We start from the raw sequence: 56,163 nt of genomic DNA, 5'->3' as shown, positions 1-56,163 counted from the left end.
GGGGAAGCGGGCGAACGACAGGTGGGCCACGTACGAGTCGCCCTGCGGCTGCACGATCCGCAGCAGACTCCTGCCGTTGTGGATCTCGCCCTCGACCAGCGTCTCGATCTCGCCCCTGCCCCACCGCCTGCGCGGGCTCGCCGACGGCGGCGCGTCGCCCGACGCGCCCGCGGCCCCGTGCTGGAACAACCACGCCACCTCGACGGAGGTGGCGTGGCGGGCGTAGAGGGCGCTCGACGCGAGCGCCCGGCCGAGGCGCTCCGCCTGCTCGGTCCAGCGGCCGATCTCGCTGTCGGGAACGTGGTCGTCCGTCATGCCCAGGGACTTCTCGGTCTTCTGGTAGAAGCCGAGGAGCTGGGCGAGCACGCCGCTGCCGAGCTGCTTGCCGCGCGGGCCCAGGCGTACGCCGAGATAGACCTCCTTCGTCCAGAAGTCCTTCGCCCAGACGTGGCGGTACATCTCCTCCAGGTAGTCGCGCCAGCCGGGGCCCTCGTCGGAGGTGGCGTTGAGCGCCATCGCCCACTCGGCGGCCGGGTAGGTGCGGTGCGCCACCCGCAGATGGACCTCGGCGTCGGGCATCCTGATCGCGGCCAGCGCGATCGTGATGTTGGTGGCCAGCGCCTCCCGTTCCTCGGGAGTGACGAACTCGTAGCTGACCGTCGGAAGGCGGAAATACGCCCATGCGCAGGTGTCTGTGAGCAGGATGCGGTCGTCGAAGTAGCGGACCGCGAGGCGCTGGTGCGCTCGGGACGCCCTGCTCATGCCGCCCCCTCGGCGCATGAACGGGCCAGACCTGCTCGCTTGTTCACTTAACGCTCACCGATTCTCGTGCCCGGGGGGTCACTCGCCAACTCCTCATCGCTCGGTCGTACGCTCTGCGCCGACTGCGCTGTCCGCGCCGTCTGGGCCGACTGGGCGGCGAAGCCCGCGACCACCACGCCCGCGAGGGCGAGGTAGGCCCGTCGCCCGGCCGCGCGCAACTGCCCGGGATCGACGACCTCCGCCCCGCCCGGGGCGAGGTCGTCATCCCAGGGGACCCTGACGATGGCCCGGCACCTGCCCCTGGCCACCGACTCAGCCTGCTCGACGTCGGCCATGGAACGCCTGCTCACGCCGTTCACGACCATCACCGCACGCCTGCGCAGCTCCGCGCAGCCGTGCCCGTCGAGCCACTCGTACGTCATCGCCACCGCCTCCGACGCCTCCTCGCTCGCCGGGACCACCAGGACGAGCTGGTCGGCGTACGGCAGGAGGCGGGCCGCCAGAGCGGCGGCCGGGTCGATGACGGCCAGCTTGTAGTGGCGGTCGAGCAGCCTCATGGACTCGCCCAGGCGGTGGTCGGAGAAGCGCGACCGGTCCGCCAGGCGCTGCTCGGCGCCCGCGTCGGTGTCGGCGCTGATCACCTCGAGGCCGGTGGCCGTCCTCGTGGTGTAGCCGCGCATCGTCAGATAGCCGCTGACCCGGTCGAGGCCGGCCAGCAGCGAGGTGAGCGTCTCGGGGGTCTCGGGTTCGATCCTGCTGGTCAGGGTCTCGCCGCCGGTGTTGGCGTCCACGGCGACGATCCTGTCGTCACGGTATTGGGCGAAGGTGTGGCCCAGCATGAGGGCCGTGGTGCTCTGGCCGGCGCCGCCCGTGCAGCCGAGCACCAGGATCCTGCGGCTGCCGCCGAACACCGCCCTGGCGCGGGCCTCGTCGATCTCGGAGCCGTCGGTGCGTACCGAGGAGCCGCCGACCACGACCTGCGCGATCCGCCGCCACCCGCCGGAGTCCCGGCCGACGACGGACTCGACCCTCCGCACCCGTCCCTCCCCGGGCCGCGGCCCCGGCACGGGCGCCACCAGCTCGCCCGACCGCCCGTCCGCCGGCGCGCCGGGGCGTCCCCTGAGCGGGGCGACGGGCCGCTCAGGGGCGCGGTGCGCCGCGGCGGCGGGGGCAGGGGGCCGCTCCGGGGCGCGGTGCGCCGCCGGGGCGGGCGCGTCCGGGGCCACAGGCGCCAACCGCGGCCACCCTCCACCCCGCCGCCCCCGCTCCCCGCCCTCGTCCGCGTCGCCGGCGTCTTCGGCACCGCCAGTGGTTGCGGTGGGCTCAGCCTCGGCGGCCTCGCTGCTCCGACGGGCCTGGGCGTCGCCGGTGAGCTCGTTGCTCTGGGCGGCCTCGGCGCTCCGGACGGCCTCGGCGCTCCGAGCGGCTTCGGCGCTCCCGTCGGTCTCTGGGCTCCGGGCAGCCTCGGTGCTGTCGGTGAGCTCGTTGCCCTGGGTGGGCGCAGCGCTGCCGGCATCCTCGGCGCTCCGGGCGGCGTCGGCGCTGTCGGCGAACTCATTGCCCTGGATGGGCCCAGTGCTGCCGGCATCCCCGGTGCCCCGGGCGGCCTCGGTGCTGTCGGTGAGCTCGTTGCCCTGGGTGGGCGCAATGCTGCCGGCGTCCTCGGTCGCCTCGGCGCTGCCGGTGTTCCCGGAGGCCGCCCGCCGCTCGGACCCGCCGCTCACAGCACCGCCGCTCACAGCACCGCCGCTCACAGCACCGCCGCGCCGGGTGTCTCCGCTCACAGCACCGCCGCTCTCAACGAGGCTGCTGTCCTTGGGGGCGTCGGCGGTGGGCGCGCTCGCTGCCGGGGCATCCGCCGGAGCGCCGCTCGCCATCACCCCGCCAGCCGCCTCGGCGTGACTGTCCTCGGCGCCGGTGGCCGTGGTCCCGCCAGGGACAGCCGTGCCGGCCGCGCCGGGGGCGCTGGACGGGATCGCGGGCGTGTCCTCGCCACTGCCCGCCTGCGCACCAGTGGCCGCGTCTCGGGTCGGCTGCTCGGCGCGCGGGGCCGGCGGGCGGGGCAGGGGCTTCGCGTTGGGGTCGAGCGGCGGCCAGGCCCGGTGGGGGCCCGAGAGCACCAGGGCCGGGCCCAGCCTCGGCGGCTGGCCCTTCCGGTGCTGGTCGCGGGCGACCTCGTCCTCGTGCCGCTCGCTGCCGACCCGATCATCCGCATCCGTACGGGCATCCGCGCGGGCCGCGGCGTCCGACGGGGCGTCGGCGCTCGCCGCGAGCCTTCTCAGCCGCCGCAGCGCCTCGGTGTCGATCGGCTTGGCGGCGCCGGACTTACGGCCCTGACCTCCCGAGCGGATGGGCACGACCGTCCCGCGACGGACGTCCCGCCCCTCTGCCTCGCCATCACGACGGGCTGCACTGCTCTCGGCCTCGGCGACCTCACCATGAACCTGCGCCTCGGCCTGGTCCTGAGCCTGCGCCCGGGTCTGCGTCTCGTCACGCTCGCCGGCCGTCAGCTCGCCCTGCTCAGGAGCCGATGCCTCATCCCGGCCCTGTTCGTGAGCCTGCGGCGCGACCTGCTCGGCGGGGGTGGGCTCCTGCGCGGGCCGTGAGGGGGTCGCCAGGCGGCTCACCGGCTCCTCGCCCGCTCCGTGCGTGGCCTCGTGGAGGGTGGCTTCACGAAGGGCCGCCTCGCGCAGCGCCGCCTCACGGAGGGCGGTCTGCTGGCTGGCGGCCTCCTGGACCGCGTCGTCCCGGCCGAAGATCCGCCGCTTGCCGCCCTTGCGACGCGCGCCGTCCTCCTGCCGGGCCTGCCCACCGACGGACTCCGTGCCGTCCTCCTGCCGCGCCCGCCCACGAACGGCCTTCGCACCGTCCTCCTGACGGGCCCGCCCACGCGTGGCCTTCGCGCCGTCCTCCTGCCGGACCCGTTCGCGGCCGGTCTCGGCAGGCCGGTCCGCGCCGTTCGGGTCGGCGCCGGGCGGGAGGGCCAGGGGGCGCTCGCGTCCGGCGGGAAGCGCCTCGGCGGTGCCCTGCCGCACCCGCCCGCGCAGGGCGGGAGCCGTGCCGCGGCGGGAGCCCCAGCCCGTACGCCCGGTCGTCGGCTCCGCGACCGGAGCCTGCCCGGCCGCGGCGGCAGCGGCGGCGACCGCCGGCCGGACCTGCCGCGGACCCGCCGCCCGCTGCTCCTCGGCCCGTCGCTGCGCCTGCCGCGCCTTGGCGGGACGCCGGGCCTTGACCCGGACCGGCGTGGTGCGCCACACGCGGGCGGAGAAGGTGACCGTCTCCGGCTCGGCCCCGGGCGCGAGGCGGTACCAGGCCTTCGGCTCACCCAGGTAACGCATCTGGGACTCCAGCAGCTCGGTGAGCCGCTTGCCCTCGATGACGGGACGGGTCGACAGCCACGTCACGATGCCCGGCGGCACCAGGAACAGCACGTGCCACGGCATCGCGACCGGCACGCCCACCAGGATCAGCAGGAGGGACCACGGGACGAACACCCCGACGAAGACGCCGATCCAGACGATGGGGAGCGGCATCGGCAGGCGTAGGTCGTACAGCTTGTAGAGCCGCTTCTCGATGCGCCAGATGTTCGTGTACGTGGGCAGGTCCACCCGGTCCTCCTCCCTCACCCGCTCGTGTATGACCGCCGCCGGACGGTCTCAACCCTTTACTTGATGCCCAGTGCGCCGGCGATCGCCTTCGCGGTCACCTCGATGATGTTGGGAACGTAGAAGATCACCCCGATGGCCACCGCCAAGATCAAGAACTGGACGAACCGGGTGATCTCCCGGGTGAAGAGGAAGAAGAGCGCGACCACCGACACCACCACCAGGAACAACGGGGCGAAGAACGCCCGTAGGAAGTCGGCGAGCCCTCCGGTGTCGATGCCGGTCGACGTGGGCGCCGGCGTCAGTTGCAGCAAGGAGAGCACTATGGTCTTCAAGGTCACTTCTCGTCCTCCCGGGGGGTACCGTTCTGCGGCGCGGACGGGCCTTTAGTCAACGACCCGCCCGGCGCCGCGGATGTCGGCGACGAACCATTTGTCGCCCTGCTTCTCGACGGTGAGCCGGTAGGCCTGCTCCAAACGCGCGCCGACCGCCGCCGGGTCGGTGGCGTTGGGGGTGGGCGGGGCGTCGCCGTTCGGCACCACCCACACGACCACCGCCTGAATCTCTCTTGTGGCACCCCCCACAGGCACCACGACCTTCTTGAGCTCGGCGAAGGTGAACGTGCCTCCGAAGCTGGGCAGGCTCTTGCCGGCGGCGACGTAGCGCTGCAGCCCGGCGGCCTCGCCGGACGCGTAGTCCTTGAAGAAGCCCTCCAGCTGCGGCTTCAGCTCGGCGGCCGCCGCGTCGTCGGTCTCCGGGGGCGCGATCTGGGGCAGCTCGGCCGGGGCGGGCGCGGGCAGGATCGCCGGCCGCCCGGACACCACGAACCGCCTGCCGCCCTCGTCGCCGGAGTAGTAGATCGGCACCGACAGCATCAGGCGCCGCGGCCCGGACTGGAAGGCCACGCTGACCACGGCGTTCTGGTCGTCGCCGACCTCGACGTCGTACGCCTGGATCGCGACGGCGGACAGCTTGCCGAAACCGTCCCAGCCCATCTGCGGGTCGGAGGCGTCGGGCAGGAAGGCCGCGAGTTTGCGCGACCTGCTGTCCGCGTCGTCGGGGCTGAAATTGAGATAGACCCCCGCGAACTGGGCGGCGAACGCCATCCCTCGCTGCGTGGGGAAACCCGTCTCGGCCGCCGGGGCGCCCGCATTGGACGTTGTGCCCTCTTGCTGGGTAAATCGCTCAAATGGTGCACGAATCCCATTCACCACGATAACCACGATAAGCGCCCAGAGAATGATGCGGCCCACCCAGACGAGCCACCGCCCGCCGCCGCCGGACCAGCCACCGCGCCGCGGCCGGCGGGGCGGCGGCACGTCGTAGTCGGCTGGGTCCAGGGTCGCGGAAAGCCCGGGCCCGTCAGCGATCCGAGGATCGTGCTGGACGGTAGACCTACGAGCCATCACGCCTCCGCTCGCGCCGATCCCCCCGGCTGGCGCGGTGTCGTCCGTTGCCGATCCCCATCATCCGCGGTGAAGTAGTCACCCTATCCGGTCTCCGCCATTCTTCCAGGAAAGCCACGCCCATGCTGCAGGCACGACCGCCCTTACGGCAAACCGGGGCTCTGCGACAGGCGTCAGTACCGATTCCCATCAGTTCCCGGCAGAAACGGCTTTTGACCAGGACAAACGCCTAAAACCGCCTAGCGCGACGGCCACGGATTCCTGTCCAGAACAGGCATGGACCTCTCACGACCTGCGCATTCGGTATGGGCCGCGGATTCTGGGAGCCGCGTCAGGCGGGCTCGGGATCCTGCATCGAACGCCCCCGGCGCCGGCTCTGAAGATCGACGACGCCGGTGCGGCTCTGGGCGTCGGCCGCCCCGCCCTGGACGGCGCCCTGGACGGTGCCCTGGACCGTGGCGGCCTTGCTCTGGAGGTCGACGACCGTCGGACGGACCGACCGCTCCAGCGAGCCGCGCAGGTCGGCCAGCATCTCCGCGGCGTCGCGCTCACGCATGCGGCTGACCATCTCGTTGCGCTCGTCGACCTTCCTGCGCAGGTAAGCCTCCCTGTTGACGCGCAGGCCGTACATGAGCTCGACCCTGATCAGGGCCAGCTCCTCCTCCAGGCTGATCCCCGCGAGCGTCGGAGCGGGGCGTCGTTTCCGGATGATGCGACGGATCATGAGGGGCCTCCCGAGTCAGCGTGAACGCCGTGACGATTCGACGCGCGGGGGCCCAAAGTGGTTGACACTTAAACACGTTCGGCACGTCACCATGACAGTGTCGGCAACACAGCGTAGCGAAGCGTCATGCACAGTCGACGGAGACGCGCGGGCGCGGCGTCAGACGTTGAAGGCGTCAGACGTTGAAGCGGAACTCCACCACGTCGCCGTCGCGCATCACGTAGTCCTTGCCCTCGATCCGTGCCTTGCCCGCCGAGCGGGCGCTGGCGATCGAGCCGGCCTCGACCAGGTCGTCGAACGAGACCACCTCGGCCTTGATGAAGCCCCGCTGGAAGTCGGTGTGGATCACGCCGGCCGCCTCGGGGGCCGTGGCGCCCTTGCGGATGGTCCAGGCCCTGGTCTCCTTGGGGCCCGCCGTGAGGTAGGTCTGCAGGCCGAGCGTCTCGAAGCCGACCCGGGCGAGCTGGCGCAGGCCCGACTCCTCCTGGCCGACCGACTGCAGCAGCTCCAGCGCCTCCTCCTCGTCGAGCTCGACCAGCTCGGACTCGATCTTGGCGTCAAGGAAGACGGCCTCGGCGGGGGCGACCAGCGTCGAGAGCTGCTCCCTGAGCGCGGTGTCGGTGAGCTCGTCGGCGTCGAGGTTGAACACGTAGAGGAACGGCTTGGCCGTCAGCAGGTGGAGCTCGCGCAGCTCCTCGCGGTCGAGGCCGCTCTCGAAGATGGTCTTGCCGGTCTCCAGGACGGCCAGTGCGGCCTCAGCGGCCTCCAGCGCGGCCTTCTTGTCCTTGTTGTTGCGCGCCTCCTTCTGCAGGCGCGGTACGGCCTTCTCGACCGTCTGCAGATCGGCCATGATCAGCTCGGTGTTGATCGTCTCGATGTCCCGCTTGGGGGAGATCTCACCGTCGACGTGGGTGACGTCGGGGTCGCCGAAGACCCGGATCACCTGGCAGATCGCGTCGGTGTCGCGGATGTTGGCGAGGAACTGGTTGCCCCGCCCCTGCCCCTCCGAGGCCCCCTTGACCAGGCCCGCGATGTCGACGAACTCGACCTTGGCGGGCAGGATGCGCGCCGAGCCGAAGATCTCGGCCAGCACGGGCAGGCGGTCGTCCGGCACGCCCACGATGCCCACGTTGGGCTCGATCGTGGCGAACGGGTAGTTGGCCGCGAGCGCGTTGCCGGTCTTGGTCAGCGCGTTGAACAGCGTGGACTTACCGACGTTGGGCAGGCCGACGATGCCGATGGAGAGACTCACGGACAGCGAGTTTACTTGCCGCCGCACCCGGGCGGTTCGCCCGTAGCGTGTCGGGCGGAACCGGGCGCGGAGTCCTGCAATCATCGATCGAGTGGACGTCGTCGCGCTTGTCATCGGTCTGGCCGTCGGGCTGCTCGTCGGCTTCCTCGTGGCGAGGACCCGCGCGGCGGTGCGGGTGGCCGAGGCCGACGCCCGCGCCAAGGCGTCCGCCGACAAGCTCGTCTACGTCGAGGAGCAGCTGGCCGAGCGGTTCCAGGCACTGTCCACGCGCGCGCTCGACGTCAACAACCTCCGTTTCCTGGAGCTCGCCGAGACCAGGCTCGCGGCCACCCGCGCCGAGGCCGCCGGCGACCTGGAGCAGCGAAGGCAGGCCGTCGAGCACCTGGTCGAGCCGCTGAAGGACGCCCTGGCGCGGGTGGAGACGCAGCTCCGCGACACCGAGTCCGGCCAGCGCGCGGCGCGGGCCGAGCTGGCCAAGCAGATGGAGTTCGTCCGCGAGAGCAGCGAGCAGCTCCGCTCCCAGACCACCGCCCTGGTGCGCGCCCTGCAACGGCCGGAGGCCCGGGGCCGCTGGGGCGAGCTCCAGCTCCGCCGGGTCGCCGAGATCGCCGGCATGCAGCGCCACTGCGACTTCGACGAGCAGGTCGCCGAGGGCTCCATGCGGCCCGACATGGTCGTACGGCTGGCCGGCGGCAAGAACATCGTGGTCGACTCCAAGGTCTCGCTGGCGGCCTATCTGGAGGCCGCCGAGGCGTCCGACGAGTCGCTCGCCACGGTCCGGCTCGACGCCCACGCCCGGCACGTGCGCGAGCACATCGACCGGCTGGCCGCCAAGTCCTACTGGCAGGCGTTCAACCCGTCGCCGGAGTTCGTGGTGCTGTTCATCCCCGGCGAGGCGTTCCTCGCCCCCGCGCTCGAACGCGACCCCGGCCTGCTGGAGTACGCGATGGCGCGCCGGGTGCACATCGCCACGCCGACCACGCTGATCACGATGCTGCGCACCGCCCACTACGCCTGGCAGCAGGCCGCGCTGAGCGAGAACGCGCGGGCGGTGTTCGAGCTGGGCAAAGAGCTGTACGAGCGGCTGTCGTCCCTCGGCCGGAACGTCGACTCCCTGGGCCGGGCGCTGAGCCGGACCGTGGAGGCGTACAACAAGTCGGTCGGATCGCTCGAAAGCCGCGTGCTGGTCACCGCACGCAAACTCAACGAGCTGGGCGTCGTGGACGGCGACCTGGACCCTCCGGAGATGCTCGACGGCCTGCCGAGACCCCTCGCATCCCCCGAACTGCTGGAAACCCCGTCACTGTTCTCCCACTCCAACGGTAAGTTGGCCAACGGGACGTAGTGAACGGGGGTGGACCGGTGGTGGAGAAGGGCAGAAAGCCCGCCGTCAGGTTGACCGCTCGGGGCGCCATCGCGCTCGCCCTGGTCGCCACCCTGGCCGGCTACGTGCTGGCGGCGTTGCTCGGCGTCCAGCAGGTCGTCGGCGCGGCCTTCCTGGTGTCGAGCCTGCTGGGCGTGCTGCTGGTCAACCGGCGCGAGCTGCTGTCGCTGGTGGTGGCGCCCCCGCTGGTGTTCTTCTGCGCGACGCTCTTCGTCGAGCTCGGGCGGGCGCTCGGCTCGGTGTCGATCGTGCAGTCGCTGGCGCTCGGCCTCTACACGTCGCTGACCCGCGGCGCGCCGTGGCTGTTCGCCGGCTCGGCCGTCGTGCTCGGCGTGGCGCTCCGGCGCGGCCTGTGGGACAACGTACGCGACCTGCGGGCGGAGCTGAAGGCGGACGCGGAGACGCCGCGCCCGCGGCAGCCGACGTTCGTGCCCGAGCCCGAGGGCTACTTCGAGCCCAAGGTCTACGGGACGCCGCGCGGCGAGGACTGACCGCGTCCCCGCCGCTCCGGCGGGCCGGGCTCAGGCTCGGGCGCGAAGGTCCTTGCGCAGCTCGTGGGGCAGGGCGAAGCGCATGCTCTCCTGCACCGGCTCGACCTCGGTGACGTCGCCGAAGCCGTGCTTGGCGAGGCGCGCCAGCACCTCCTCGACCAGCTCCTCGGGCACGGACGCGCCGCTCGTGACGCCGACCGTGGTGACGCCCTCCAGCCACTCGTCACGGATGAAGTCGGCGTTGTCGACGAGGTAGGAGGCGTCGGCGCCGTAGTCCTTCGCCACCTCGACCAGGCGCTTGGAGTTGGAGGAGTTCTCGGAGCCGACCACGATGACGAGCTGCGCCTCGGCGGCGATCTCCTTGACCGCGATCTGGCGGTTCTGGGTGGCGTAGCAGATGTCGTCGCTCGGCGGGTCGAGCAGGTTGGGGAAGCGCTCCTTGAGGCGGGCCACGGTCTCGGTGGTCTCGTCGACCGAGAGCGTGGTCTGCGACAGCCACACCAGCCGGCTCGGGTCCTTCACCTCGACCTGGTCGACGGCGTCGAGGCCGTCGACGAGCTGGATGTGCTGCGGCGCCTCGCCGGAGGTGCCCTCGACCTCCTCGTGGCCCTCGTGCCCGATCAGCAGGATCTCGTAGTCCTGGCCGGCGAAGCGCTTGGCCTCGTTGTGCACCTTGGTGACCAGCGGGCAGGTGGCGTCGATGGTGCGCAGGCCGCGGTCCCTGGCCTCCTCGTGCACCGCGGGCGACACGCCGTGGGCCGAGAACACCACGATCGAACCCTCGGGCACCTCCTCGGTCTCCTCGACGAAGATGGCGCCCCTGGCCTCAAGCGTTTTGACCACGTGCGTGTTGTGAACGATCTGCTTGCGGACGTAGATCGGGGCGCCGTACTGCTCCAGCGCCTTCTCGACCGCGACCACGGCTCGATCGACTCCGGCACAGTAGCCCCGTGGCTTGGCTACGAGGACTCGGCGGGAAGAGGGGGTCTGGGGCTCCATACTTCTTATGCTACGTGGAGCGACCGTCTGGCCCGCCCCGTGCGTGCTAGCCCGCGGTTTGCCAGACTGGCCGTCCAATACTGACCTCCCAGGGAGACGTCATGTCCCTCAGCGACGTGATACGCAACATCGCTAAAACCGTCACCAACAAGGACGAGCTGAAGGAGAAGGCCAAAGACCTTCCGCTGCTCGTCATCCAGAACACGCTCAGCGCCGCCGGACAGGCACTGCTGGTCGTCGACCGGGTGAAGAACTCGATCAAGGGCATCGGCGGCAAGGCGGAGCGCGAGGAGACGGACGAGCCGCGTCCCTCCGCCGCCGACCAGATCGCCGCGGCGCCCGCCGTGAGCGAGGAGGACAAGCCGGCGCGCAAGGAGCCGGTCATCTTCGCGCCGCGTCCCGCCGCCGGCGAGACGAACGGCACCGCCAAGGCCAAGCCGGACCCGGTCATCTTCGCCCCGTCCAAGCCCGCCGCGCAGCCCGAGCCCGCCGCCGAGCCCAAGGCGAAGGCCGAGCCGAAGGCCGCGGACAAGCCCGCCGAGCCGGTCGCCGCGCCCGAGCCCGCGGCCAAGGTCGAGCCGGTGTCCGTCGCTCCGGCCGAGCCCGTGGCCGAGCCGGTCGTGGTGCCTGAGCCCGCCGTCGCGCCCGAGCCCGTGGCCGCTCCTGAGCCTGTCGCCGCTCCTGAGCCCGTTGTCGCGCCTGAGCCCGCGGCCAAGGTCGAGCCGGTGTCCGTCACTCCGGCCGAGCCCGTGGCCGACGCCGTGGTCGTCGCCGCGGCCGACACCGCCGCCGAGGAGCCGGTCGTCGGAGTGCCCGCGGCCGGGCTCGTGGAGCCGCTTCCCGGGTACGGCGAGCTGACCGTCGCGTCCCTGCGCGCCCGCATGCGCGGCAAGACCGCCGCCCAGATCGGCGACTTCCTCGCCTACGAGCGCGCCACCCAGGACCGCCCCGAGGTGGTGCGCATGTACGAGAACCGCCTCATCAAGCTGCAGGCCGGCGAGTAGACCGCCCCGAGCCCGTAGTCTTCCGCCATGACCTCGAAGACCACACCGGAGTCCCCGCTGCCGATCCGCACGGTCCTGCAAATGGTGGGCGGCTGGATCGGCAGACTCGGCACGGTGTGGGTCGAGGGCCAGATCACCGATCTGAGCACGCGTGGCGGCACGGTGTTCCTGACCCTGCGCGACCCGGTCGCCAACGTCTCCGCCAGGGTCACCGCTCCCCGGGGCGTCTACGAGGCGGCCGTGCCCCGGCCGGCCGACGGGGCCCGGGTGGTGCTGCAGGTGAAGCCGGACTTCTGGGTCAACAAGGGCACGTTCGCCTTCACGGCGCTGGAGATCCGCCCGGTCGGCGTGGGCGAGCTGCTGGTACGGCTGGAGCGGCTCAGGCAGCTCCTGGCGGCCGAGGGGCTGTTCAACGCCGACAGGAAGCGGCGGCTGCCGTTCCTGCCCGGCACGATCGGGCTCATCTGCGGCCGCGAGTCGGCGGCCGAGCGCGACGTGCTGGAGAACGCCCGCCGGCGCTGGCCCGCCGTGCGCTTCAAGGTCGAAGAGGTGGCCGTCCAGGGCCCGTACGCGGTGGGCGAGGTCACCGAGGCGCTGCGCAAGCTGGACGCGGACGCCGAGATCGAGGTCATCGTCGTCGCCCGGGGCGGCGGCTCGCTGGAGGACCTGCTGCCGTTCTCCGACGAGACGCTGGTCCGCGCGGTGGCCGCGTGCCGCACCCCGGTGGTGAGCGCGATCGGTCACGAGCAGGACAGCCCGCTGCTCGACCTGGTGGCCGACGTACGCGCGTCCACGCCCACCGACGCCGCCAAGAAGGTCGTGCCCGACGTGGGCGAGCAACTGGCGCTGGTCCGGCAGCTCCGCGACCGGGGCCGCCGGGTGGTGATGGGCTGGCTCGACCGGGAGATGTCGTGGCTGACGTCGGCGCGCTCGCGGCCCGCGCTCGCCGATCCGGTGCGCGAGCTGGAGCGCCGCGCCGAGCAGGTGGAGGCGCTGCGGGAGCGGGCCAGGCGCTCGCTGACCGGCTCGCTGGACCGCGCCGGCGACGATCTGGTGCACCTGCGGGCCCGCCTGGTCGCGCTGTCGCCCGCGGCCACCCTGGAGCGCGGCTACGCCATCGTGCAGCACCCGTCGGGTGAGGTGGTCCGCCTGGCGAGGGACGTTCCGCCTGGCTCGTCCCTGACGATCCGCCTGTCCGACGACCGCCTGTCGGTGCGCACCGAAGGGTGACCGCTCAGGCGCGGAGGACCGCCGCGGCGAGCGCGGCCAGCCCCGCCTTGATCTGCCTGATGCTCATCCCCCGCTCCTCCCGCTGGTACGCGATCAGCCCGGCGTTGGCCGGCGCGAGCAGCGCGTCGGCCAGGTAGGCGGCGTCCACGTCCGGCCGGGCCTGGCCGATGAGCGTGGCCAGGTGGATGTGGTGCACCCGGTAGGGCCCGCCGTACCAGGGCTTGCCGCCCTTCTCCAGCAGCAGGAACAGCTCCTGCTGCGCCAGGACGCGATCGACCAGCGCGTCGAGGAACGCCGCGATCCGCTCCTCCGCGGGCGCGCCGGGCCCGAGCGGCGGCGGCCCGGAGAAGAACTCCGTCTGGAAGCGCCGCTCCCGCTCGTCCATCAGCGCGAAGACCAGCCCGCTGCGGTCGCCGAAGCGCCGGTAGACGGTGCCGACGCCGACGCCCGCCATCCTGGCCACCTCGTCGAGCGAGAGGCCGGCGGCGCCGCGCTCGGCGATGATCCGGGCCGTCGCGTCGATGATCTTCTGGCGGTTGCGCGCGGCGTCGGCCCGTTCGGGTTGGGGTTGCCCGAGTACGGGCAGGGTGGGGCGACCGCGCATGGTCGGCAGCATACAAGGTTGTAACCGGAGAGTTCTCCGGTTATTCTGCCGAACCGGAGAACTCTCCGATTAAAGGAGCCGAGAATGGCCAACGACTTCAACCAGCAGATCATCGACGAGTTCCGCGCCAACGAGGGGCGGGTCGGCGGCCCGTTCGAGGGCTCGCCGCTGCTGCTGCTCACCACCACCGGCGCCCGGAGCGGCAGGCAGGTCACCACGCCGGTGATGTACCTGCCGGACGGCGAGCGCTACGTGATCATCGCCTCGAACGCCGGCGCCGACACCCACCCGGCCTGGTACCACAACCTGCGGGCCCACCCGGTCGCCACCGTCGAGGTGGGCACGGACACGTTCCAGGCCAAGGCCGTGCCCGTCGAGGGCGAGGAGCGCGACCAGCTCTACGCCCGCATGGTCGCCGTGGCCCCGGGGTTCGCCGACTACGAGCGCAAGACCAGCCGCCGCATCCCGGTGCTGGCCCTGAACCCGGAGAGCGCCCAGAACCCGGAGAGCGTCTAGAAGGGCGTGTCGTCGCCGTGGCCGGGCTCGGCGCGCCGCGCCATGGCGGCGGCAAGCTTGACCCGGGCACCCTGGAGCCACTCCTCGCAGACGGCCGCCAGGCGCTCGCCACGCTCCCAGAGCTCGATCGACTGCTCCAGGGTGAGCCCGCCGGTCTCCAAGCGTCGTACGACCTCGGTCAGCTCCTCGCGGGCCTGCTCGTACGAGGGCGTCTTCTCGTCTGCTGCTGCTGCCACGGGAACCACCCTAGACGAGCCTGGACGGGCCTCGACGGGCTAGGAGGTCTTGGGCCGCTGCTGGAGCAGGCCCGCCAGCTCGGCCAGCTCCGGCCAGTCGGCCGTGCCGGTGACCACGAGCGTCACGTCGGGCAGGGCGCGCACCAGCGTGCGCTGGTTCTTGTCCTCGCGGAAACGCCGTTCCCAGGTCTGCCCGCCGATCTCCTGCGTGCCGACGACCTTGTCGGAGTTGGCCATGCGGTTGGCGAACCCGGCCGCGGGCTTCTCGTCGCTCTGGGCGAACATCGCGTGCTCGCGCTTGGCGGTCGCGTAGCCGAGGTAGAGGACCTGGGCGCCGTTCTCGCCCTTGGCGATGCGGTTGCTGTTGGGCACCCAGTTGGCGGGGTCCTGGCGCGGCGCCCACACCTGGTAGGGGACGTCGTGGGAGAAGTTGGCGACGGTGATGGAGTAGTCGCGCCGCGGGATGTGCTCGTCCCGGCCCTGCGGCGCGATCAGCACGAATGCCGCCGCACCCGCCAGGCAGATGAAGAGCGCTACCGCGTAGCCGTAGAAGCCGTCCGTGAACCCTCGCACATCGCCCGAGGTTACCCGTTGGAGGAGGCGGTCGCCGCAGTGGCGGTGCCCGAAGCGGCCGGGCGGATCTGCCCGATGATGGCGAGAACCTCCTCGGCGAGCGCCCGGTCGCCGGTGCGTACGACCTCCGACACCGCCGCCGCCAGCGCGCCCGTGATCACCACGACCAGCGCGGACTCGTCCTCGAACAGCGCCGCGTTGAGCTGCGCCCACTTGCGCAGCCGGTCGCGCATGACCACCTCGAAGCCGGGCGGCCCGTCGCCGCGCAGGAACAGCGCGGCCAGCTCGCGCTCCTCCAGGCAGCCGGCGAGGTAGGCGCGGGCGGCGCTGACGAACACCCGCATACGGTCGCTCTCGCCGGCGGCGCGGGCCTCCCTGGCCGCCTGCTTGGTGCGCTGCGACTGGCGGGCCTGCCACTCCTCGAAGAGCGTGAGGTAGAGGTCGGCCTTGCCGGAGAAGTGGTGGTAGAGACTGCCGACGCTGGCCTCCGCCCGGGACACCACGTCGGTGACGCCGGCTTCGGCGAAGCCCTTGGAGACGAAGATCTCCCTCGCCGCCGTGAGCAGCGCGCTGCGCGTCGCGGCACCCCGCTCCGAGGTGCGCGGCTGGGTCACGACGGGTTCCACTTCGCTCATACGCTCTCCTCCACGGCGCGACGCCCTGCTCCATGGTGAAGGCGAGATCCCTGCCGCGCACGTGAATGGCGCAAAATCCGTTCTCCGCCCCGCAGGCGCAGCTCGCAGCTTACCGACCGCGTACGACCGGGCCGAGAACCGAAGGCGGCACATCATCCGCCTCAAGCCGGGAAAAGTACGGCATCTACCATCGAGTGAGTCGTCTTTGAGGAGGCCAATGATGTCCGAGTCGGTCCCGGCGCCGCTCGCCACCAGCGAGCACGCCCCTGATCGCAACCTGGCGCTGGAACTGGTCCGCGTCACCGAGGCCGCCGCCATGGCCGCGGCCCGCTGGGTCGGCAGAGGTGACAAGAACGGCGCCGACGGCGCGGCCGTGAACGCGATGCGCCAGCTCATCAACACCGTCTCCATGAACGGCGTGGTGGTCATCGGCGAGGGCGAGAAGGACCACGCGCCCATGCTGTTCAACGGCGAGCACGTCGGCGACGGCAGCGGCCCCGACTGCGACGTGGCCGTGGACCCGATCGACGGCACCCGGCTGACCGCCCTCGGCATGCCCGACGCGGTGTCGGTGATCGCGGTGAGCGAGCGCGGCTCGATGTACGACCCGTCGGCCGTGTTCTACATGGAGAAGCTGGTCACCGGCCCCGAGGCGGCCGACGTCGTGGACATCGACGCCCCCGTGTCGGCCAACATCCAGGCCGTGGCGCGGGCCAAGCACTGCTCGCCCTCCGACGTGACGGTGGTCGTGCTCGACCGGCCCCGGCACGAGCGGCTGGTCAAGGAGATCAGGGAGACCGGGGCGCGGATCAAGTTCATCACGGACGGCGACGTGGCGGGCGCCATCATGGCGGCGCGCACCGGCACCGGCATCGACCTGATGCTCGGCATCGGCGGCACGCCGGAGGGCATCGTGGCGGCGTGCGCGCTCAAGTGCCTGGGGGGCGTGATCCAGGGCAAGCTGTGGCCGCGGGACGACGCCGAGCGGCAGCGGGCCATCGACGCCGGGCACGACCTCGGGCAGGTGCTCACCACCAACGACCTGGTCCGCTCCGACGACGTGTTCTTCGCCGCGACCGGCATCACGCAGGGCGAGCTCATGCAGGGCGTACGGTTCCGCGCCGGCTCGGCCGTGACGCAGTCGCTGGTGATGCGCGGGCGTTCGGGGACCATCCGCAAGATCGAGAGCGAGCACCAGCTCTGGAAGTTGCGGGCCTACAGCGCCATCAACTTCGACACGGCGGGCTGAACCCAAGAGGTCAGCGGCGGCGTTTGCGGCGGGGTGGTTCCTTGACCTTGACCTCGCCCGCGAAGTTCGTCGTACGGACCTCGACCACGGGCGCGCCGGGCTCGGTGGGCTGCTTGTTGAGCCGGACGGTCTTGTCCTTGGCGACCCTGATGACCTCGAGGTCCTCGGGCACCTGGATCTCCAGCCCGCCGAAGACCAGCGTGGCGTTGATGACCACCCGCCGGTTCTGCAGGATGGCGTCGCGCAGGTCCAGCTTGGTGGTGCCGAACATGGCCGTCACCGTGAGCTCGGCGGGCACCACCCAGCGCCCGCCCCGCCGTTCCTGCTTGAAGATGGCCGAGACCGGCCGGCCGTCGAGGTTGAGCGGCTGCTGGTCGGCGGGCAGCAGGTCGGCGGTGAGCCCGGCGAGGTCGCCCAGCGTGCGCGCCGAGTAGAGGACGCCGAGGCGTTCCTCCAGCTCCTCCAGCGTGATCCGGCCGTCGGCGTGGGCGTCCTGGAGCACCTGCGCGATGCGTTCGCGGTCGGCGTCGGAGGCCCGCAGCTCGGACGGCGCCGGCAGGCCGGCCGTGGCGGGCGGGCGCCGCGCGGAGACGAACTCCTCGGCCAGCCGCTCACCGACTTCCTGCAGCTTCGGCAACCAGGATCCCGCGCGTTCGTTCACATCTCCGACGATATCCCCCGCAGGGAGGTTTCGCTCGGCGCCATACGCCGGAATCATCACGCATTTCGCTCCGTTGATCCCGGCAAAGGCAGACGGAGGTGGGCGTGCATCGACCGGCACGATGGGGATTGGGCGCGGCCGGGGCGGGCGTCTTACTGATCCTCGGCCTGGAGCTGACCAGCCTGGACGAGATCAACCCGATCAGGCGGACCATCAGCGAGCACGGCCTCGGTCCCGGCGGCTGGGTGTTCGGCCTCGGCGTGGGCCTGCTGGCGGCCGGCTCCGCGGCCATCGCCGTGTCGCTGGCCCGCAGGCGGCTGGCCGGGATCGTCGGCACGATCGCGCTGATGGGCTGGAGCGTGGGCCTGTTCCTGACGGCCTGGTTCGAGAAGCACGACTGGTCGGTGGGGCCGAGCATGAGCGGCAGCATCCACCGGGTGGGCAGTTTCGTGGCGTTCCTGTGCCTGCCGCTGGCGGTCGTGGTGATCGCCAGGCCCCGTTCGCGGGCGTGGCGGCGGGAGCGGTCGCGGGCCACGCTGGTCGCCTTCGGGCTCGGCGTCTGCTCGGCGCTGTGGGTCGCGGGCATCGGAACGATGATCTTCATCGGGGCGCAGGACGGGCTGCCGTGGTACCGGGTGATGCCGCTCGGGCTGGTGGAGCGGGGGCTCGCGGTCACCGAGGTCGCCGCGCTGCTCGCCCTCGGCGTGTGGGCGGCGGCCGAGCGGCTCGACGCCGCCCCCGCTCAGCCGGAGCCCGCGGGGCGCAGCAGGGCGATGAGGTCGTCCACGTAACCCCTGAACACGGCGGTCATGTCCACCTGTTCGGGGTCGATGAGCCACTGCGTCTGGAGGCCGTCCATCATCGCGATCAGGCGGTCGGCGTGCGCCTCGGCGTCGATGCCCGGACGGAACTCGCCGCGTTCGACGCCCCTGCGCAGTGCCTCCGCGACCTGCGCGCGCAGCCGGCGGTAGCGCCGCCTGGCCCACTCGTGCCCCGGATGGCCGGGGGTCACGGCCTCGCCGCTGATCACCGAGAACAGCTGCACCAGGCCGGGCACCCTGGCGTTGTTGCCGACCACGTCCGCCAGGGCGCGCAGCGCGTCGATCCCGCCGGCGGAGCCGACGTCGAAGCGGCGTACGTCGAGCTCGTCGCGGTAGTCGAGCACCGCGAGGAGCAGGCGCTCCTTGCTGGTGAAGTGGTGGAGCAGGCCGGCCTGGGACAGCTCGACGCGCTCGGCGACGCGCGCCAGCGACGCGCCCCGGTAGCCGTGCTCGGCGAACTCCAGCAACGCGGCGGCCAGGATGCGCTCCTTGCGCGCCTCTCCCGCCGGGTAGCCCCGTCTCACGTCGGCACCCTATCCGCTGCTGATCTGCTTCTGGCGTGACCCCCTGACGTGCGGCTAACCTGACTCCGCCTCACGTTTGATCTCCCCCCAATCAACATCAGGAGGCCGCCGTGCCGTCCCCGCGCGACCGCCAGGCCCGTGTGGCCACGTCCGCCGTCTTCGCCCTCCAAGGGCTGTCCTTCGCCTCGCTGCTGGTCCAGGTCGCGAACCTGCAGACCAAGCATGGCATCGACGACGGCACGCTGACCCTGCTGCTGCTCATCGTGCCGGTGTTCGCGGGCGTCGGCAGCATGGCGGCCGGGACGTACGCCGCCCGGCACGGCAGCAGACCTCTGCTGCGCGTCGCCCAGCCGGCGGTCGCCGTCGCCGTGGTCCTCGCCGGGCTCGCGCCGAACGTGCCGCTGCTGATACCGGTGCTGCTGGTGTTCGGGGTGTCGGTCGGCGCCGTGGACGCGGGCATGAACATGCAGGGCGTCGCGGTCGAACGCCGCTACGGCATCCAGGTGCTGAACGGCTTCCACTGCGTGTGGAGCGTGCTCAGCCTCGCCGGGGCGCTGTGGGCGTCGGCCGCCTCCGGGCTGCCGCTGCACTGGATCATGGCGATCCCCATGGTCGTCGTCGTGGCCGGCTCGCTCTACGCCGGGCCCCGCCTGTGCACGAAGGAGGAGGAGCAGCCGGAGAGCGAGGTCTCGCCCCTCGGCGGCTCGCTCCCGTGGCGGCCGCTCATCCCGCTCTGCCTGGCCATGGCCTTCCTCTACATCGGCGACGCCGCGGTCTCCAACTTCAACACCGTCCTGATGAAGAACGAGCTGCACGCGAGCGCGAGCGTCATCCCGCTGGCGTACGCCGCCTACCAGGCCACGACGCTGGCCGTCCGGCTCGGCGGCGACGTCGCGGCCCGCCGCTACGGGCCCGCCGCCATCGTCCGCATCGGCGCGGTGATCGCCACGGCCGGCTTCCTCGGCGTGGTCCTCGCGCAGAACCAGGTGCTCGGCATCGTCGCGTTCGGCCTGACCGGGGTGGGGCTCGCGGTCGTCGGGCCGCAGTCGTTCTCGGCGGCGGGCAAGCTCGACCCGGCCGGCACCGGCGTGGCCATCGCCCGGGTCAACCTCTTCAACTACATCGGCTTCATCCTCGGCGCGGCCATGATCGGCGGCATCGCGGAGGCGGCGAACTACCGGGTGGCGTACGCGGCGCCGCTGGTGCTGGCGGCCGCGATCTTCCTGCTGGCGCCCGCCTTCCAGCCCAGGACCCCGGCCGCCGCCTGATCACGGGCCGGGGCGGATGACCTCGGCCAGCTCGACGGGACGCCTCTCGCGGAGCGACAGGTCGGCGGCCTCGGCGACGTACAGGGCGCAGAGGGCGTCCAGGATGGTGCAGGGGTTCGGGGCGCCGGTCAGGAAGGCGTCGATCTCGCTGCGGTAGGCGTGCTCGAAACGGGTGACGAAGTCCGGCCAGGGCTCCTCGGGGTCCGGCAGGCCCTCGACGGTGCGGAGCGGCGCGCGCGGGCCGAGGCCGACCACCTGGGTGCGGCGGGTGCCGGCCAGCTCCATGCGCACGTCGTAGCCGGCCCCGTTGTAGCGGGAGCCCTGGAGGGTGGCGAGCGTGCCGTCGTCCAGCGTGAGCAGCGCCGTGCTGGTGTCGACGTCGCCGGCCTCGGCGAAGAACGCGGCCCCCCGGTTGGCCCCGGACGCGAACACCGAGACCACCTCGCGGCCGGTCACCCAGCGCAGCGCGTCGAAGTCGTGGACGTGGCAGTCGCGGAAGATCCCGCCGGACAACGGCAGGTACGAGGCCGGCGGCGGCGCGGGGTCGGCCGTCACCAGGTGGACGCGGTGCAGCTCCCCCAGCTCCCCCGCGCGCAGCGCCGCCCGCGCCGCCGCGTACCCGGGGTCGAACCTGCGCTGGAAACCGATCTGCACCCGGTGACCCTCGGCCGCCTCCAGCACCTTCAGCGTCTCGGCCACCGTGCCGGCCGCCGGCTTCTCGCAGAAGACCGGGATGCCCCGGGCGCACGCCCTGAGAATCAGGTCGGCGTGGGTGCTGGTGGGGGTGGCGATGACGACGGCGTCCACGTCGAACGGGTCGCCGGGCTCGCCGTACGGCGTGCTGCGCACGGGATCGGCGACGATCAGCTCGTCCACCAGCGGATGCGCGGCCAGGGTGGCGGCGTGGAAGGCGCCGATCCGGCCGAGGCCCAGCAGTCCCACACGCATGGCGGCTCCAGTGACGCGATGTGCTTTCTTTCTAGGCGAGGCGTCCGCCTCGGTCAATTTTTTGTCCTGACATTCGGACCTTCAATCCATGGACGACCTCCGCCGCCTGGTGCGCGGGCAGCCGCGCGAACCCCACCACCACGGCCGCCGGGCCCGCGAACTCCCGCATCGGCCCCACCGGCTCGGCCGACAGCCCGAGCTCGCGCGCCGCGCGCACCACTTCCTGCTCGGTCCAGCCGTCCGGGAGCTCCAGGTACACGTGCAGCCCCGCCTCGATGCCCTTGACCCGCACCTGGGGCAGCTCCTCGGACAGCGCCGCGACCAGGGCGTCCCTGCGGCGGCGGTACTCCCTCCGCATGCGCCGCAGATGCCGGTCGTAGCCGCCGGTACGCAGGAAGTGCGCGAGCGCGTACTGGTCGACGACCGGGGAGCCGAGGTCCAGCTCGCCGCGCGCCCGCCGGACCGCCTCGGCCAGCTCGGGCGGCGCGGCCACCCAGCCGAGACGCAGCCCGGGGGCCAGCGCCTTGCTCACGCTGCCGGACAGGACCACCCGGTCCGGGGCGAAACCCTGCAGGCAGCCGACCGGGTCGCGGTCGAAACGGAACTCGGCGTCGTAGTCGTCCTCCAGGACGAACCGGTCGCCGGCGTGCGCCCACTCCACGAGCGCGGCGCGGCGCGACGGGGACAGGACCACGCCGGTCGGGAACTGGTGCGCGGGGGTGACCAGGGCCGCCTCGCCCGTCAGCCGCCGTACGTCCAGGCCCTCCTCGTCCACCGGCACCGGCACGAGCCGGGCGCCCGCCCGCCGCAGCAACGGGACCTGGCCGAGGCTCGTCGGGTCCTCCACGGCGAGGCGCAGGTCGCGCTCCCTGCTCAGGACGTGCACCACCAGGCTGAGGCCCTGGGCGACGCCGCCGACGACGACCAGGTTCTCCGGGCGCACGTCGGCCGCCCGGACCCGGCGCAGGTAGCCGGCCAGCTCCTCGCGCAGCTCGGGCACGCCGCCGGGGTCGCCGTAGTCGAGGGCGTCGGACGGCACGGTGGTCAGGACGTGGCGTACGGCGGCGAGCCAGCGCTGCCGGGGGAAATGGGCGAGATCGGGCGAGGTGGGGCGGTGCCCGTAGTAACTCCGGCGGGAGCCGGCGGCACCCGGGTCGCGCCGGGCGGCGGCGGGCGAGGCGTCATGGACCGGGGCGGGCTGGGGCTTGTGGGCCGGGGCAAGCCGGCGCTTGTGGGGCGGGGCGGGCTGGGGCGAGAGGGCCGGGGCGGGCGCGGGGACCGAGGCGGGCTCGGGGGCCGGGGCGGGCTCGGGGCCGGTGGGAGTTCTCGGGGCGACTCGGGTGCCCGCGCCGACCCGCGACACCAGGAACCCCTCGGCGACGAGCTGCTCGTACGCCTCCACCACCACCCCCCTGGACACCTGGAGGTCGGTGGCGAGGTCGCGGGTGGCGGGCAGCCGGGTGCCGGGCGCGAGCCGCCCGCCCCGGATGGCGTCCCGCAACTCGGAGGCAATTTGCCCCGCTATCCCACCATTTTCCCGATTTATCTGTATATGAAGGTCGGCCACATTGGTCCTGTCTTCTGTCAGGGCATTGGACTGTTTACGGGAACCAATGTCTTTCTAGCATCCTTCGCATGAAACCCGGCATCCTCGGCGCCTCGTCCGCCATGTTCCTGGTCGGCACGCTGGCCGGCGTCTCCGGCCTCGTCGGCGCGTACCCGCTGTACGGCGGCCAGGCGGTCCGGTACCTCGTCGCGGCCGCCATCCTGCTCCTCATCACCCGCCCGCTCGGCCTGCGGTTCGTCCGCCTGACCGGACGCGAGACGCTGTACCTCGGCCTGCTCACCCTGCTCGGCCTGGTCCTGTTCAACGTGTGCGTCATCGAGGCCACCCGCGCCGCGGGCCCCGCCCTGGTCGGCACCGTGCTCGGCACCGTGCCGCTGTGGCTGGCCCTGGCCGAGGGCCGTCCCTCGCCACGGCTGCTGGCCGGCGCGGCGGTCGTGGTGTCCGGCGCCACCCTCGCCACCGGGCTCGGCAGCGGCAACCTGCCCGCCCTCCTCTGGTCGCTCGGCGCCCTGGCCGGCGAGGTCGCCTTCTCCCTGCTGGCCATCCCGCTGCTGCCCAAGCTGGGGGCGATCCGGGTGTCGGCGTACTCGACGGCGCTGGCCGTCCCGATGCTGCTCGCCGTCGGGCTGGTGGCCGAGGGCACGGCGATGTTCCGGATGCCGACGATGCCGGAGACCCTGGGCTTCGCCTACATGTCGGTCGTCATCACGGTGCTCGCCTTCTTCCTCTGGTACAGCGCGCTCCCCCGGCTCGGCCCCGGGACGGCGGGGCTGTTCGCCGGGCTCATCCCGGTGGGGGCGATCGTGACGGGAGCGGTGCTGGGCGTCGCCATGCCCTCCGCGTACGACCTGATGGGGGCCGCGCTGGTGATCGCCGGCATCCTCGTCGGGCTCACGGCCCCCGCTCCCGCCAGGGAGCCCGTACGGGCCGCCGGAGGAGGCGCGTAATCTACAGGGCGGACGAAAGGATGGACATGGGCGAGTTCGACTACACCGACCTGCTGCCGCTGGGAGCCGATGACACCGAATATCGGCTGATCACGACGGAGGGGGTGCGGAAGGTCGAGGCGGCCGGGCGGACGTTCCTCGAGGTCGAGCCGGAGGCCCTGCGGCTGCTCACCGAGACGGCCGTGCACGACATCTCCCACTATCTGCGGGCCTCCCACCTCGCTCAGCTCAGGAAGATCATCGAGGACCCCGAGTCCAGCGGCAACGACCGCTTCGTGGCGCTCGACCTGCTGAAGAACGCCTCCATCTCGGCCGGCGGCGTCCTGCCGATGTGCCAGGACACCGGCACCGCCATCGTCATGGGCAAGCGCGGCCGGCACGTCCTCACCGACGGCAGCGACGCCGAGCACATCGCCCGCGGCGTGTACGACGCCTACACCCGGCTCAACCTGCGTTACTCCCAGATGGCCCCGCTGACCATGTGGGAGGAGAAGAACACCGGCTCCAACCTGCCGGCCCAGATCGAGCTGTACGCCGAGGACCCGCACGGCCACCCCGACGAGTACAAGCTGCTGTTCATGGCCAAGGGCGGCGGTTCGGCGAACAAGTCGTTCCTGTACCAGGAGACGAAGGCCGTGCTCAACGAGAAGCGCATGATGGCCTTCCTGGAGGAGAAGATCCGCTCGCTCGGCACGGCTGCGTGTCCTCCGTACCACCTGGCGATCGTGGTGGGCGGCACCTCGGCCGAGTACGCGCTGAAGACCGCCAAATACGCCAGCGCCCGCTACCTCGACTCGATCCCGACCGAGGGCTCGCCCGCCGGGCACGGCTTCCGTGACCTGGAGATGGAGGCGAAGGTCTTCGAGCTGACGCAGAAGCTGGGCATCGGGGCGCAGTTCGGCGGCAAGTACTTCTGCCACGACGTGCGCGTCATCCGCCTGCCGCGGCACGGGGCGTCCTGCCCGGTGGCCATCGCGGTGTCGTGCTCGGCCGACCGCCAGGCCCTCGCCAAGATCACGCCGGAGGGCGTGTTCCTGGAGCAGCTGGAGACCGACCCGGCGCGGTTCCTGCCGGAGACGACCGACGAGCACCTGTCGGACGACGTCGTACGGATCGACCTCAACCGGCCGATGCCCGAGATCCTTGCCGAGCTGACGAAATATCCGGTCAAGACCCGGCTGTCGCTGACCGGCCCGCTCGTCGTGGCCCGCGACATCGCGCACGCCAAGATCGCTGAGCTGCTGGACGACGGCGGCGAGATGCCGCAGTACCTGAAGGACCACGCCGTCTACTACGCGGGCCCGGCGAAGACGCCCGAGGGGTACGCCTCCGGCTCGTTCGGCCCGACGACGGCCGGCCGGATGGACTCCTACGTCGAGCGCTTCCAGGCGGCGGGCGGCTCGATGGTGATGCTGGCCAAGGGCAACAGGTCGAAGCAGGTCACCGAGGCCTGCCAGAAGTACGGCGGCTTCTACCTGGGCTCCATCGGCGGCCCGGCGGCCCGGCTGGCCCAGGACTGCATCAAGAAGGTGGAGGTCCTGGAGTATCCGGAGCTGGGCATGGAGGCGGTGTGGAAGATCGAGGTGGTGGACTTCCCCGCCTTCATCGTCGTGGACGACAAGGGCGACGACTTCTTCACGGACCGCACGGGGCCCGTGCTGACGATCGGCCGCCGCTGAGAGACGCGCCGGGGGTGCCGGGTGGGGGGTTCTCGCCGCTCGGCACCGGCGTCAGGCGGCGAGTCGCATGGGCTCCCGGTGCGGCGGCACCACGGTGCCGTCGGGCAGCAGCAGACCGGTGTCGTCGAACAGGACGACGCCGTTGCAGAGCAGGCTCCATCCCTGGTCGGGGTGGGCCGAGATGACGTGCGACGCCTCACGGTCAGACGCGTCGGCACTGGGACAGACCGGATAATGACTGCACATCGCGCACCTCTCTGATTGCGCTCCGACGATGGTGTCGTGGGTGGTCATGAGTCGTAGGTGCTGGATCAGAACGGGAGCCGGCGGCCGGACGGCGTGCGAAGGTCGAGCGCCGGGGCGCTCGGCTTCCTCGGCCGGCGACGGATCTGGATCTGGCGCATTGTCCTCACGTCCTTCGCGTGCCCGTCGGCGGTGCGTCACGGACTCGTCGTCTGGCTCGCCGTTCTGGTTCGACCCGGCGACGGCCCGCTGTTGTCGGCTTTACCATGCGCCCGCCCCCTTACGGCACCCTTACAACTCGCTGACCGACCCCTGTTTGCCCTGGTAGCCGGTCGACGGTTGAGCTGAACGTCCCCTTCTAGCATCATGCCCGTTTTCTGGGCAGATGAGTGTGCCGACCGACACAGACCGTGGCCGCGCGGTCTCGACGCCAGGAGGACACTCGTACTACCTTCGGACAGAGGCCCGGCACAGGTTTGCTGACGTGACGAGTCAGGCAGGTTGACTTAAGTTCGCAACAATTTATCGGCCGCGCCTCTACTGGTCGGTTTACACAAATAGGTAAGCTGCCTGCCATGCGTGCGCCCTCCGGTTACCTTCTCGCCGCGCGCTATCGGCTTGTGGAGCCGGTCGGTCGCGGCGGCATGGGCACCGTGTGGCGGGCGCACGACGAGCTGCTCAACCGCTACGTCGCGGTCAAGGAGGTGCGGCTGCCCTCCGTGCTCGACGAGGAGTTGCGCGCCGAGCTGTGCGCGCGCACCGAGCGCGAGGGCCGGGCCACCGCGATGGTGGCGCACCCGTCCGTCATCACGGTCTTCGACGTCGTCACCGAGGACGACCGGCCCTGGATCGTCATGGAGCTGCTGCGCGCCAAGTCGCTGGAGCAGCTCATCCAGGAGGAGGGCCCGCTGGAGCCGCGCCGGGCCGCCGAGATCGGCCGGCAGATCCTCGGCGCGCTGCGCGCCGTGCACGCCAAGGGCATCCTGCACCGCGACGTGAAGCCCAGCAACGTGCTCGTCACCGAGGACCGCGCGGTGCTGACCGACTTCGGCCTGGCCGCACTCGAAGGTGACGTCTCCATCACCCAGGCGGGCATCGTTCTCGGGTCCGCGGGTTACATCGCTCCAGAACGGGTGCTCGGCTCGAAGGCCAGCCCGGCCGGCGACCTGTGGTCGCTCGGCGCGACGCTCTACACCGCGGTCGAGGGCCGCGGCCTGCACGGCCGCCGTACGGCGGCGGCGGCGCTGGCCGCGCTGACGAGCGGCGAGCCGATCCCGATGACCAAGGCGGGCCCGCTCGCGCCGGTGCTCGACGCCCTGCTCAGGATCGATCCACACACCCGGCTCGACTCGGTGCGCGCCTCGCTCATGCTGGCCAGGGTCGCGGCCGGCGGCTCGGCCGAGGAGCCGCTGGCCCCGCGCAGGCCGCCGCGCGCCGCCCAGGGGCGGTCCACGCAGGGACGATCGGCGCAGGGCATCGCGCCGCCCGCCTTCGCCCGCCGGCCCACCCACCGGGGGATGCACCGGGCCGACGTCACGAACTCCGCACCGGTGAGCGTCCCCAGGCAGGAACGGCGTCCCGGCGAGGGCGTCCACCGCAAGCGTGTGGAGCAGGGAGAATCTCTCTCTGCTTATGCCCGTCTGAAAGCCACGGTGATAAAGTTGTGCCTTCCTCGGCGGTTCTGGCCAAGAGAACTTCGCAAGCGAGGGTAAAGCACTTCCCAAGCGAGAATCGATATCTTCTTCGTATGCCGGAACAGCAGACACGCCTGCTCGCGGAGCGCTACGAGCTCATCGCCCCGCTGGGCCGGGGCACCATGGGCACGGTGTGGCGCGCGCGCGACCGCGCGCTGGGGCGCGAGGTGGCGGTCAAAGAGATCCGCCATGACCCGGGGCTCACCGAAGAACAGCGGACCGAACTGCGCGAACGCATGGTCCGCGAAGGCCGGATCGCCTCACGGATCAACCATCCCGCCGTGGCCGCGATCCACGACGTCCTGATCGACGACGGCGGTCCGTGGATCATCATGGAGCTCGTCGAGGGCCGCTCGCTGGAGCAGGTCATCGACGAGGAGGGGCCGCTGCCCCCGCGCCTGGTGGCCGAGATCGGCGTCGACCTGCTCGGCGCGCTGCGGGCCGCGCACGCCCAGAACATCACGCACCGCGACGTCAAGCCGGGCAACGTGCTCATCACCGAGAACGGCCGGGTGGTGCTGACCGACTTCGGCATCGCCAAGGCCGAGGGCGACTCGCGGCTCACCAAGACGGGCATGGTGATCGGCTCCCCGGGCTACACCGCCCCGGAACGTGCCAGGGGTGAATACACCGGGCCCGAGTCCGACATCTGGTCGCTCGGGGCCACGCTGTACTTCGCGGTGGAGGGGCGGCCGGCGTACGAGCGCTCCACGATCGCCGAGACGCTGGCGGCGCTGCTCACCGAGAGCGCCGACCCGCCCACGCAGGCGGGGCAGCTGCGTCCCGTGCTGAACGGCCTGCTCAACAAGGACTACCGGCAGCGGCTCAACGCCGCCAAGGCGGAGACCCTGCTCCGCATGGTCGCCGACACCCCCACGAGCGAGATGCCGGTGATCACGGCCGAGGCTCTGATGGCTCAGGAGGTCGCGTTGCCCGACCCGTTCGCCAAGAACCCCCCGCAGGGGCCGGCCGGGCAGCCGCAGCCGCCCGGCGCCAGGCCACAGGCGCCCGGCGCGCGGCCGGCGCCGGCCGCGCGGGGTCAGGAGCCGCGGCCGCAGCCGTTCTCCGGTCCTCAGGGCCCCGCCGCGACGCCCCCAGGCTCGCCGGGCGCGCCAGGATCGGTTCCCGGCCCCAAAGCGCCCACGGTGCCGCAGAACGCCTCCCAGGGCCACCCCGGCCACCCGCAGGGCCCGCAGAGCCACCCGCAAGGCCCGCCTCCGGGCCGTCCCCAGGGTGCTCCCCCGCAAAGGCCCCGCACGGGACCCCCGACCGGCCCGCAACGCCCGCCGGGCAACGCCTTCGACTCCTCCGGCGAGGGCTTCGACCCCGACCGCACGGTCAGCGTGGCCCGCCCGAAGGGCCCGTTCCCCACGCCGCCGCCCCAGCAGCCGGCCGACGAGGGCTCGATCAACACGATGCGCATCCAGTCGCCGATCGGCTCGCCCGGCCAGCAGGTCTATCCCCCGGCCAACCCCCCGTCGGGCAGGCAGCCCGACACGGCCCCCAACCAGGCTCCCCCGCAGCAGCAGCCCCCGCACTTCGGCCCCCAGCAGGGCGGGCCGCAGGTCCCCTTCGAGGGCCAGGGCCTCGGCACGGACCTGTTCTCCATCGCCGGTCCGGCGGAGCAGAAGCAGACGGGCAACCGCAACGGGATGCTCGTGCTCATGGCGGTGGCCGCCGCGGCCGCCGTCGTCATCGCCGTCCTCATCGTGGCCCTCTTCAGCAGCTGACCCCGGCCCTCTCGGGTAAGAGTGGGAGTCATGAGCGAGTTCCGTATCGAGCATGACTCCATGGGCGAGGTACGCGTGCCGGCGGGGGCCAGGTGGCGCGCCCAGACCCAGCGGGCGGTGGAGAACTTCCCGGTGTCGGGGCGGCCTCTGGAGCCGTCCCACATCGCCGCGCTGGGCCTGGTCAAGGCGGTCGCCGCCGAGGTCAACGGCGAGCTGGGCGTGATCGCCGAGGACCTGGCAGAGGCGATCGCGCAGGCGGCGGCCGACGTGGCCGACAACGAGCACGACGACCATTTCCCGATCGACGTCTTCCAGACCGGCTCAGGCACCTCGTCCAACATGAACGCCAACGAGGTGATCGCCACCCTGGCCGAGGAGCGGCTGGGCCGCCCGGTCCATCCGAACGACCATGTGAACGCCTCCCAGTCGTCCAACGACGTCTTCCCGACCTCGATCCACGTGGCGGCGGCCACCGAGGTGACCTTCCACCTGATCCCGTCGCTGCGTCACCTGGCGGAGGCGCTGCGGGCGAAGGAGGCCGAGTTCGCGGGCGTGGTGAAGTCGGGGCGCACCCACTTGATGGACGCCACGCCGGTGACGCTGGGCCAGGAGTTCGGCGGCTACGCCACCCAGGTCGAGCACGGCGTCGTACGCGTGACCGCCGCGATGGACCGCGTGCTTGAGCTGCCCCTGGGCGGCACCGCCGTGGGCACGGGCATCAACACGCCGCCGGGGTTCGCGAAGGCGGCCATCGCCAAGCTGCGCGAGGCGACCGGCATCCCGTTCACCGAGGCGGCGGACCACTTCGAGGCGCAGAGCGCGCAGGACTCCATCGTGGAGCTGTCCGGGCAGCTCAAGGTGGTGGCGGTGTCCCTCAACAAGATCGCCAACGACCTCCGCTGGATGGGCTCGGGCCCCCGCGCGGGGCTGGGCGAGATCAACCTGCCCGACCTGCAGCCCGGCTCGTCGATCATGCCGGGCAAGGTGAACCCGGTGATCCCCGAGGCCACGGCCATGGTCGCGGCCCAGGTGATCGGCAACGACGCGGCGATCACGTTCGCCGGGGCGTCCGGGAGCTTCGAGCTGAACGTGCAGCTCCCGGTGATCGCCCGCAACGTCCTGGAGTCGATCCGGCTGCTGGCGAACGTCTCCCGCCTGCTCGCCGACCGCTGCGTCACCGGCATCACGGCGAACGCCGAGCGCCTGCGCGAGTACGCCGAGTCGTCCCCGTCGATCGTCACCCCGCTCAACAGGTACGTCGGCTACGAGGAGGCCGCGAAGATCGCCAAGCAGGCCCTGGCGGAGCGCAAGACCATCCGTGAGGTGGTCGTCGAGCGCGGCCACGTGGCCGCCGGCACCCTGACCGAGGAGCAGCTCGACGCCGCGCTCGACTTGCTGTCGATGACCCGGCCGGGTTAGGCCGTACGGGTCGCGTGGCCCCAGCGGGTGAGCAGGGAGAGCGCGGCGCCGGAGTCCACGGCGTCGGCGGCCCGCTTGTAGGCGCCGGCGAGGGCGGGCACGAGCTCGTTCGCGCGCGGCGCACCCTCGGCGGCGACCACGGCGGCGGCGGCGTTGAGCAGGACGATGTCGCGCACCGGGCCGCGCTCGCCGGCGAGCACGGCCCGCGCGACGGCGGCGTTGTGCCGGGCGTCGCCGCCACGCAGGTCGTCGGGGTGGGCGCGGGCGATGCCGAGCTCGGCGGGGTCGAAGGCGGTGCGGGTGACCGAGCCGAGCCGGACGACCCAGATGGTCGAGGGGCCGGAGGTGGTGAGCTCGTCGAGCCCGTCGTGGCCGCGGAAGACGAGCGCCGAGCCGCCCCGCGCGGCCAGCACGCCGGCGATGACGGGCGCCATCCGCTGATGGTAGACCCCGACCGCCTGCGCGGGCGGCAGGGCGGGGTTGGTGAGCGGGCCCAGGAAGTTGAACACCGTGGGCACGCCCAGCTCGCGGCGCGGCCCGGAGGTGCGCCGCAGCGCCGGGTTGAACACGGGCGCGAAGCAGAACGTGATCCCGAGCTCCTCGGCGATGTGGACGACGGCGGCGGGCGGCAGGTCGATGACCACGCCCAGCTCCTCCAGCACGTCGGCGGCGCCGGATGCGGAGCTCGCGGCCCGGCCGCCGTGCTTGACGACCTTGACGCCCGCGGCGGCGGCCACGATGGCGGCCATGGTGGAGATGTTGACGGTGTTGGCCCGGTCGCCGCCGGTGCCGACGAGGTCGACGGGGTCGCCGGAGACGCGGATCGCCGCCGAGCGGGTCAGCATGCCGTCGGCCAGCCCGGAGACCTCCTCGACGCTCTCGCCCTTGGCCCGCAGCGCGACCGCGAACGCGGCGATCTGGGCGTCCGTGGCCCGGCCCGACATGATCTGCTCCATCACCCATGCGGTCTGGCGCGAGGTGAGCGACACCTTGTCGAGGAGCAGGGACAGCAGCTCGGCCCAGGTCTTCGTGACCTCTTTGGCGGAGGCGGGAGTGGTGCCGGGTGCGACGTCGGCTGCGGTGCTGGTCACGGGAAGCGCCCCTTTCGTGAAGTGCTCGACGGGGGCGCGTGCGACATGCCGGTGGCCGCCTCGTCGAGGCGGCCGGGTGCGTGTGCGCTCGGAGGTCCGCCTAGGAGGCGGGCCACCACTGCTGCGCATACGCGATCATGCCGCCCAACATATCAGACGGAGTGATCCACATAGCGCAGCGCGCATCTATGTCGTCGGCCCCCATGCTGGCCGGTCCAGGGAGCGCCTAGGGTGCGGAGTATGGCGAAGGAGCTGACTGGGCGGACCGCGCTGGTGACGGGGGCGGGCAGCGGCATCGGGGCGGCCTGCGCCCGGCGGCTGGCCGCCGCCGGCGCCCGCGTGCTGGTCGCGGACCTGCGGGCCGAGCCCGCCGAGAAGGTGGCCGCCGAGGTGGGCGGCGTGGCCGTGGTGGCTGATCTGGCCGATCCCGGGTTCGTCGCGGCGCTGCCGGACGAGCCGGTCGACATCGTGGTGAACAACGCCGGGTTCCAGCACGTGGCGCCGATCGAGGAGTTCCCGCCCGAGGTCTTCTCGGCCATGCTGCGGGTCATGGTGGAGGCGCCGTTCCTCATCGCGCGGCGGGTGCTGCCCGGCATGTACGAGCGCGGCTGGGGCAGGTTCGTCAACATCTCGTCCGTGCACGGGCTGCGGGCCTCGCCGTACAAGTCGGCGTACACCACGGCCAAGCACGCGATGGAGGGCTTCTCCAAGGTCGTGGCCCTGGAGGGGGCCGCCCACGGGGTGACCTCGACCTGCGTGTGCCCCGCGTACGTGCGCACGCCGCTGGTGGAGGCGCAGATCGCCGACCAGGCGCGGGTGCACGGGATCGCGCCCGAGGAGGTCGTGGAGACGATCATGCTGGCGCCCGCGGCGGTCAAGCGCCTGATCGAGCCGGAGGAGGTGGCCGAGCTGGTCGCCTACCTGTGCGGCCCCAGCGGCTCCTTCATCACCGGCGTCTCCCTTCCCATGGACGGGGGGTGGACCGCCCACTGATGTCCCGCCGCTATCTGGAGCTGCTGGCGCGCGAGGCGTCGGCGGTGGAGTTCGAGGGCCCGATCGTCGAGGCGCGGGCCCGGGGGGCCGACGCGGCCGAGATCGAGGAGCTGGAGCAGGCCAAGATCGAGGCGCTGAAGGTGCGCGCGCTGCTCAGGCGGCGGGCCCGGCGCGAGGCCGAGCTGTCGGCCCTGTACGACACCGCCGGCGACCTCGCCGCCCTGCGCGACCTGGACGCCGTCCTGGAGGCGATCGTGCACCGGGCCAGGCAGCTCCTCGCGACCGACATCGCGTACATGACCCTGCACGACCCCGAGCGGGGCGACACGTACATGCGGGTCACCGACGGGTCGATCTCGGCGAAGTTCCGGGCGCTGCGCCTGGCGATGGGCGCGGGCCTCGGCGGGCTGGTGGCGCAGACGGCGACGCCGTACGCGACCGCCGACTACTTCGCCGACCCGCGCTTCCGCCACGAGGGCCACATCGACGAGGCCGTCAAGGAGGAGGGCCTGGTCGCGATCCTCGGCGTGCCGCTGCGGCTGGGGCAGCGGGTGATCGGCGTGCTGATGGCCGCCAACCGCAGCGCGCGGCCGTTCCACCAGGAGGAGGTGGCGCTGCTGGCGAGCCTCGCCGCGCACGCGGCGGTGGCGATCGACAACGCGCGGCTGCTCCAGGAGACCAGGAACGCGCTGGAGGAGCTGTCGCGGGCGCACCGCACCGCGCGGGCGCGCGGCGAGGCGGTGGAGCGGGCGGCGCTGGCGCACGACCGGATGACCTCGCTGGTGCTGCGCGGCGGCGGCATCGAGGACGTCGCGGCCGTGGTGACGGAGGTGCTGGGCGGCGCGCTCGCGGTCCTCGACGACCTGGGGCGCCCGCTCACGGGCGACGTGGGCGAGCTGGACGCGGGGGTGTTCGAGGCCGCGCAGGCGTCGCGGGCGCTCGGCCGCACGGTGCGGCGCGGGGAGCTGCTGGTGGCGTCCGTGGACGTCGGCGGCGAGCCGCTGTGCACGCTCGTGCTGCGCAGCGACGACGCCGACGAGCGCATCCTGGAGCGGGCCGCACTGGTGTGCGCGCTGCTGCTGCTGTTCCGGCGGAGCGTGGCCGAGGCCGAGGGCCGGGTACGCGGCGAGCTGCTGGACGACCTCATCGCCCGCCCGGACTCCCCTGGCCTCGCCGACCGGGCCAGAAGGCTCGGCGTGGACCTGGGAGCGCCGCACGTCGTCGTCGTGGTCAAGCACGGCGGGCAGCGGGAGCGGGCGGCGTTCTGGGCGTCCTCGCAGGCGGCGATCCGGCACGGGCTCGCGGCGGGGCGGGGCGACGAGGTCGTGCTGCTGCTGCCGGGCGAACGGCCGGGAGCGCTGGCCGGGCGGGTGGCCGCCGAGCTGAGCGCGTCCCTGGGCGCGCCCGCGACGGCCGGCGCGGCCCTCGCGGCCCTCGCGCCGCCGGAGGAGGCCGCCCCCTACGCGGCCGCCTACCAGGAGGCGCGGCGGTGCGCCGAGGCGCTGATCGCGCTCGGCCGGGCCGGCGACGGCGCGAGCGCGGCCGAGCTGGGCTTCGTCGGGCTGCTCGTCGGCGACGGCCGCGACGTGCGCGGCTTCGTGGACCGGGTGCTGGGCGCGGTGATCGGCTACGACGCCCGGCGCGGCACCGCGCTGGCCGACACGCTGGCCGCCTACTTCGGCACGGGCTGCTCGCCGTCGCGTACGGCCGAGGCCCTGCACATCCACGTCAACACCGTGACGCAGCGGCTGGACCGGGTCGGCCGGCTGCTCGGCGACGGCTGGCAGGAGCCCGAGCGGGCACTCGAACTCCAGCTCGCCCTCCGCCTGCACCGGCTCGGCCACACATCCACCGGGCAGAGTGTGGGCCCTGACTCCATATGAGTGACGTCGGTCACTCCCTACCGTGACCGGCATGGCCACTTCCATCAAGAAGATCGTCGCCGCCAGCCTCATCGGCACGACCATCGAGTGGTACGACTTCTTCCTCTACGGCTCCGCCGCCGCACTCGTCTTCAACAAGCTCTTCTTCCCCGAGTCCGATCCGCTGACCGGCACGCTGCTGTCGTTCCTCACCTACGCCGTCGGGTTCGTCGCCCGGCCGCTCGGCGGCCTGGTCTTCGGCCACTTCGGCGACCGGGTGGGCCGCAAGACCCTGCTGGTCGTCAGCCTGCTGATGATGGGGACGGCGACGTTCCTCATCGGCTGCCTGCCGACGTACGAGACGCTCGGCCCGTCCGCCGCGCTGGTGCTGACCGCGCTGCGCCTGGTGCAGGGCTTCGCGCTCGGCGGCGAGTGGGGCGGCGCGGTGCTCATCGTCTCCGAGCACGGCGACGACGCCCGCCGCGGCTTCTGGGCCTCCTGGCCGCAGGCCGGCGCGCCGGGCGGCAACCTGCTGGCCACCGGCGTGCTGGCGGCGCTGGCCGCCTGGCAGCCGGAGGAGACGTTCCTGGCGTGGGGGTGGCGGGTGCCGTTCCTGCTGTCGGGCGTGCTCGTGCTGATCGGCCTGTGGATCCGGCTGTCGATCAGCGAGTCGCCGGTCTTCCAGGAGTCGGCGCCGGAGGAGCGGGCACCCATCGTGGGCGTGCTGCGCCACCACTGGAAGGACGTGCTCGTCGCCATCGGCGCCCGCCTGGCCGAGAACATCTCCTTCTACCTGCTCACCGTCTTCGTCATCACCTACGCCAAGACCGCGGGCGTCGACAACTCGACCGTGCTGGGCGCGGTGCTCATCGCCTCGGCGGTGCACTTCGTGACGATCCCGATGTGGGGCGCGCTGTCGGACCGGGTCGGCCGCCGCCCGATCTACCTGGCCGGAGCGGCCGGCATCGGGCTGTGGATCTTCGCGTTCTTCCCGCTGGTGGACACCGGCAACTTCCTGGCGATCACCGTCGCGGTCATCGTCGGCCTGCTGTTCCACGGCATGATGTACGGCCCCCAAGCGGCCTTCTTCTCCGAGCTGTTCGGCACCCGGATGCGCTACACCGGCGTGTCGATCGGCGCTCAGCTCTCGGCCATCGTGGCGGGCGCGCTCGCGCCCATCATCGCGGTGGCCCTGCTGCGCGAGTACTCCAGTAGCCTTCCCATCTCTCTCTACCTCGGGCTGGCCGCGGTCCTCACGCTGGGCGCGGTCTACGCCGCCCGGGAGACCCAGGGCCGCGACCTGGCCGAAAGGATCCACACGCGATGAAGGTCACCACTCCCCGGCTCACCCAGAACGTCCTGACCGTCGAGGGCAGGGACGGCGGCGAGCCCGTGCTGTTCGTCCACGGCAACGTCTCCTCGGCCGCGTTCTGGCGTGACCAGATGGCGGCGCTGCCCGGCCGCTACCGCCCGCTCGCCGTGGACCTGCGCGGCTTCGGCGACACCGAGCCGGCCCCGGTGGACGCCACCCGCGGCCTGCGCGACTACTCCGACGACGTGCTCGAGCTGGTCGAGACCATGGATCTGGCGCCGGTCCACCTGGTCGGCTGGAGCATGGGCGGCGGCGTGGTGATGCAGGCCCTGCGCGACCGTCCTGGCGTGGTGCGGAGCGTCACGCTGGTCAACCCGGTCTCCCCGTACGGCTTCGGCGGCACCGAGGGCGTGGACGGCCGGATCACGCACCCCGACGGCGCGGGCGCGGGCGCCGGCGGCGCGAACCCCGACTTCGTGGCCCGCCTCCAGTCCGGCGACCTGTCGGACGAGTCGCCCACCTCGCCGCGCAGCGTCTTCCGCTCCTCCTACGTCAAGCACCCGGTCCCCGACGAGGACTTCTACGTCCGCGCCATGCTGACCACCCGCGTGGGCGAGGCCCACTACCCGGGCGACCTGGTCGCCTCCGACGCCTGGCCGAACGTGGCCCCCGGCAAGACCGGCGTGCTCAACACCATGTCCCCCACCTACTTCCGGCTGGACGACCTGCCGGAGATCGACCCCAAGCCGCCCATCCTGTGGATCAGGGGCGCCGACGACATCATCGTCTCCGACACGTCCCTGTTCGACCTGGCCCACCTCGGCGCGCTCGGCGTCGTGCCCGGCTCCCCCGGCACGCCCGCCCAGCCGATGGTGACGCAGACGCGGGCAGTGCTGGAGCGCTACGGCGCCTACCGCGAGGCCGTCATCGCCGAGTGCGGCCACAGCCCGCACCTGGAGCACCCCGCCGAGTTCGGCCGGCTCCTGGCCGCCCACCTGGGCGAGGCGTGATGCTGGTCGCCCTCACCCTCGTCGCGAGCCTGCTGACGCCCGTACAGCAGCAGCACCAGCAGATCGCGGTGCCGGGCGCGGAGAAGCAGGTGGTCGCCCGCCTGGCCGACCTCACCACCGCCGGCACCGTGGCCAGCGGCCACACCGATCCGGCCGACTGGGCCGGGCTGCACTCGGCCGCCACGGTCAACCCGACCGGCGTGCCAGGCACGCAGATCGACGGCTACTTCCCCGACACCTCCACCGGCAACGCCACGCACGGCTGGAACCACGACTCCCAGTTCGTGATCAGGCTGCCCGACCGCTGGAACGGCGGCCTGGTCGTCAGCGGCACCCCGGGCAACCGGGAGCAGTACGCCAACGACTACACGATCTCCGACTGGGTGCTGTCCAAGGGCTACGCCTTCGCCGCCACCGACAAGGGCAACGTCGGCATCACCTTCCACGAGGACGGGCGCGCGCCGGGCGACGCCATCGCCGAGTGGAACCACCGCGTCACCCAGCTCGCCGTGGCCGCCAAGGCCGTGGTCCGCCAGCGGTACGGCCGGCAGCCGGCCCGCACGTTCGCGGCCGGCATCTCCAACGGCGGCTACCTCGTCAGGTGGCAGCTGGAGAACCGCGGCCACCTCTACGACGGCGGCGTGGACTGGGAGGGCACGCTCTGGCGGCTCAAGGGCGACAACCTGCTGAACGTCCTGCCGCCGGCGCTGAAGGCGTACCCGGACGAGGCCGGGGTGCGGGCGGCCGGGTTCGCGGCCGGGTCGGAGTTCCTGTGGCCCTTCCACCGGCAGTACTACTGGGAGCTCACCCAGGAGCTCTACCAGAAGGAGCTGGACCCGTCCTACCAGGGCGCACCCGCGGACTACGACTACGACGCGCGCAAGCCGTACGGGGCCGTCGCCAAGATCGCGCTGACCGGCCGGATCACCAAGCCGCTCATCACGGTCCACGGGACGCTCGACACGCTGCTGCCGATCTCCCGCAGCTCCGACGTCTACGCCCGGATGGTCGGGCCGCACCGGCCGTTCCGCTATCACCGGGTCGAGGGCGGCAACCACCTGGACAGCCTGGTGGATCTCTACCCCGACCGGCTCAAGCCGATGCTGCCCGTCTTCAGGAGCGCGTTCGAGGAGCTGGAGGGGTGGGTCAGGTGAGATAGCGGTGCCGGCCCGCGCGCGCCAGGCGCACCACGTGCCGGACGCCGGGCAGGCGCCGGCCGAGCCGGTGCAGCGCGGTGTCCCTGCCGAGGGGCGAGGGCCGGCGCGGGTCCACGGCGGCGGCCGGGCGCACCTGCACCCGTCCGCGCCGTACGCTCAGCGCGAAGCGCAGCCCGATCTCCTCCTCGGCCGAGCGCAGCGACGCCATCCAGTCGCCGCGGCAGAGGTGGTCGGGGGCCGGCCACATGCGGCGCACCGGCACCTTGGCCACGAGCTGCCCGGCGATCTTGCCGGGCAGCCCGGCCTCGGCGAGGGCCGGGGCGCTCACCTCGCGCTCGCGGCCGTGGCCGGTGCTGTGCAGCACCAGCTCCAGCGGCGGGCCGCCGCTCGGCGGCACGTACGGCACCGGCAGCACGACGTAGGCGTGCCCGTCGAGCTGCTTGACCTCGGCCCCCGGCGACACCAGCGCGATCGACTCGGCGAACGAGCGCGGCTCGACGGCGAGCCCGAGCTCCCCCTGGTCGGTCCAGCAGGGCACGACGAGCCGCATGCGGGGCCGCTGGGCGAGCACGCCGAGGCAGTTGAGCGGGCCCTCTCCCCTGCGCACCCGGCTTCTCGCCTGGTTGGCGCCGCCGTACATGCGCACGTGCAGCTCCCACTGGCCGGGCAGCAGCGGCTCGCCGAACGCGGCGCTGGTCACGTCGATCCTGGCCTCGGCCCTGATCTGCACGCGGGCCCTGCGGCGGCCCTCCTGGACCACCTCGACGCGCTGGGCGAGGGGCAGGAAGTAGATGTCGCCGGTCTCGGCGTGGCGTACGTAGACCTCGATGCGGGCCCGCTCGACGGCGTCGCTCACGTTGGTGACGCCGGCGTGCAGCAGTTTGGGGTCGATGGAGCGCGGCGGCACCCAGTGCAGGCGGGGGCCGTCCACGCGGTAGCGGTCAGGCCGGCCGTCGCCGTCCTTGACCTCGACGGTGAGCCCGAGCACCAGGACGTGCGCGTCCCAACGCACCTCGGTCAGCTCCGAGAGCAGGCCGCCGCGGCGGGTCGAGGCGGACAGCAGCACGATCTGGTCCAGGCGGCCCGTCCTGACGAACGCGGCCACCGCACGGAGCTGGACGGGCAGGTGGCGGTCCAGCTTCTCGGGGAAACGCTCCTTCACGAGCTGCTGCACGATGCGGAAGTGCCGGCCCCGGTCCACGGAGGAGTCGGCGAACCTGCTGGTCAGCAGCGGCCGCAGGACGGCGTAGCGGAACCAGTAGGCGTACATGCGGTCGCGCTGGCGGCCCTCGCCGGCGTAGGCGTCGACGTCGTTCAGCAGCGCCCGCAGTTCCTGCGCCATGGCGTGCGGCTCCTCCTCCAGCCGGGGCCGTTCGCCGAGGTGGCAGCAGACGTGCTCGGCGAGCACCGCGATCACCTTGGCGCGCAGGTACGCCCGCATGACGAACGCCTGCTCGGCCAGCCGTCCGCCGGTCATCGAGAAGCCGAGGTCGTGCTCCTCCAGGAAGGCCCGGCGGTAGAGCTGCTGCGGGCCGAGCACGCTGAGCAGCCGGTCGCGCAGGATGTCGGCGCGGCTGGTGCTGCGGTTGAAGGCGATCATCGGCGGGCCGGAGTCGCGCACCAGGCGGCCGATCAGCACGTCCGCGTCGGTCTCGACGGCCCGCTCATGCATGCGGGCGAGGGCGTCGCGTTCCAGGCGGTCGCCCTGGTCGAGGAAGAAGACGTAGTCACCCCGGGCGGCGGCCAGCCCCACGTTGCGGCCCCGTGCGGGCGAGCCGGTGCAGGGCAGGTGGAGTGCCCGGACGTTCGGGCGGGTCACGGCGATGGCGTCCAGGCGTTCCGCGGTCCCGTCCGTGGATCCGTCGTCCACGAGCAGCACTTCGACGTCGCCCGTGGGCATCGACTGCTCCAAGGCGGAGCGGATGCACGCGTCCGCGGTGTCACCCGGATTGTGGACATTGACGATCACACTGACCTTCACACCCATGTGGCCAGCCTGTGCCCCGCCCCGCCGTCAGGGCGCGGTGGCTTGCCGATTGCAGAAGGAAAGTTGACCTGGCCGGGCGTCCCCCTGGGAGGTTCAGTACCAGCCGACGCGCTGCGAGTGACCCCAGGCGCCGCAGGGCGTGCCGTAGCGGCCCTTGATGTAGCCGAGGCCCCACTTGATCTGGGTGGCGGCGTTGGTCTGCCAGTCGGCGCCCGCGCTCGCCATCTTGCTGCCGGGCAGCGACTGGGGGATGCCGTACGCGCCGGAGTAGCGGTTCATGGCCCGCTCGTTCCAGCCGCTCTCCTTGGTCCAGAGCGACTCCAGGCAGCCCCACTGGTCGGCGCCGAAGCCGAACGAGGCGAGCATGGCCTTGGCGGTGGCCTTGTTGCTGCCGGGCGAGGGGTTGGTGCCGGGCGGGAAGTTCTGGGCGGGGAAGCCGTCGCCGCCGGGGGCCTGCTTGGGCACCACCCAGGACAGCTCGTCCTTGTGGTCGTCGGCGCCGTCGCGGTTCTTCTTGAGCTGCGCGGCCCGGTAGGCCTGCTCGGCCGCGGCCTTGAGCGCGTCGGTCTCGGGGTCGGGAGCCGAGAGGTTGCCGCTGGCCAGCTTGCCCATGTCCTCCATCGTGAACGCGGGGGTGACGGGCTTGCTCGCGTTGTCGATCGCGCGCATGGCGATGAAGGTGCCGCCGCCGCCCACGACCGCCAGGGAGACGACGGTGATGACGATGGTCTTGGGCTTGACGCGCCGCGACGACCGGCGTGCCGAGGGGACATCGGTTGTCTGGGGGCGCTGACTCAAACGCGGACCGGGGCTCACGATCCATGAGCTTGCCCTGTCCTGGGGGGTGCCGCGCAACCGAAACGCGGTAATCGCTTGATGTTCCCTTGGCTAACCAGCACGTTAGCGTGCTATTTCGGGATTCTGTGATTTTTGTCACACTATGGAGACTCCCCTTCGTGCCCCCGTTGACCGAAGGGAAGCCACTTTCAGGGTTTCTGTCCTTCTTCCCGATGCCTTCAACACGACGTCACAGTTTGGTGACACAACCCGGCTATACAGGACATGGAACGATAATGTGCGCGTGGCAGGCATTCTCCTCGTCGAAGACGACCCCTCGGTCCGCACCGCACTTGAGCTGGCGCTGACCCGGCAGGGGCACTCGGTGACGTCGTACGCGACCGGCGAGGAGGCACTCGACCACATCAGGGCCCGCCGCCCCGAGATCGCCATCCTCGACGTCATGCTCCCCGGCATCGACGGCATCGAGGTCTGCCGCCGGGTGCGCAAGCTCGACCAGCTCCCCGTCATCCTGCTCACGGCCCGCGGCGACGACCTGGACATCGTGGTCGGCCTGGAGGCCGGCGCCGACGACTACGTGGTCAAGCCGGTCGAGCCCCGCGTGCTGGACGCGCGTATCAGGGCCATCCTGCGCCGCGCCGAGTCCGCCGCCTCCGACCGCATCACCTTCGGCGACCTCGTCATCGACCGGGGCGCGCTCAAGGTCACCCTGGCCGGCAAGGAGATCCACCTGACGCCCACCGAGCTGCGGCTGCTGCTGGAGCTCGTCCGCCACCCCGGGCAGGTGCTCAACCGCCGCTACCTGCTGCGGGCGGTCTGGGACCACACGCACATCGCCGACTCCCGGCTCGTGGACGCCTGCGTGCAGCGCATCCGGGCCAAGATCGAGCCGAAGCCCGCCGAGCCGGTGTTCATCCACACCGTGCGCGGCTTCGGCTACCGCTTCAGCCCTCCGTGACCCGGTTGCTTCCGTGATCCCTCTTCCCACCGGACTGCGCGCCCGGCTCGTCATCACGTTCACGCTGGTCGCCGTCACCGCGTCCATGCTCGTGGCCACGATCGGCTTCGAGCTGGCCAAGACCGCCCTGGTGACCAGGACCGAGCGGACCTCCATGGACCTCGTCGTACGGGAGCTGGGCGGCGTCGACTTCCCCGTGGGCCGGCCGCGGCCGGGCGAGGCCGCGGCCACGAGCAAGGAGCTGAACCGCCTGGCCCAGACCATGAGCGCCCCCGGCAGGAGCGTCGTGGTCGAGTACGGCGACCTGGTCTCCGTCACCGGCCCGATGAACCTCCGCGACGTCCCCAACGAGCTCTACGGCCGGGCCAAGCAGAGCGTCGTCACCCAGCGCCGGGTGATCAGGGGCGAGCTGTGGCTCATCGTCGGCACCGAGGTCCACCGCGCCACGAACGGCGTGCCCGAGGCCACCGGCCTGCGCGCCTTCGTCTTCTTCCCCATGCGCGCCGACGTCAGTCAGCTCGACACCCTGCGCGCCAGGCTGTTCCAGGGCGGCATCGCGATCGTGCTCATCGCCCTCGTCGTGGCGCTGTTCTCGGCCCGCCAGGTGCTGCTGCCGGTGCGCCGGCTGAGCGCCGCCGCCCAGGCGCTCGGCGAGGGCCGGCTGGACACCCGCCTGCCGGTCCACGGCCAGGACGAGCTGGCCGGGCTGACCGCCAGGTTCAACGACGCCGCCGCGGCGCTGGAGCTGAGCGTGTCCGAGCTGCGCTCGCTGGAGGCCATGTCCCGCCGGTTCGTGGCCGACGTCTCGCACGAGCTGCGTACGCCGCTGACCGCCATGACGGCCGTGGCCGACGTGCTGTCGGAGGAGGCCAGCCGGCTGCCCGACGCGCCCGCGGAGGCCGTCCGGCTGGTGCTCGGGGAGATCGAGCGCCTGCGCGAGCTGGTCGAGCACCTCATCGAGATCAGCCGCTTCGACGCCGGCACCGCCACGCTCAACCTGGAGCCGGTCAACGTGGCCGACGCCATCGACGACTGCCTGGGAACCCGCGGCTGGAGCGAGCAGGTCAAGGTGAACGCCTCCCAGGGGCTGACCGCCAACCTCGACCCGAGGAGGTTCGACGTGATCGTGGCCAACCTCGTCGGCAACGCGCTCAAGCACGGCGGCCCGCCGGTGGTGGTCGGCGCCCGCAGCACCGAGAACGGGCTGGAGATCAGGGTGCGCGACCACGGCAGGGGCATCCCGCGCGAGGCGCTGCCGCACGTCTTCGACCGCTTCTTCAAGGCCGGCGCGGGCCGGGCGCGCAGCCAGGGCAGCGGCCTCGGCCTCGCCATCGCCCGCGCGAACGTGCACCTGCACGGCGGCACCATCTCGGTCCGCGCGCAGGAGCCCGGCACCCTCTTCACCGTCTGGCTGCCGCACACATGAGAGTCAGAGCCGTCCTCGCGCTGCTCGCCTGCGTCCTGCCGGCCGCCTGCGGCATCTCCCCCACCGACGTGCAGGAACGCGGCAACGCGCCGACCATCAGCATCCCGCCGCCGTCCAAGACGATCTTCCTCATCAGGGACGGCAAGCTCACGCTGGAGCCCGCCGACGTCGGGGACGACACGGTGGAGAGCCTGCTCGGGGCTCTGTTCGCGGCGTCCGGGCAGCCGCTCGGCGACCGGGAGACGGCGCTGCGCGGGTTCACGTACCTGCGGACCAAGGACTCGCTCAACCCCGTGCAGCGCGACGAGATGCAGCTCCCGCGCACGCTGACGCTGACCGTCTACATCAGGGGCGCGGGCACGCTGAGCGACCTCGGCAAGGCGCAGATCGTCTGTACGGCGCAGCAGGACGCCGCGTACGAGCAGGTCAAGATCGTCCGTGACAACGAGAACCGCCCCCCGATGGACGAGGGGCGGTACACCTGCGGCGATCTCCGCAGCGCTACATCGTGATGTCCTCCAGCATCTCGGTGACCAGCGCGGCGATCGGCGAGCGCTCGGAGCGGGTCAGCGTGACGTGGGCGAACAGCGGATGCCCCTTGAGCTTCTCCACCACCGCCACCACGCCGTCGTGCCGCCCGACCCGCAGATTGTCGCGCTGGGCGATGTCGTGGGTGAGCACCACGCGGGAGTTGGCGCCGATCCGGCTCAGCACCGTGAGCAGCACCCCGCGCTCCAGCGACTGGGCCTCGTCCACGATGACGAACGCGTCGTGGAGCGAACGGCCGCGGATGTGCGTGAGCGGAAGCACCTCCAGCATGCCCCGGTCCAGCACCTCGTCGATCACCTCGGGCGTGGTGACCGCGCCCAGCGTGTCGTAGACCGCCTGCGCCCACGGGCCCATCTTCTCGCCCTCGGTGCCCGGCAGGTAGCCGAGCTCCTGGCCGCCGACCGCGTAGAGCGGACGGAAGACGACCACCTTGCGGTGCTGGCGGCGCTCCAGCACGGCCTCCAGGCCCGCGCACAGCGCGAGCGCCGACTTGCCGGTGCCGGCCCGGCCGCCCAGCGAGATGATGCCGATCTCCGGGTCCATCAGCAGGTCGAGCGCGATGCGCTGCTCGGCGGAGCGGCCGTGCAGGCCGAACACCTCGCGGTCGCCGCGCACCAGACGTACCGACTTGTCGGGGAGCACCCGGCCGAGCGCCGAGCCCTTGGCCGACAGCAGCCGCAGGCCGGTGTGGGTCGGCAGCTCCCTGGCCTCCTCCACCTCGGCCGTACCGTGCTCGAAGAGCGTTTCGACGTCCTCGGCGGTGACCTGGATCTCGGCCATCCCGGTCCAGCCCGACTCGTGCACCAGCTCGGCGCGGTATTCCTCCGCGGTCAGGCCGATCGAGGCCGCCTTGACCCGCATGGGCAGGTCCTTGGAGACCAGCACGACGTCACAACCCTCGGCGGCCAGGTGACGGGCCACCGTGAGGATGCGCGTGTCGTTGTCGCCGAGGCGGAATCCGACCGGCAAGATGGACGGGTCGCTGTGATTGAGCTCAACCCTGAGTGTGCCGTCCCCAGTCGGCGTCGGCATGGGCTCGTCGAGCCTGCCGTGCCTGATCCGCAGCTCGTCGAGGTAGCGCAGGGCCTGCCTCGCGAAATAGCCGAGCTCTGGGTGATGCCGCTTGCCTTCCAGCTCGGTGATCACGACGATCGGCAGGACCACGTCGTGCTCGGCGAAGCGGGTCAGGGCCGCCGGGTCGGCCAGCAGCACCGAGGTGTCGAGCACGTAGGTGCGCTTGGCCGGCTGGGTCGTAGGGTTGCTCGAGGACACTGCCACACGTTCTCCCCCGGGCGCCCCACGTGCGGGCGCCCTGCAGACGAGGCGGGAATCGGACCGGACCCGCGTTCCCCGACCGCGAGACGCCGTCGGCGCCGGGTTCCGGCCCCCCTCGGCGGATCGTGGTGCAAAGGCGGGACCTCTCCGGAGTGTTCGACCTGTGGTCGGACACTTTCAACGTTACGTCCTCGATACCCGAATGTCGTGTCAAGAACCGTAACGTCGATGTCTCGCAGCGTAATCGCGCAGCGCCCGCAGGAAGTCAACCCTGCGGAAGTCGGGCCAGTAGGCCTCGTGGAAGTAGAACTCGGAGTGAGCGCTCTGCCAGAGCATGAAGCCCGACAGGCGCTGCTCGCCCGAGGTCCGGATGAGGAGATCCGGATCGGGTTGGCCGCGAGTGTAGAGATGCTCCGCGATGTGCTCCACATCGAGCACCTCGACGAGGTCCTCGATGCTCGCTCCCTTGCTCGCTTGCTCCTGGAGCAGTGAGCGCACCGCATCGGCAATCTCACGTCTTCCTCCATACCCAACTGCAACGTTCACAATCAGGCCCGGACGGTGTGATGACGCTTCTTTCGCGTTTTTGAGGACATTCGCCGTTCGGTCCGGCAGCAGGTCCAGCGCGCCGACGGGGATGATCCGCCAGCCCTGGTCCACCAGCTCCCGCGTCACGTCCTCGATGATGCGGAGGAGCGGCTCCAGCTCCTCCCTCGGCCGGTTGAGGTTGTCGTTGGAGAGCATCCAGACGGTGACGACCTCGACGCCGGTCTCACGGCACCAGCAGAGCAGCTCGGAGATCTTGTCGGCGCCCTTGCGGTGGCCTGTGGAGACGTCTCTGATCCCCATGGAGCGCGCCCAGCGGCGGTTGCCGTCGATGATGACCCCGACGTGCCGGGGGATGCCGTCCTTGGACAGCTTGGCCTCCAGCCGGCGTTCGTACAGCCGGTAGACCAGGTCGCGCAGGCCCACGGAGTGTCCTCCCCAGCGGTTGCCCTCGGTCAATGACCCAACAGGCAATTATCACCGCGAATCATCTGTGCCCGCTCCCTCTCCGACATTCCTTGCCATATCTCTGCCTTCCAGACATCCCTCGGCCTCCTCCAGGAGACCTCGGACGAACGACGACAGCTCCGCCGAGGTCAGCACCGCCCGCATGCCCACGCCCGCCGCGCCCCACGCCTCCACGTACGCCCGCCGCGTCACCCGCCAGCGGCTTCCCTCCCACAGCGGGATCGTGCGCAGGCGGCAGCTCAGCTCGCCGCCCGCCGGGCCGGACCTGCTGCGGTAGCGGAAGGAGAACAGCTCGCCGTCCGGCTCGCCGCCGGGGAACCTGTCGTCGGGATCGGCCCACCGCCTGTCCGTGTCGCGGCCCGTGCGGGCCTCCTCCACGCCGCGCGCCAGCCGGCTCAGCAGCCAGCCGCAGCGCTCGCCCACGCTGCCGTACGGGGCGCCGTCACGGTGCAGCTCAAGGGTGACCTCGTACGGGGTGCCGACGCTGTCGCGGCACGCCACGGGCGTGACCCTCAAATAGGATCCGTCGACACAGCGCAGTCCCCCCATGCCCCCCTGCGTTTCCCGGCGGGTGACCACTAAACCCAGACGTGCGAGCGCCACAGCGGCGGCTGGTGCCACTCCGTCCAGCCGTGGCCCGAACGCCCGTCCTCGGCCTCGAAGCGGCACATCGCCCGGGGGAACACCGCCGTCTCCCCCTCGGGCGAGGTCAGCGTCACCGGCGCGAACGCGACCGGCCGCGCGGTCACCGCCAGCCCCGGCAGCCGCAGCACCGTCTCCGCGGGACGGTCGCCGTCGAAGGAGGTCGCCGCCGTGAAGCCCGCCGCGTGCGCGGGCTCGCCGCCCGGCGGCACGGTGAACGCCGGCCAGGGCAGGTCGAGGCCCACGTTGGCGCGCATGCCGTGCACGTACGTGCCGTCCGCCAGCCGGCCGCTGCTCCACATCCAGGAGATCGACCACCAGTCGCGTACGCCCCAGCTGTGGTCGCGCTCGCCGTGGCCGTGGAAGGGCCGGCCGTCGATCGTGCCGGTCACCTCGCAGGGCACCTCGTAGCGCGGGGTGATCGCGTAGCCGTACGCGCCGCCCTCCGTACGCCACTCCAGGTCCAGCGAGAGCGCGTCGGAGACCAGCCGGACCGCCGCCGTCCGGAACGGGTCGGCGATGCGCTGGGACGCCTCGTAGCCCGCGCCGCGCACGGTCAGGCCCGGATCCTCGGGCAGCGGCGCGTCGTGGTCGATCACGGACGCGGCCAGGCCGTCGGGGGTGACCAGGCAGGCCCAGTACCAGGCGCGCTTCCAGTTGGGGTAGAGGCCGAGCCGCACGTAGCCGCCCAGCTCGCCGTCGTCCGCCACGAAGTCGAAGTAGTAGGACTCGTTCCACAGTTGCTCGCCGCCGGGCTCGTGGAGCCGCTCGTCCCGCTCGTCCAGGGGCCATTGGCCCAGGTTGACCACGCGCATGCCGCCTCCCAAGCGCATGCTACGGCAACAGCCGCCGCCACCAAGGGGCCCGGCGGCGGGGCGGCTCCGGCAGCCGGCCGCGCTCGCGCAGCCAGGCGGCGAAGTCGTCGGCGTCGGAGCGGTAGCCGGGCGGCGGCTCTTCACGGGCCCGCGCGTACGCGGCGAACTCGGCGGCGAGATCGGGCCCGGCGGCCACGGCCGCGTCGGGGCGCAGGCGCGCCACGACGGAGCGCCGCTTGGCGACCAGGCTCGCGGCCTGGGCGCGCAGGCGGGCGGGGTCGAAGCCGTCGGGCGCCTCACCGGCCGCGACCAGCGCCCGCACCACCCGCCCCTGCGCCTCCGCCAGCCGCTCGCGCGCCGCCGCCAGATCGTCCTCCTCCCGCGCGGCCTGGTCCGTCACCGTGACTCCCCCACGGCCGCCATCGCGGCCCGGATCCTGTCCAGCTCCCCTGCCAGCACGGCGTCGCTCGGGAAGTGGTCGTCCCACTCCAGCAGCACCCCGGGCGGGCGGGTACGGGCGCACAACTCGGTGAGCAGGTCCAGCACCGGCTCCGGCGCGGCCGTGGTGTGGGTGTCGTGCCAGATGCCCTGGTGCTCGTAGCCGCCGGCGACGTGCACGTACGCCAGATGCTCCAGCGGCAGGGCGTCGAGCGCGGCCACCGCCGGCAGGCCCAGGTTGAACTGGTTGGTGTAGAGGTTGGCCACGTCGATGAGCAGCCGCACCCCGGTCCGCTCCACCAGCTCGGCGAGGAACTGTCCCTCGGTCAGCTCGTCGTCCGGCCAGCCGAAGATCGCGGCCACGTTCTCCAGCGCCAGCGGGACGGGCAGCGCGTCCTGCGCCCGCCGTACGTTGTCGGTGACGACCCGCAGCGACTCCCGGGTGCGCGGGATCGGCAGCAGATGCCCCGCCTCCACGCCGTCGCCGCGTACGAACGCCAGATGCTCGCTGACCAGCGGCGCGTCCAGCGCCTCGGCGCACGCGGCCAGGTGCGCGAGCCGACCGGCCGAGGGCGGCTCGGCCCCGCCGACGCCGAGCGACACGCCGTGCGGGATCACCGGCACGCCCCTGGCCCGTAACAGGCGCAGCGACTCCGGCAGCGCGCCTGGTCTCAGGTTCTCGGCGATCGCCTCGACGAAGCCGACGCCTTGCATGCGCTCGATGGTGAGGTCCAGCTCGGCCCGCCAGCTGATCCCCACGCCCAGCTCAGCCGCCGCCACCCCCGCACCCTCCACCCCCGCCGCATCCCCCACCGCCGCCGCAGCTCGACCCGCCCCCGTCGCCACCACCGGAGGAGCCGAACTCGGAGCCGCCGAAGGCGCTGCCGGAATCGCCGTACGTCGCGCCGTCCCCGCCGCTGTACGCCCCGCAGGACCCGGCCGCGTCAGCGCCGGGATGGCCGGCCATCAGCTCCTTGGACAACGCCGGATCCCCCGTCTCCTCCAGCCCGTAGAGCGCCACCAGCACCCCCACGGCCACCGCCGCCGGCCCCTGGTCGCGTACGCCCCTCGGATGGTGCGCTCGCGCCGAGAGCAGCACTTCGCGCCCTTCACGCGTGACGACATTCCTGAGCCGCCTGCCGTGCCTGACGCAGTCCACGAGCCCGATCACGGGAGCGGCCACTCCCACGAGGAACGTGGGGAGGAAGACGGCGTCGGGGCCGAGCGCGTCCGTGGAATCCAGCACGCTCAACGCCACCACGAAGACCGCCGCCGCCCATGTGACGGCCACCAGCCACTTCCTGCGTCGCCGCGCCTCCTTGAACGCCTCCGGCGGCACGAGGAGCCCGCGCGCCTCCAGCCCGGCGGCGAGCGCGACCAGGGCGGGATGCGTCTCCAGCTCCCGCCGCAGCTCGGCGGCGCGGTGACCGCCCGGCCTGGACGCGAGCGCGTCGAGCACGGCCTGCTCGATCGGCTCCGGCGAGGGCGCGGCGCCGTCCACGGCGGTGACCTGCGAGCCCCCTGGACACGCGGACGGCGCCGGCCGTCGCGAGGACGGCCAGCGCCGTGTTCACGGCTCTGCGTGGCCCGCCCGTCAGGAAGGCCAGCTCGTACGGCCCCAGAGGATGCCCGCGGCCGCCGGGCTCGGCCCCGGCGACCCGCCGGATCTCGGCCTCGACCCAGGCGCCGACCGCCCGGACCGTGATCAGCATGCCGACAGCGGCGACGAGCAGGACGTAGCCCACGTTGCCCCCCTGTGATCGGTGCGGCGGCGCCATCAACGTACGACGGCGCCGCCGCACCGGACAAGGGCGCTAGCCGAGCCGGTCGAGCAGGGCGTTGTACTCCTTCCACAGCTCCTTCGGCAGGTGGTCGCCGAACTTCTCGAAGTGCGCCGGGATGAGCGCCGCCTCCTCGCGCCAGATCTCGCGGTCCACGCTGAGCAGCGTGCGCAGGTCGTCCTCGGAGAGGTCGAGGCCCTCGGTGTCGAGCTCGGCGGGCAGCAGGCCGATCGGCGTCGGGACGGCTTCGGCCTCGCCGTTGAGCCGGTCGACGATCCACTTGAGCACGCGGCTGTTCTCGCCGTAGCCGGGCCAGATGTAGTGGCCGTCGGCGTCCTTGCGGAACCAGTTGACGTAGTAGATGCGCGGGAGCACGGCGTCCTCACGCCGGCCGATGCTCAGCCAGTGGGCGAAGTAGTCGCCCATGTTGTAGCCGCAGAACGGCAGCATGGCGAACGGGTCGTGACGCAGCTCGCCGACCTTGCCCTCGGCCGCGGCGGTCTTCTCGGAGGCGACGTTGGCTCCGAGGAAGACGCCGTGCTCCCAGCTCAGCGATTCCGTGACCAGTGGCACGGCGGTGGCGCGGCGACCGCCGAACAGGATCGCGGAGATGGGCACGCCCTTGGGGTCCTGCCACTCGGGTGCGATGGTCGGGCACTGGGCGGCGGGTGTGGTGAAGCGGGCGTTCGGGTGGGCGGCCGGCTCGTCGCTGTCGGGCGTCCAGTCGCGGCCCTTCCAGTCGGTGAGGTGCGCGGGCGGCTCGTCGGTCAGGCCCTCCCACCACACGTCGCCGTCGTCGGTGAGCGCGACGTTGGTGAAGATGCTGTTGCCCCAGAGCGTCTTGACCGCGTTGGCGTTGGTGACCTGGCCGGTGCCGGGCGCGACGCCGAAGAAGCCGGCCTCCGGGTTGATGGCGTAGAGGCGGCCGTCCTCGCCGAAGCGCATCCAGGCGATGTCGTCGCCGACCGTCTCGACCTTCCAGCCGGGAATGGTGGGCTGGAGCATGGCGAGGTTGGTCTTGCCGCACGCGCTCGGGAAGGCGGCGGCGATGTAGCGGGTCTCGCCGGAGGGCGGGGTCAGCTTGAGGATGAGCATGTGCTCGGCCAGCCAGCCCTCGTCGCGGGCCATCACGCTGGCGATGCGCAGCGCGTAGCACTTCTTGCCGAGCAGCGCGTTGCCGCCGTAGCCGGAGCCGTAGGACCAGATCTCGCGGGTCTCGGGGAAGTGGCTGATGTACTTGGTGGAGCTGCACGGCCACGGCACGTCGGCCTGGCCGGGCTGCAGCGGCGCGCCCACGGAGTGCACGCACTTGACGAAGTCGCCGCGCTCCTCGATGAGGCGCAGCGCGCGCTCGCCCATGCGGGTCATGATCCGCATGGAGACGGCGACGTACGGCGAGTCCGTGATCTCGACGCCGACCTGAGAGATCTCGCCGCCGAGCGGGCCCATGCAGAACGGGACGACGTACATCGTCCGGCCGCGCATGCTGCCCTTGAAGAGCTTGCCGAAGGTCTGCCGCATCTCCGCGGGCGGGATCCAGTTGTTCGTCGGCCCGGCGTCCTCGGGGCGCTCCGAGCAGATGAAGGTACGGTCCTCGACCCTGGCGACGTCGCTGGGGTCGGACTTGGCGTAGAAGCTGTTGGGGCGGGCGGCGAGCCGGACGAGCGTGCCCTGCTCCACGAGCAGGTTGGTGAGACGGGTCCACTCCTCCTCGGAGCCGTCGCACCACTCGATCCGATCGGGCTCGGTAAGGACTGCTATCTCTTTCACCCACGCGGCCAATTCGCGATTGCTCGTCGGCGTGGGCACTTCCACGGTCACGGACACGACTGCGCTCCTCCACTCTCTCAGGGCCCAGTCATCATTAACGACGGAGCGGCCGGAAGGCCAATTGGCGTAGACCTGTTTGGCGGGGCCGTCGTCGCAGGCAGAGGCCCTGGCGATTGGGGGAGCCTACCCAACCGCGGCGGATTTAAAAGAGAATTAACATTCAGTGGTCCAGTCCAATCGCGATGGTCTAAACCAATTTCCGCAGTGGTTTAGTCCATTCGTCGCGCCGTTTCCCCTGGACCGCTTCATGAATCGACGTCCGGGCCCGCGGCGCGAACGCGGTCCACGTGCTGGAGTGCGTCGCGAAGATCGGTGAGCCACGTGTCGGCGTTCCTGCCGACCAGGCGTACGCACCAGGCGAGCGCGTCGCTGCGGCTGCGGGCCACGCCGGCGGCCACGAGCGTGTCGAGGACCTGCCGCTCCGACTGGCGCAGCCGGGTCATGACCGGCACGGACAGTGTGGTGAACATCACGGTGAACCCGCCGCAGGACACCCCCCAGGACACCTTCTGGCGGAACCTGAGCTCGGCCTCGCGGGCGATCTCGATGCGCCGCTCCCTGGTCTCCTCCCTGAACCTGCGGGCGAGGCCCTCGACCAGGGCCGCGCGTTCGGCCTCCGGCGTGTCCTCGGGCGGGTCGGGGAGCGTGCCGACGACCGCGATCTCCTCGCGGTCCCTGACGATCTCGGGGGCGCCGGTGAACCAGCCTTCGGGAAGCCGCCCGGTGAACCAGCCCCGGACCTCTGCGGTCATGTCTTCTGCAGTCATGTAATCACCATTACACATTTACAAGCCGCAGGCACGTCAGGGGAAGGAGGGTGTCGCCTTCGAGAGGGGTCAGCGGACCCGGGCGGCGGCGATCGGGCTGACCCGTACGACGCCGGCGAGGTTCTTGGTGTAGACCTTCGAGATCTTGACCACGTCGCCGGTGCGCGGCGCCTGGATCATCTGCCCGTTGCCCCAATAAATCGCCACATGGGAGATGTAGTCAGGGTTCGTGGGGTCGGACCGCCAGAAGATGAGGTCGCCAGGCTGCGCCTGCGAGAGCGGCACCTGCGCCCCGGTCACCCACTGCTGGTGCGTCACGCGCGGCATCCGCACGCCCGCCTGGGCGAAGGCCCACTGCACCAGGCCCGAGCAGTCGAAGGTGTTCGGGCCCTCGGCGCCCCACACGTACGGCCGCCCCAGCTTGGACGCCGCCGCCCTGAGCGCCACCTGAACCTGCTCGCCCGTCATGAACGAGCCCGCCGGCCAGTTGCGCGCGGTCTGCTGCTGCGGCTGCGGCAGCACCGGGTTGACGCTGGCGACCTGGGTGCCCTTGGGCAGCACCTTGAGGATCCTGCTCCGCAGAGAGGCGGTGTCGGCGGTGGGCGCGCTGACGATGAGCGCGTTGTCGCGCGGCAGGCCGAGCGTCCGCCCGACCTGCTTGGAGACCACCGCGTCGACCGCGCCGAAGCCGGTGGTCGCGTACGCGCCGATGCGCATCGTCCCGGCCGGCCCGCGCACCTGCCGGTGCAGCGAGAGCCCGCCGTCGTTGCCGAGCACGAACGACACCGCGACGTCGCCCGCCGCGACGTTCTGCCAGAGCGCGTCGGAGGAGGCGGTCACCTTGGGGGTGTAGGCCCGGAACGTGGACGGATCGACCGCGAGGGTCTGCACCCGCTTGCCGTCGAGCGTGATCGAGGCGGCGTCGGCCAGCTCCAGCGCCCGCACCCCGCGCAGCCGGCTCACCTTGCGTAACTGCGCCTCGGTGAACGGCTTGCGGGTCAGCACGAACAGGTTGGGCTTGTGCAGCTTGCGCAGCGGCGCCACCGGCTGGACGGTGCGGACCGGCGTCTGCTTCTGCGGCCGGCGCTCGGCTAACAGCGTCTGCCGGGGGGTGGGGTGGGCGGCCGCGGCGCCGTCGGGCTCGCCCTGCGGCGGCTGGGCCAGCAGCAGCACGTCGGCGGTCAGCACCGCGACCAGCGCCACCACGATGAACGGCACCAGCTTGACCGGATCGCGGCGCTTACGGGACTTGACGAGAAAGGTGAGATCCTGCCGGATCCCCCCTGGCCCCTGCTGTCCGGGATGGCCGTACATGGGGTGCCCGTGCGGCGGGACAGGGGGGTGCATGAAGGGTCCATGCACGAAATCCGCCGGACCAGCGGGGGCCCGGCGGTTCGTCTCCTCTGGGGTCAGTTGCCGACGTACGGCACTGCCTCCAGGATCTCGACGGTGTTCTGGCGCCCGTTGGGCATGGAGTACGTCGCCTTCTCACCGATCTTCTTGCCGTTGATCGCCGCTCCGAGGGGAGACTTCGGCGAATAGACGTCGATCGGCGCACCGCTCTCCTCGCGCGAGGCGAGCAGGAAGGTGACCTCGTCGTCGTCCCCGACGAACCGGATGGTCACCGTCATGCCGGGCCCGACCACGCCTTCGGCCTTGGGGGCCTCGCCCACCTGGGCGTTGTCGAGGATCTGACGGAGGTGGAAGATCCGGGCCTCCATCTTGCCCTGCTCGTCCTTGGCGGCGTGGTAGCCGCCGTTCTCGCGCAGGTCGCCCTCCTCACGGGCGGCCTCGATCTTCTTGGCGATGTCGACGCGCCCGGGGCCGGAGAGATATTCGTACTCCGCCTTCAGGCGGTCGTACGCCTCCTGCGTCAGCCATGTGACGTTCTCATCGCGAGAGTCGGCCACGGGTTCTCCTTGCTTGCCTAGGGGGCCCTGAGATCACTTGAGGTTTCCAACGGTTGAATTGCGAAAGGCTAACAAGTCAACCGTCGGTTCGCTTCCCCAAATGTCTCACTATACGAGATTGCAGTACTGGACGTGGACGGAAGTCGCCTCGGCACTGGTGTCCAGGCTTTCCTTGAGCTGCTTACTACCCTCACCAGGCGGGATTCTTACTTCCTTGCTGCCGACTTCCCCGTGGTTGACGTCCAGCGCCCTGATCCGGCAGACGGCCGCCCTGTCGTCCGGTTTGTACACCTGGAAGGTGATCTCGGCCTGCGTCGGGCCGACCACGTCGAACATGATCACCTGCGCCGGCGCCTCCGACCCGCCCGCGGTCATCGACCACATGACGTAGCCCCACCCGCCCGCGATGATGGCCACCAAGACGCCGATGACGACGTGGACGACCAGCCTGCCCCGGCGCCTCGGGCCGTCGGGCAGCTCGTCGGGGGTGCCGAGAACGGGTCCGTTCCCGACATCTCTGGTGACCATGGTGGAATCTCCCTGCACTCCCTGAGCGTTATCCGAGACAATTGTCGCCCGCGGGGGTCCCGGTACACGACCTGACCCTCACGACCGCCTGCAGACAAACTAAGTGACCGGTCCGACTGAGGAGACATCGAGCCCGTGAGTGCACCGCTGAGGCTGATGGCCGTCCACGCCCACCCCGATGACGAGTCGAGCAAGGGCGCCGCGACGATGGCGCGCTATGTGCGCGAAGGTGTGGAAGTCCTGGTGTGCACCCTGACGGGTGGTGAACGCGGGTCCGTGCTCAACCCCAAGATGGACCGTCCCGAGATCGTGGCCAACATCGCCGAGGTGCGCAGGGCCGAGATGGAGCGCGCCCGCGAGATCCTGGGCGTGGAGCAGCGCTTCATGGGCTTCGTCGACTCCGGGCTGCCGGAGAGCGAGGAGGAGCAGCTGCCCGACGGCTGCTTCGCCGTGCAGAAGCTGGAGGACGCCTCCCGCCCGCTGGTGGCCGCGGTGCGCGACTTCCGGCCGCACGTGATCCTCACGTACGACGACGACGGCGGCTACCCGCACCCCGACCACATCATGACCAACCGCGTGTCGGTCGAGGCGTTCGAGGCGGCCGGCGACCCCGACCGCTACCCGGGCACCGGCGACCCGTGGCAGCCGCTCAAGCTCTACTACCAGATGGGCTTCACCAAGGAGCGCTTCGAGGCGCTGCACGAGGCCATGACCTCGCGCGGGCTCGGCTCCCCCTACTCCGACTGGATCTCCCGCTGGGAGGACCGCCCCGCCAAGTGGCCGGTCACCACCCGGGTGCCGTGCGGCGACTACTTCGACATCCGCGACGAGGCGCTGCTGGCCCACGCCACGCAGGTCGACCCCGAGGGCTTCTGGTTCGGCTGCCCGCGCGAGCTGCAGCAGGAGATCTGGCCGACCGAGGACTACCACCTGGCGCGCTCGCTGGTCGACACCGAGCTGCCGGAGGACGACCTGTTCGCCGGCATCCACGCCGACGACGTCTCGCCTGCCTGCCACTGATCTCCCGCCTGCCACTGGGGCCCGCCGACGGTGAGACGCCGACGACCGGACCACGGGGTCGCGGCGGCATACTGGAAGTGTGACCTATCTAGCTGCAGGTGATGTGAGTCCGGGTCTGCTCGGCTTCGTCGTCGTGGCCCTCATCGGCTTCGCCCTCTACTTCCTGATCAAGTCCATGAACAAGCAGATGGCGAAGATCGAGGTGCCGCGGGCGGGCGACACGCGCGACACGGACGACAAGAAGGCCGAGTAGATGCCGATCGAGATCGTCGACAACTCGTCGGAGAGCCGTTTCGAGATCCTGGTGGACGGCAAGGTCGCCGGGTTCGCCGACTACCGCCTGCTGCCCACCAAGGTCGTCTTCACACACACCGAGGTCTCCCCCCTGTACGAAGGCCAGGGCCTGGCCGGCCGGCTCGTCGACCACGCCCTGCGCGTCAGCGCCGACACCGGTCTGCGGGTCGTGCCGCTGTGCCCCTACGTGGCGAAGTACATCGAGCGCCACCCGGAGTTCGCGAACCTCGTGGACGCCACCGACTGAGACACCACCGGGTGCTCACTCGGCGGGCGTCCAGGCCCGTTCCAGCGCCTCCGGCAGCCCCCACCAGCCGAGCGGCGTGAGCACCCCGCCGGCGTCCACGATGCCGAGGCACACCCACAGCGGCACCACGGACGCGAAGAAGCCCTCGGTCGCCTCCAGCTCCTCCTCGTCCGGCTCCTCGCTCTCGATGTCCTCCGACTCGGCGATGAGGCGGGCGATCCGCTCCGGCGAGGCGAGCACCCCCGGCCCCAGCCGGGCCAGCGCCGTCACGGCCGCGAGCCAGTCGGC

At 71.9% G+C, this 56,163-nt stretch carries 55 protein-coding genes and 1 pseudogene (2 of these 56 running past the window's edge); 24 read left to right on the top strand and 32 right to left on the bottom strand.

The features are described from left to right. From SMD20_RS36295 to ychF, 6 genes are all read right to left on the bottom strand, one after another. Positions 1 to 762 carry the start of an ATP-binding protein gene (locus SMD20_RS36295; RefSeq protein WP_329589949.1) on the bottom strand. Its footprint begins 1,716 nt before the window's first position, so 762 of the gene's 2,478 nt are visible here — the first part of the coding sequence; it begins with the start codon at positions 760 to 762; the stop codon falls past the left edge of the window. Positions 763 to 809: 47 nt separating this feature from the next. Beyond that, complete coding sequence (locus SMD20_RS36290; RefSeq protein WP_329589947.1) at positions 810 to 4,370, bottom strand: TcpE family conjugal transfer membrane protein; 3,561 nt, start codon at positions 4,368 to 4,370, stop codon at positions 810 to 812. 56 nt (positions 4,371 to 4,426) lie between these two features. Next, entirely contained in the window at positions 4,427 to 4,690 is a 264-nt protein-coding gene (locus SMD20_RS36285) for a hypothetical protein (RefSeq protein WP_020545080.1), read from the bottom strand. A gap of 63 nt (positions 4,691 to 4,753) precedes the next feature. Continuing rightward, entirely contained in the window at positions 4,754 to 5,473 is a 720-nt protein-coding gene (locus tag SMD20_RS36280; RefSeq protein ID WP_329589946.1) for a conjugal transfer protein, read from the bottom strand. Between the two features lie 631 nt (positions 5,474 to 6,104). Continuing rightward, complete coding sequence (locus tag SMD20_RS36275; protein WP_329589945.1) at positions 6,105 to 6,497, bottom strand: hypothetical protein; 393 nt, start codon at positions 6,495 to 6,497, stop codon at positions 6,105 to 6,107. A 175-nt stretch (positions 6,498 to 6,672) separates the two neighbouring features. Continuing rightward, on the bottom strand, positions 6,673 to 7,749 hold the full coding sequence (gene ychF / locus SMD20_RS36270; protein ID WP_329589944.1) for a redox-regulated ATPase YchF: 1,077 nt from the start codon (positions 7,747 to 7,749) through the stop codon (positions 6,673 to 6,675). Between the two features lie 91 nt (positions 7,750 to 7,840). On the opposite strand from ychF, the gene rmuC reads away from it, so the two are divergent. After that, a complete protein-coding gene (rmuC, locus tag SMD20_RS36265) occupies positions 7,841 to 9,094 on the top strand; it encodes a DNA recombination protein RmuC (protein ID WP_329589943.1) in 1,254 nt (417 codons plus the stop codon). 20 nt (positions 9,095 to 9,114) lie between these two features. Continuing rightward, complete coding sequence (locus SMD20_RS36260; protein WP_091087093.1) at positions 9,115 to 9,624, top strand: DUF6542 domain-containing protein; 510 nt, start codon at positions 9,115 to 9,117, stop codon at positions 9,622 to 9,624. A gap of 30 nt (positions 9,625 to 9,654) precedes the next feature. Here SMD20_RS36260 and SMD20_RS36255 read toward each other — a convergent pair whose 3' ends face one another. Then, positions 9,655 to 10,623, bottom strand: a complete 969-nt coding sequence (locus tag SMD20_RS36255; protein WP_329589940.1) for a 4-hydroxy-3-methylbut-2-enyl diphosphate reductase — start codon at positions 10,621 to 10,623, stop codon at positions 9,655 to 9,657. A 101-nt stretch (positions 10,624 to 10,724) separates the two neighbouring features. Between SMD20_RS36255 and SMD20_RS36250 the strand changes: the two genes are divergently transcribed. Both SMD20_RS36250 and xseA read left to right on the top strand, forming a co-directional pair. After that, positions 10,725 to 11,627: a hypothetical protein gene (locus tag SMD20_RS36250; protein ID WP_329589938.1), complete on the top strand. Its 903-nt coding sequence runs from the start codon at positions 10,725 to 10,727 to the stop codon at positions 11,625 to 11,627. A 27-nt stretch (positions 11,628 to 11,654) separates the two neighbouring features. Next, a complete protein-coding gene (gene xseA, locus SMD20_RS36245) occupies positions 11,655 to 12,857 on the top strand; it encodes an exodeoxyribonuclease VII large subunit (protein WP_329589936.1) in 1,203 nt (400 codons plus the stop codon). Positions 12,858 to 12,861: 4 nt separating this feature from the next. Here xseA and SMD20_RS36240 read toward each other — a convergent pair whose 3' ends face one another. After that, positions 12,862 to 13,461, bottom strand: a complete 600-nt coding sequence (locus SMD20_RS36240) for a TetR/AcrR family transcriptional regulator (protein WP_329589934.1) — start codon at positions 13,459 to 13,461, stop codon at positions 12,862 to 12,864. A gap of 84 nt (positions 13,462 to 13,545) precedes the next feature. Here SMD20_RS36240 and SMD20_RS36235 point away from each other — a divergent pair, with 84 nt between their 5' ends. Beyond that, positions 13,546 to 13,977, top strand: coding sequence for a nitroreductase family deazaflavin-dependent oxidoreductase (locus SMD20_RS36235; protein ID WP_329589932.1), 432 nt, complete (start codon positions 13,546 to 13,548; stop codon positions 13,975 to 13,977). Here SMD20_RS36235 and SMD20_RS36230 read toward each other — a convergent pair. Genes SMD20_RS36230 through SMD20_RS36220 form a run of 3 tightly spaced genes read right to left on the bottom strand, consistent with a single transcriptional unit; the run spans position 13,974 to position 15,421 of the window. Then, entirely contained in the window at positions 13,974 to 14,213 is a 240-nt protein-coding gene (locus tag SMD20_RS36230; protein ID WP_329589930.1) for an exodeoxyribonuclease VII small subunit, read from the bottom strand. The two genes, SMD20_RS36235 and SMD20_RS36230, sit on opposite strands and share 4 nt — an antisense overlap. 39 nt (positions 14,214 to 14,252) lie before the next feature. After that, on the bottom strand, positions 14,253 to 14,786 hold the full coding sequence (locus SMD20_RS36225; protein WP_329589929.1) for a DUF4245 domain-containing protein: 534 nt from the start codon (positions 14,784 to 14,786) through the stop codon (positions 14,253 to 14,255). An 11-nt stretch (positions 14,787 to 14,797) separates the two neighbouring features. After that, positions 14,798 to 15,421: a TetR/AcrR family transcriptional regulator gene (locus SMD20_RS36220; RefSeq protein ID WP_329589928.1), complete on the bottom strand. Its 624-nt coding sequence runs from the start codon at positions 15,419 to 15,421 to the stop codon at positions 14,798 to 14,800. 220 nt (positions 15,422 to 15,641) lie between these two features. Here SMD20_RS36220 and glpX point away from each other — a divergent pair, with 220 nt between their 5' ends. After that, positions 15,642 to 16,670 (top strand): class II fructose-bisphosphatase, encoded by a 1,029-nt coding sequence (gene glpX / locus SMD20_RS36215; RefSeq protein ID WP_329589926.1) that lies wholly within the window; start codon positions 15,642 to 15,644, stop codon positions 16,668 to 16,670. Positions 16,671 to 16,680: 10 nt separating this feature from the next. Here glpX and SMD20_RS36210 read toward each other — a convergent pair whose 3' ends face one another. After that, positions 16,681 to 17,331 carry a DUF1707 SHOCT-like domain-containing protein gene (locus SMD20_RS36210; RefSeq protein WP_329589924.1) on the bottom strand — a complete coding sequence of 217 codons (651 nt, stop codon included), beginning with the start codon at positions 17,329 to 17,331 and terminating at the stop codon, positions 16,681 to 16,683. Between the two features lie 104 nt (positions 17,332 to 17,435). Between SMD20_RS36210 and SMD20_RS36205 the strand changes: the two genes are divergently transcribed. Beyond that, complete coding sequence (locus SMD20_RS36205; RefSeq protein WP_329589923.1) at positions 17,436 to 18,122, top strand: DUF998 domain-containing protein; 687 nt, start codon at positions 17,436 to 17,438, stop codon at positions 18,120 to 18,122. Here SMD20_RS36205 and SMD20_RS36200 read toward each other — a convergent pair. Next, complete coding sequence (locus SMD20_RS36200) at positions 18,074 to 18,676, bottom strand: TetR/AcrR family transcriptional regulator (RefSeq protein WP_329589921.1); 603 nt, start codon at positions 18,674 to 18,676, stop codon at positions 18,074 to 18,076. The two genes, SMD20_RS36205 and SMD20_RS36200, sit on opposite strands and share 49 nt — an antisense overlap. Before the next feature lie 110 nt (positions 18,677 to 18,786). Between SMD20_RS36200 and SMD20_RS36195 the strand changes: the two genes are divergently transcribed. After that, the gene (locus tag SMD20_RS36195; RefSeq protein WP_329589919.1) at positions 18,787 to 19,944 is read left to right on the top strand and encodes an MFS transporter; all 1,158 of its coding nucleotides are present in this window, start codon (positions 18,787 to 18,789) and stop codon (positions 19,942 to 19,944) included. Here SMD20_RS36195 and SMD20_RS36190 read toward each other — a convergent pair whose 3' ends face one another. Together SMD20_RS36190 and pdxR are read right to left on the bottom strand one after the other, a co-directional pair. Next, positions 19,945 to 20,892 carry a Gfo/Idh/MocA family protein gene (locus SMD20_RS36190; RefSeq protein ID WP_329589917.1) on the bottom strand — a complete coding sequence of 316 codons (948 nt, stop codon included), beginning with the start codon at positions 20,890 to 20,892 and terminating at the stop codon, positions 19,945 to 19,947. It lies immediately after the preceding gene. A 31-nt stretch (positions 20,893 to 20,923) separates the two neighbouring features. Next, positions 20,924 to 22,459, bottom strand: a complete 1,536-nt coding sequence (pdxR, locus tag SMD20_RS36185) for a MocR-like pyridoxine biosynthesis transcription factor PdxR (protein WP_329589915.1) — start codon at positions 22,457 to 22,459, stop codon at positions 20,924 to 20,926. A 68-nt stretch (positions 22,460 to 22,527) separates the two neighbouring features. Here pdxR and SMD20_RS36180 point away from each other — a divergent pair, with 68 nt between their 5' ends. Further along, complete coding sequence (locus SMD20_RS36180) at positions 22,528 to 23,406, top strand: DMT family transporter (RefSeq protein WP_329589913.1); 879 nt, start codon at positions 22,528 to 22,530, stop codon at positions 23,404 to 23,406. A 26-nt stretch (positions 23,407 to 23,432) separates the two neighbouring features. After that, entirely contained in the window at positions 23,433 to 25,085 is a 1,653-nt protein-coding gene (locus SMD20_RS36175) for a fumarate hydratase (protein WP_329589911.1), read from the top strand. Positions 25,086 to 25,136: 51 nt separating this feature from the next. On the opposite strand, the gene SMD20_RS36170 is transcribed toward SMD20_RS36175, so the two are convergent. Beyond that, on the bottom strand, positions 25,137 to 25,331 hold the full coding sequence (locus SMD20_RS36170; RefSeq protein WP_091087100.1) for a DUF5999 family protein: 195 nt from the start codon (positions 25,329 to 25,331) through the stop codon (positions 25,137 to 25,139). A 572-nt stretch (positions 25,332 to 25,903) separates the two neighbouring features. Between SMD20_RS36170 and SMD20_RS36165 the strand changes: the two genes are divergently transcribed. Genes SMD20_RS36165 through SMD20_RS36155 form a run of 3 tightly spaced genes read left to right on the top strand, consistent with a single transcriptional unit; the run spans position 25,904 to position 30,171 of the window. Next, the gene (locus tag SMD20_RS36165) at positions 25,904 to 27,040 is read left to right on the top strand and encodes a serine/threonine-protein kinase (RefSeq protein WP_329589908.1); all 1,137 of its coding nucleotides are present in this window, start codon (positions 25,904 to 25,906) and stop codon (positions 27,038 to 27,040) included. Positions 27,041 to 27,075: 35 nt separating this feature from the next. Next, the gene (locus SMD20_RS36160; protein ID WP_329589906.1) at positions 27,076 to 28,752 is read left to right on the top strand and encodes a serine/threonine-protein kinase; all 1,677 of its coding nucleotides are present in this window, start codon (positions 27,076 to 27,078) and stop codon (positions 28,750 to 28,752) included. A gap of 30 nt (positions 28,753 to 28,782) precedes the next feature. Then, entirely contained in the window at positions 28,783 to 30,171 is a 1,389-nt protein-coding gene (locus SMD20_RS36155) for a class II fumarate hydratase (protein ID WP_329589905.1), read from the top strand. Here SMD20_RS36155 and trpD read toward each other — a convergent pair. After that, positions 30,168 to 31,262 carry an anthranilate phosphoribosyltransferase gene (trpD, locus tag SMD20_RS36150; RefSeq protein WP_329589903.1) on the bottom strand — a complete coding sequence of 365 codons (1,095 nt, stop codon included), beginning with the start codon at positions 31,260 to 31,262 and terminating at the stop codon, positions 30,168 to 30,170. The two genes, SMD20_RS36155 and trpD, sit on opposite strands and share 4 nt — an antisense overlap. A gap of 240 nt (positions 31,263 to 31,502) precedes the next feature. On the opposite strand from trpD, the gene SMD20_RS36145 reads away from it, so the two are divergent. The 5 genes from SMD20_RS36145 to SMD20_RS36125 are packed head-to-tail and all read left to right on the top strand — an operon-like array spanning position 31,503 to position 37,593. Then, entirely contained in the window at positions 31,503 to 32,255 is a 753-nt protein-coding gene (locus SMD20_RS36145) for a 3-hydroxybutyrate dehydrogenase (protein ID WP_329589901.1), read from the top strand. Then, complete coding sequence (locus SMD20_RS36140; protein ID WP_329589900.1) at positions 32,240 to 34,138, top strand: helix-turn-helix domain-containing protein; 1,899 nt, start codon at positions 32,240 to 32,242, stop codon at positions 34,136 to 34,138. The genes SMD20_RS36145 and SMD20_RS36140 overlap by 16 nt, the downstream gene beginning before the upstream one ends. Positions 34,139 to 34,169: 31 nt before the next feature. Continuing rightward, positions 34,170 to 35,444: an MFS transporter gene (locus tag SMD20_RS36135; protein ID WP_329589898.1), complete on the top strand. Its 1,275-nt coding sequence runs from the start codon at positions 34,170 to 34,172 to the stop codon at positions 35,442 to 35,444. Next, complete coding sequence (locus SMD20_RS36130; protein WP_329589897.1) at positions 35,441 to 36,439, top strand: alpha/beta fold hydrolase; 999 nt, start codon at positions 35,441 to 35,443, stop codon at positions 36,437 to 36,439. Before SMD20_RS36135 ends, SMD20_RS36130 begins: the two co-directional genes overlap by 4 nt. After that, positions 36,439 to 37,593 carry an alpha/beta hydrolase family protein gene (locus SMD20_RS36125; RefSeq protein WP_329589895.1) on the top strand — a complete coding sequence of 385 codons (1,155 nt, stop codon included), beginning with the start codon at positions 36,439 to 36,441 and terminating at the stop codon, positions 37,591 to 37,593. The genes SMD20_RS36130 and SMD20_RS36125 overlap by 1 nt, the downstream gene beginning before the upstream one ends. On the opposite strand, the gene SMD20_RS36120 is transcribed toward SMD20_RS36125, so the two are convergent. Both SMD20_RS36120 and SMD20_RS36115 read right to left on the bottom strand, forming a co-directional pair. Continuing rightward, positions 37,586 to 39,583 carry a glycosyltransferase family 2 protein gene (locus SMD20_RS36120; protein ID WP_329589892.1) on the bottom strand — a complete coding sequence of 666 codons (1,998 nt, stop codon included), beginning with the start codon at positions 39,581 to 39,583 and terminating at the stop codon, positions 37,586 to 37,588. The two genes, SMD20_RS36125 and SMD20_RS36120, sit on opposite strands and share 8 nt — an antisense overlap. A gap of 93 nt (positions 39,584 to 39,676) precedes the next feature. Further along, entirely contained in the window at positions 39,677 to 40,288 is a 612-nt protein-coding gene (locus tag SMD20_RS36115) for a lytic transglycosylase domain-containing protein (RefSeq protein ID WP_329592796.1), read from the bottom strand. 376 nt (positions 40,289 to 40,664) lie between these two features. Here SMD20_RS36115 and SMD20_RS36110 point away from each other — a divergent pair, with 376 nt between their 5' ends. Genes SMD20_RS36110 through SMD20_RS36100 form a run of 3 tightly spaced genes read left to right on the top strand, consistent with a single transcriptional unit; the run spans position 40,665 to position 43,277 of the window. Further along, positions 40,665 to 41,339 carry a response regulator transcription factor gene (locus SMD20_RS36110; RefSeq protein ID WP_026214755.1) on the top strand — a complete coding sequence of 225 codons (675 nt, stop codon included), beginning with the start codon at positions 40,665 to 40,667 and terminating at the stop codon, positions 41,337 to 41,339. A 13-nt stretch (positions 41,340 to 41,352) separates the two neighbouring features. Further along, positions 41,353 to 42,765, top strand: coding sequence for a HAMP domain-containing sensor histidine kinase (locus SMD20_RS36105; protein ID WP_329589889.1), 1,413 nt, complete (start codon positions 41,353 to 41,355; stop codon positions 42,763 to 42,765). Further along, complete coding sequence (locus SMD20_RS36100; protein WP_329589887.1) at positions 42,762 to 43,277, top strand: hypothetical protein; 516 nt, start codon at positions 42,762 to 42,764, stop codon at positions 43,275 to 43,277. Before SMD20_RS36105 ends, SMD20_RS36100 begins: the two co-directional genes overlap by 4 nt. Here the strand turns inward: SMD20_RS36100 and SMD20_RS36095 are convergent. From SMD20_RS36095 to SMD20_RS36040, 12 genes and pseudogenes are all read right to left on the bottom strand, one after another. Beyond that, complete coding sequence (locus tag SMD20_RS36095; RefSeq protein ID WP_329589886.1) at positions 43,267 to 44,592, bottom strand: PhoH family protein; 1,326 nt, start codon at positions 44,590 to 44,592, stop codon at positions 43,267 to 43,269. The genes SMD20_RS36100 and SMD20_RS36095 overlap by 11 nt on opposite strands. Before the next feature lie 207 nt (positions 44,593 to 44,799). Then, positions 44,800 to 45,561 carry an isoprenyl transferase gene (locus tag SMD20_RS36090; protein WP_329589884.1) on the bottom strand — a complete coding sequence of 254 codons (762 nt, stop codon included), beginning with the start codon at positions 45,559 to 45,561 and terminating at the stop codon, positions 44,800 to 44,802. A 51-nt stretch (positions 45,562 to 45,612) separates the two neighbouring features. Then, complete coding sequence (locus SMD20_RS36085) at positions 45,613 to 46,119, bottom strand: hypothetical protein (protein ID WP_329589883.1); 507 nt, start codon at positions 46,117 to 46,119, stop codon at positions 45,613 to 45,615. 62 nt (positions 46,120 to 46,181) lie between these two features. Next, positions 46,182 to 47,060, bottom strand: a complete 879-nt coding sequence (locus SMD20_RS36080; RefSeq protein WP_329589881.1) for a DUF7064 domain-containing protein — start codon at positions 47,058 to 47,060, stop codon at positions 46,182 to 46,184. 19 nt (positions 47,061 to 47,079) lie between these two features. Next, positions 47,080 to 47,460: a hypothetical protein gene (locus SMD20_RS36075; RefSeq protein ID WP_329589879.1), complete on the bottom strand. Its 381-nt coding sequence runs from the start codon at positions 47,458 to 47,460 to the stop codon at positions 47,080 to 47,082. After that, complete coding sequence (locus tag SMD20_RS36070; protein WP_329589877.1) at positions 47,457 to 48,278, bottom strand: DUF692 domain-containing protein; 822 nt, start codon at positions 48,276 to 48,278, stop codon at positions 47,457 to 47,459. The genes SMD20_RS36075 and SMD20_RS36070 overlap by 4 nt, the downstream gene beginning before the upstream one ends. After that, positions 48,265 to 49,008: pseudogene (locus SMD20_RS36065) on the bottom strand (TIGR04222 domain-containing membrane protein); the annotation flags it as partial. The gene SMD20_RS36070 and the pseudogene SMD20_RS36065, both read right to left, overlap by 14 nt. 304 nt (positions 49,009 to 49,312) lie before the next feature. Further along, positions 49,313 to 51,106: a phosphoenolpyruvate carboxykinase (GTP) gene (locus SMD20_RS36060; RefSeq protein WP_442942546.1), complete on the bottom strand. Its 1,794-nt coding sequence runs from the start codon at positions 51,104 to 51,106 to the stop codon at positions 49,313 to 49,315. 248 nt (positions 51,107 to 51,354) lie between these two features. Further along, complete coding sequence (locus tag SMD20_RS36055; RefSeq protein ID WP_329589876.1) at positions 51,355 to 51,876, bottom strand: hypothetical protein; 522 nt, start codon at positions 51,874 to 51,876, stop codon at positions 51,355 to 51,357. Positions 51,877 to 51,945: 69 nt separating this feature from the next. Next, entirely contained in the window at positions 51,946 to 53,223 is a 1,278-nt protein-coding gene (locus SMD20_RS36050; RefSeq protein WP_329589874.1) for a C40 family peptidase, read from the bottom strand. A gap of 62 nt (positions 53,224 to 53,285) precedes the next feature. Further along, positions 53,286 to 53,786 (bottom strand): transcription elongation factor GreA, encoded by a 501-nt coding sequence (gene greA, locus SMD20_RS36045; protein WP_020545145.1) that lies wholly within the window; start codon positions 53,784 to 53,786, stop codon positions 53,286 to 53,288. A 108-nt stretch (positions 53,787 to 53,894) separates the two neighbouring features. Further along, on the bottom strand, positions 53,895 to 54,314 hold the full coding sequence (locus tag SMD20_RS36040; RefSeq protein ID WP_329589865.1) for a DUF4307 domain-containing protein: 420 nt from the start codon (positions 54,312 to 54,314) through the stop codon (positions 53,895 to 53,897). Between the two features lie 135 nt (positions 54,315 to 54,449). Here SMD20_RS36040 and mca point away from each other — a divergent pair, with 135 nt between their 5' ends. The 3 genes from mca to SMD20_RS36025 all read left to right on the top strand — a co-directional run bounded on the left by mca (position 54,450) and on the right by SMD20_RS36025 (position 55,875). Beyond that, a complete protein-coding gene (gene mca, locus SMD20_RS36035) occupies positions 54,450 to 55,334 on the top strand; it encodes a mycothiol conjugate amidase Mca (RefSeq protein WP_329589864.1) in 885 nt (294 codons plus the stop codon). A 103-nt stretch (positions 55,335 to 55,437) separates the two neighbouring features. Next, the gene (locus tag SMD20_RS36030; protein ID WP_329589863.1) at positions 55,438 to 55,587 is read left to right on the top strand and encodes a hypothetical protein; all 150 of its coding nucleotides are present in this window, start codon (positions 55,438 to 55,440) and stop codon (positions 55,585 to 55,587) included. Further along, entirely contained in the window at positions 55,588 to 55,875 is a 288-nt protein-coding gene (locus SMD20_RS36025; protein WP_329589862.1) for a GNAT family N-acetyltransferase, read from the top strand. It begins immediately after the preceding gene. A 15-nt stretch (positions 55,876 to 55,890) separates the two neighbouring features. On the opposite strand, the gene SMD20_RS36020 is transcribed toward SMD20_RS36025, so the two are convergent. Continuing rightward, a protein-coding gene (locus SMD20_RS36020; protein WP_329589861.1) for a hypothetical protein crosses the window boundary here: on the bottom strand, positions 55,891 to 56,163 show its end. It continues 879 nt past the right edge of the window; only the last 273 of its 1,152 coding nucleotides appear in the window; its start codon lies beyond the right edge, outside the window — the gene reads right to left on this strand; the stop codon is at positions 55,891 to 55,893.

This window comes from Nonomuraea sp. LP-02, from assembly GCF_036289125.1.
Taxonomy (GTDB): domain Bacteria; phylum Actinomycetota; class Actinomycetes; order Streptosporangiales; family Streptosporangiaceae; genus Nonomuraea; species Nonomuraea bangladeshensis.
The sequence above is the reverse complement of the archived record's forward strand: the minus strand, read 5'-3'. Positions and strand labels throughout refer to the sequence as shown.

Coding starts and splice junctions, on each gene's coding strand:
- SMD20_RS36280 (WP_329589946.1), bottom strand. CDS start 5,473: ATGGCGTTCGCCGCCCAGTTCGCGGGGGTCTATCTCAATTTCAGCCCC.
- SMD20_RS36275 (WP_329589945.1), bottom strand. CDS start 6,497: ATGATCCGTCGCATCATCCGGAAACGACGCCCCGCTCCGACGCTCGCG.
- SMD20_RS36255 (WP_329589940.1), bottom strand. CDS start 10,623: ATGGAGCCCCAGACCCCCTCTTCCCGCCGAGTCCTCGTAGCCAAGCCA.
- SMD20_RS36250 (WP_329589938.1), top strand. CDS start 10,725: ATGTCCCTCAGCGACGTGATACGCAACATCGCTAAAACCGTCACCAAC.
- xseA (WP_329589936.1), top strand. CDS start 11,655: ATGACCTCGAAGACCACACCGGAGTCCCCGCTGCCGATCCGCACGGTC.
- SMD20_RS36240 (WP_329589934.1), bottom strand. CDS start 13,461: ATGCGCGGTCGCCCCACCCTGCCCGTACTCGGGCAACCCCAACCCGAA.
- SMD20_RS36235 (WP_329589932.1), top strand. CDS start 13,546: ATGGCCAACGACTTCAACCAGCAGATCATCGACGAGTTCCGCGCCAAC.
- SMD20_RS36220 (WP_329589928.1), bottom strand. CDS start 15,421: ATGAGCGAAGTGGAACCCGTCGTGACCCAGCCGCGCACCTCGGAGCGG.
- glpX (WP_329589926.1), top strand. CDS start 15,642: ATGTCCGAGTCGGTCCCGGCGCCGCTCGCCACCAGCGAGCACGCCCCT.
- SMD20_RS36190 (WP_329589917.1), bottom strand. CDS start 20,892: ATGCGTGTGGGACTGCTGGGCCTCGGCCGGATCGGCGCCTTCCACGCC.
- SMD20_RS36180 (WP_329589913.1), top strand. CDS start 22,528: ATGAAACCCGGCATCCTCGGCGCCTCGTCCGCCATGTTCCTGGTCGGC.
- SMD20_RS36175 (WP_329589911.1), top strand. CDS start 23,433: ATGGGCGAGTTCGACTACACCGACCTGCTGCCGCTGGGAGCCGATGAC.
- SMD20_RS36170 (WP_091087100.1), bottom strand. CDS start 25,331: ATGTGCAGTCATTATCCGGTCTGTCCCAGTGCCGACGCGTCTGACCGT.
- SMD20_RS36165 (WP_329589908.1), top strand. CDS start 25,904: ATGCGTGCGCCCTCCGGTTACCTTCTCGCCGCGCGCTATCGGCTTGTG.
- SMD20_RS36160 (WP_329589906.1), top strand. CDS start 27,076: ATGCCGGAACAGCAGACACGCCTGCTCGCGGAGCGCTACGAGCTCATC.
- SMD20_RS36155 (WP_329589905.1), top strand. CDS start 28,783: ATGAGCGAGTTCCGTATCGAGCATGACTCCATGGGCGAGGTACGCGTG.
- SMD20_RS36145 (WP_329589901.1), top strand. CDS start 31,503: ATGGCGAAGGAGCTGACTGGGCGGACCGCGCTGGTGACGGGGGCGGGC.
- SMD20_RS36135 (WP_329589898.1), top strand. CDS start 34,170: ATGGCCACTTCCATCAAGAAGATCGTCGCCGCCAGCCTCATCGGCACG.
- SMD20_RS36130 (WP_329589897.1), top strand. CDS start 35,441: ATGAAGGTCACCACTCCCCGGCTCACCCAGAACGTCCTGACCGTCGAG.
- SMD20_RS36125 (WP_329589895.1), top strand. CDS start 36,439: ATGCTGGTCGCCCTCACCCTCGTCGCGAGCCTGCTGACGCCCGTACAG.
- SMD20_RS36120 (WP_329589892.1), bottom strand. CDS start 39,583: ATGGGTGTGAAGGTCAGTGTGATCGTCAATGTCCACAATCCGGGTGAC.
- SMD20_RS36100 (WP_329589887.1), top strand. CDS start 42,762: ATGAGAGTCAGAGCCGTCCTCGCGCTGCTCGCCTGCGTCCTGCCGGCC.
- SMD20_RS36080 (WP_329589881.1), bottom strand. CDS start 47,060: ATGCGCGTGGTCAACCTGGGCCAATGGCCCCTGGACGAGCGGGACGAG.
- SMD20_RS36055 (WP_329589876.1), bottom strand. CDS start 51,876: ATGACTGCAGAAGACATGACCGCAGAGGTCCGGGGCTGGTTCACCGGG.
- SMD20_RS36050 (WP_329589874.1), bottom strand. CDS start 53,223: ATGCACCCCCCTGTCCCGCCGCACGGGCACCCCATGTACGGCCATCCC.
- SMD20_RS36040 (WP_329589865.1), bottom strand. CDS start 54,314: ATGGTCACCAGAGATGTCGGGAACGGACCCGTTCTCGGCACCCCCGAC.
- SMD20_RS36025 (WP_329589862.1), top strand. CDS start 55,588: ATGCCGATCGAGATCGTCGACAACTCGTCGGAGAGCCGTTTCGAGATC.